The organism is Pseudoduganella aquatica (genome assembly GCF_009857595.1).
In the GTDB taxonomy this organism is placed as follows: domain Bacteria; phylum Pseudomonadota; class Gammaproteobacteria; order Burkholderiales; family Burkholderiaceae_D; genus Rugamonas; species Rugamonas aquatica_A.
In genome coordinates, this window is sequence record NZ_WWCU01000014.1 from 1 (window position 1) to 56579 (window position 56579).

Below are 56579 nucleotides of genomic sequence, written 5' to 3' on the forward strand. Positions count from 1 at the left end.
GCGCGGCCTCGCGCGGGTCGGCCTGCGGCTGCTGGGCGCGCGCGGCCGCGCGCAGCTTGCTGCGGATCGCCGCCACCACCAGGAATATCAGCGCCAGCCAGAACAGAATACGTGTCATGCCAATCCTCGATGCAAAACCACTTCCAGTACGAAACGGCTGCCGACATAGGCCAGCAGCAGGGTGGCGAAACCCGCCAGGGTGAAACTGAGCGCCGTCTTGCCGCGCCAGCCGCGGAAGTGGCGCCCGGCCAGCAGCGCCGCGAACAGCAGCCAGGACAGCAAGGTGAACACCGACTTGTGGTCCCACTTGAGCGCCTTGCCGAACAGCTCCTCGGAAAACACGATGCCCGACAGCACGGTCAGGCTGAGCAGCACGAAGCCGAAGCCTATCATGCGGAACAGCAGTTTTTCCATGGTCAGCAGGGCCGGCAGCTGGTCCAGCGCGGCCGACAGGAAGCCGCTGCGCTCGCCGCGCGTGTGCAGGCGCGACTCCTGCAGCGCCATCAGCACCGCGTGGAAGGCCGCGATGGTCAAGGTGGCGTAGGCCAGCGTGGCGATGGCGATATGCCAGCCCAGCATGCGCGCGTTGCCGTCCAGCGCCACCAGCGCGCCGGGGAACACGGCCTGCAGCGCCGCCGCCAGCGCCGCGTTGGGCATGACGATGCGGCGCAGGCCGTCGAGCGCGAAGTTGCGGTTTTCCAGCCAGTAGGCGCCCACCGAAATCCACAGCGCGGCCGACAGCATGGCGGCAAAGCCGATGCGCAGCGAGCCCGGCGCGGCGACCGCCAGCCACAGGCTGGCGCCGTGCAGCAGCCAGGCCGCCGCCGTGACGGCCGAAATCAGCCCGGCCCGGCGCGGCGGCAGGACGGCACACACAATATAGAGCAGCGCGGCTGCGATCAAAAAATAAGTCTGCATGGGGGATAAGTTTACACTATGCCGCGCCGGCGGGCGGGCCGGCAGGTTGGCGGGTTACGCGCTGTGCGCTAACCCGCCCTACGATCCGCGCCACCGATGGCGACCCCGTAGGGCGGGTTAGCGGCGGAGCCGCGTAACCCGCCGCAGCGCCGCCACTAATCCACCGCCGCCATGCGCAGCTCGTCGTGGTGGTGGCGCTGCTGCTCCTCCATCACCAGCTGGCCCAGCTCGCGCTTGAGCGCGTTGAACTCCGGCGCGGCCGGGTCGCGCCCGCGCGGCAGCTCGACCAGCAGGTCGCGCTTGACGGTGCCGGGCCGGTAGGTCATGACCACGATGCGGTCCGCCATATAGATGGCCTCCTCGATGCTGTGCGTGACGAAAATAATCGTCTTCTTCAGCTCGGACCAGATGCGCAGCAGCTCGTCCTGCAGATTGCGCCGCGTGAGCGCGTCCAGCGCGCCGAAGGGCTCGTCCATCAGCATGATGGGCGAATCGAGCGCCAGCACGCGCGCGATCGCCACCCGCTGCCGCATGCCGCCCGACAAATCCTTGGGAAAGCGGTTGCGGAAGTCGCTCAGCGACAGCATGGCCAGCAGGCGCGCCACCGTGGCCTCGATCTCGGCCTTGGGCTGGCCCTTGATCTGCAGGCCGAAGGCGATATTGTCGGCCACCGTCATCCACGGGAACAGCGCGTACTCCTGGAACACCATGCCGCGCTCCGGCCCCGGCGCCTCCACCTGCTGGCCGCCGGCCACGATGCGGCCGCTGGTGGGCGGCGCGAAGCCGGCCACCGCGTTCAGCAGCGTCGACTTGCCGCAGCCGGACGGCCCCAGCAGGCAGACGAACTGGCCCTGCGGAATGTCCAGGTTGATGTCCTGCAGCGCCACCACGTCGCGCTCGGCGGTCTTGAAGACCTTGCCCACCTGCTCGATTACGATATGTGCCATCAGTGCTCCAGTCCCCGGTGCCAGCGCAGCAGGTAATTGTTGAGGCGGTTCATGCCGACGTCGATGGCCAGGCCCAGCAGGCCGATGCTGATCATGCCGGCGATAATCTTATCGGACCAAAAATACTCGCGCGCCTCCAGGATGCGGAAGCCCAGGCCGTTGTTGACCGCGATCATCTCCGACACGATCACCACGATGAAGGCGGTGCCGATGCCGATGCGCACGCCCGACAGGATATACGGCACGGCGGCCGGCAGCATCACCCGCACAAACATGGTGGTGCCGGACGCGCCCAGGTTGCGCGCCGCCCGGATATAGATGCTGTCGACCTGGCGCACGCCGGCGATGGTGTTCATCAGCACCGGGAAGAAGGCGCCCAGCGCGATCAGGAACACGGCCGGCGGATTGCCCAGCCCGAACCACAGGATGGACAGCGGGATGTAGGCGATGGGCGGTATCGGCCGCAGCAGCTGCACCAGGGGATTGAGCCAGGCGTAGACGCGCGCGCTGGCCCCCATCGACAGCCCCAGCGGCAGGGCCAGCCCGGCGCCGATGACGAAGCCCACCACCACCCGGTACATGCTGCCCATGGCGTCGTGTATCAGCTCGCCCGAAAAGGCCCACGCCAGCCAGCTGCCCTGGTCCGCCGCGTAGGGCTGCAGCGGCAGCAGGTAGGCGATCCACTTCTCCACCACCGCCAGCGGCGAGGGCAGCACCTGCGGGTTCACCCAGCCCAGCACCGCCACCGCCTGCCACACGGCGATCACCACCGCCGGCACGACCAGGCCCACGCCCACCTCGCGCCACGCGGTCTTGAAAGAGAGCCCCATAGCGCCTCCTTATTTGACGTTCAGGCTTTTCTTGGCCGCGTCCAGCAGGTCGGTCTTGACCCAGTCCCTGGCCACCGGCGGCTTGGCCATCTTGCCCACGCCGGTTTTCACCATCACGTCGGTGGTGGTCTGGATATGCTCGGGCGTGATGTCATAGGAATACGGCGAATTGCTGATCGCGTCCTGGAAGTCGTCGCTGGTGATCTGGCCCTTGAACACCACCTCGCGCACGTATTTCTCCGCCACGGCCGGCTGGTCGATAAAGGTCTTGGTGGCCTCGACGAAGCAGCGCATGAACTTCTCGGCCAGCGGCCGCTTCTCTTTATAGAACTTCTCCGTCATCACCATGGTGCGGATGGGTTCGCCGATCGGCGTGTCGTAGGGCTTGATGATCTCGTTGCCGAAGCCCTTGTTGAGCGCCTGCGAGGACTGCGGCTCGGACTGCATCATGGCGTCGATATTCTTGCCCAGCAGGGCCTGGTTCAGATCGGCGTAGGCCAGGAACACCAGCTGCACGTCCTTGCCCGGCTGGTCGGACACGGTCAGGCCGGCCTGCTGCAGCTCGGCCAGCAGCAGCACCTCCTGGATGCCGCCGCGCGTCACGCCCACCTTCTTGCCCTTCAGGTCCTTGACCGTCTTGAGCTTCAGGTCGGCCCGTCCCACCAGGCGCGCGCCGCCCTTGGCGAAGCCGGCCACCACCACGATGGGCGCGCCGCCGGCCCGGCCGGAAATGGCCGCCTCGGACGCCGTGGTGCCCACGTCCAGCTCGCCGGCGATAATGGCCTGCATCACGTCCAGGCCCTTGGCGAACATATGCTCCTCGACCTTGATGCCGCACTTGGGCGCAATCTCTTTTATATAGGAGACGGCGCCGTAATGCGCAAACTTCAGGTTCCCCAGCCGCACGATTTCCGGCCCCTGCGCCTGCGCCTGGACCGAACCGGAAAACACCACCGCCGCCAACACACTGCCGATCAGTTTCAGTTTCATGCCGTCTCCTCTATTTAAAGGTGTGCGTCCATCATACCAAGCGTTCGTGTGCTTCAAGCAAGAATATAAAAAAATCAGTGCCGCCGCGCCATGCGCCGCGGCCCCCGGCGGCCGCGGCGCCGGCGCCGCCATAAGGTAGAATGGCGGTTTCGTCGCATTCACGTAGGCACAACATGCTAGACAATCTGACTCAGCGCCTTGCCAAGGTCGTCAAGACCATGCGCGGCGAGGCGCGCCTGACCGAAGCCAACACCGCCGAGATGCTGCGCGAAGTGCGCATGGCGCTGCTCGAGGCCGACGTCGCCCTGCCGGCCGTGCGCGACTTCATCGCCAAGGTCAAGGAAAAAGCCCTGGGCGAGGAAGTCATTTCCTCGCTGTCGCCGGGCCAGGCCCTGGTGGGCGTGGTGCAGCGCGAGCTGGCCGCCCTGATGGGCGCGGACCTCGGCCCGGAAGCGTCGCAGCTGTCGTTCGCCCAGCAGCCGCCCGCCATCATCCTGATGGCCGGCCTGCAGGGTGTGGGTAAAACCACCACCGTCGGCAAGCTGGCCAAATACCTGAAGGAAGAAAAGAAGAAGAAAGTGCTGACCGTCTCGGCCGACGTCTACCGTCCCGCCGCGATCGCCCAGCTGCAATCGGTGACCGGCCAGGTCGGCGCCGACTTCTTCCCGTCCACCGCGCAGGACAAGCCGGTCGACATCGCGCTGGCCGCGCTGGACTGGGCCAAGAAGCACTACCACGACGTGCTGATCATCGACACCGCCGGCCGCCTCGGCATCGACGAAGAGATGATGAAGGAAATCGCCGCCGTGCACGCGGCGGTCAAGCCGATCGAAACCCTGTTCGTGGTCGACGCCATGCTGGGCCAGGACGCCATCAACACCGCCAAGGCCTTCAACGACGCGCTGCCGCTGACCGGCATCGTGCTGACCAAGCTGGACGGCGACTCGCGCGGCGGCGCCGCGCTGTCGGTGCGCCACGTGACGGGCAAGCCGATCAAGTTCGCCGGCGTCTCCGAAAAGCTGGACGGCCTGGAGCCGTTCGACGCGGCCCGCATGGCCAGCCGCGTGCTGGGCATGGGCGACATCATGGCCCTGGTGGAAGAAGCGCGCAAAGGCGTGGACGCCAAGGCGGCGGCCGACCTGGCCGCGAAAGTGAAATCCGGCGGCAAGTTCGACATGAACGACTTCAAGGCGCAGCTGGGCCAGATGAAGAAAATGGGCGGCATGGCCAGCCTGGTCGACAAGCTGCCGGCCCAGTTCCAGCAGGCCGCCGGCGGCGCCAATATGGACCAGGCGGACAAGCAGGTGCGCCGCATGGTCGGCATTATCGACTCCATGACGCCGGGCGAACGCGCCAAGCCGGAGCTGATCAAAGCCACCCGCAAGCGCCGCATCGCGGCCGGCGCCGGCGTGCAGGTGCAGGAAGTGAACCGCATGCTGAACCAGTTCGAGCAGATGCAGACCATGATGAAAAAGCTGTCCGGCGGCGGCATGATGAAGATGATGCGCTCCATGAAAGGCATGATGCCGGGCCTGCGCTAAGCGCCTCTCCCCGAGTGAAAAGCCGGCCGCGCGCCGGCTTTTTTTGCGCCCGCGCGCGCGGTTTTCTCACCGCCGCGGTGCGTAAGCCCAGCATTGGCGGGCTTTACGTGGCGTTTCCGAGAAAAAACTCGAAAAACACTTGCATAGTCGGCAAATCCCAACCAATATTAGCCGTGCGATTGAATTGCGCAACTTTTCCCTGTGTTCGTTAAGGAGGCTCGAATATGGCAACAGCCAAGAAAACCCCAGCAGCACCAGCAAAGAAAGCAGCAGTAGCAGCAAAGCCTGCGGCCAAGAAAGCAGCGCCGGCCAAAACCGCCGCCGCCAAACCAGCCGCCGCGAAGAAAGCCGCAGCACCACGCAAGCCCAACGCCGCCTTCATGAAGGAACTGACCCCATCGGCTTCGCTGGCCGCCGTGGTAGGCGCCTCCCCGCTGCCGCGCACCGAAGTCACCAAGAAAGTGTGGGACTACATCAAGAAGCTGAACCTGCAAGACGCGGCCAACCGCCGCATGATCAACGCAGACGACAAGCTCAAAGCCGTCTTCGGCGGCAAAGCCCAAGTATCCATGTTCGAAATGACCAAGCTGATCTCCGATCACTTGAAATAAGAGCCTGCGCGTGCGCAGCGCACACTAAAGCCCCCGTCGCACGCGCGGCCGGGGCCTTTTTTTTTGCGCCGCGTGTTGGCGGGTTACGCTGCGCTAACCCGCCCTACGAAGGCGATCCGCGATACGCGATACACGTTGCGGCCGTAACCCGCCACCGCGTCAGAATCCGAACGCGGCCTTCATCAGCTCGAACACCCTGGTATTCTCCATCGTCCCCTTGAACGCCTGCGCGCCCGCGCCGGTGGCGTACAGCTTCACGTCCCCGCCCCCATGCGTCTCGCCCTTGATGCGGATCCCCGTCTCCTGGTGATAATCATCGCCCAGCGCAGTCTCGCTGGACACGTCGGCGCGCTCGTTGGGGCGGTTCGGCCCGTTGCCGAAAGCCAGCGCCGTGTAGGTGCGGCCGTCCGCGTCGCGCGCCGGCGTGCCGTCCGCGTTGCGCACGATGTCCAGGATGGGATTGCCGCGCCGCGCCGTGCCGTTGAAGGCCAGCGTGTGGTCATGGTCGGCCGTGATCACGATCAGCGTGTTGCGCAGGCCCGGATCGAGCAGCTGCATGCGGTCGATGGCGGTCTGGATGGCGTCGTCGAACGCCACCAGGTCCACCAGCGCGTGCTTGGCGTTCGAGTCATGCAGGCCGTGGTCGATCTTGCCGCCTTCCACCATCAGGAAGAAACCCTCCGGCCTGGCCGACAGCAGCGTAATGGCCTTGGACGTCATCTCCGACAGCGAGGGCTGCGTGGCGGCCTCCCCTTTCGGATTGCGCGCGCCGCGCTCCAGCTCATACGCCAGATGGTCTTCCTTGGCGTACAGGCCCACGAACTTGCGGCCCGGCCTGGCCTCGTCCATCTGCGCCTTGTCGGTGGCCACCGCGTAGCCGCGCGCGGCCAGTTCGGCCAGCAGGTCGCGGCCGTCGGCGCGGCCCTTGGTGTTGGCGGCGCTGTAAGGCGTGAAGTGGTGGCGGCCGCCGCCCATCAGCACATCCAGGCCGTCGCCCAGCGCCGCGTTGTAGCCCGCGCCGCCCGGCACCGCCTGCACCGCGATGGCGTAGCCGCTGTTGCGGTGGCAGCTGTGCGCGTAGGTGGAGGCAGGCGTGGCGTGCGTCGCCTCGGTGGTGGTGACCGCGCCCACCGCCTTGCCGTGCGCCTTGGCCAGCTCCAGTATCGTCGCCGCAGGGCGGCCGTTGCCGGCGGCGCAGGTGTCGATGGTGAGGTTGCCGTGCGCGTCCTTCTTCGGCGCGCTGGCCTTGGTGTCGGACGACATGGAGATCACTTCGTTCTGGATCTTCACGCCCGTCATGTAGGAGCCCATGGAAGGCGCGCTGTCGGTGGTTTGCGCATCCTGCGAGTAGGTCTTGATGCGCGCCACGCGCTCCAGGCGCTCGAACTTGAGCAGGCCCTCTTCCTTGTACTGGTGGATGCGCGCGGCGGTGATGGCGGTCGGCCCCATGCCGTCGCCAAGGAAGAAGATGATGTTCTTGGCTTCGCCGGCATGGACGCCGGCGCTTGCCGCCAGCAGCAGGGAGGGAATCGCGAGATATGGTTTCATATTGTTTTTATCCTTTACCAGCCGGCTGCGTTCTTGATCAGCGTGTGTACTTGCGTGTTCTCCAGCGTGCCCCGGAAGTCCGCCGCGCGCGCGCCGATGGCGCCGAGGTAGACGTCCGTGCCGCCGTTGGTGGTGCTGCCCGGCGCCATGCGCACCGTGGCCTCCTGCCGGTAGCCCGGCTCGGTGACGATGGCGTCGCTCAGCAGCGAGCCGCCGGCGCGGCTGCCCTGCACGCGGTTCACGCCGTTGCCGTAGCCGATGATGGTGTAGGGGACGTCGTCCAGGTCCTTGTAGTAGCTGCCGTTCGAGTATTTGCGCACCAGGCCCAGCACGCCGGGTTCGGTGGCGGTGGTCTTGCCGGTGCGGATGGAGTAGCCGTTCAGTATCAGCGTGCTGTCGCTGCTGGCGGTCATGACGATCAGCGTGTGCTTGAGGCCGGGGTCGATGGCCTGCATCTTGGCGATGGCCGTTTGCAGCGCCTTGTCCAGCGCCACGGTTTCGTCGAGCGCGCGGCGCGCGGTCGATGCGCGCTGCGCCTGGCCGATCTGGCCGTTGCCCACCACGAGGAAGAAACCCTTGCCGCTGCCGGCCAGCACGTCGATGGCTGCCGAAGTCATGGCCGGCAGCGACGGCGCCTTGGCGCCGAAGATGCCAGCCACGCGCTGCCCCGCAGCCGGTGCGAGCGCCTGCAGCGCGGCGGCGTCGGCCACTTGCTGGTAGCCTTTGCCGCGCAATTCGGCCAGCAGGTCGCGGCCGTCGGCGCGCTTGTGGAAATACTGCGCGCCGCCGCCCAGCACCACGTCCAGGCCGCCCGCCAGCTGTTCGTTGTAGCCCGCGCCGTCCGGCACCAGCGCGGCGGCGATGTCCTCATTGCGCGTGGCTTGGCAGGTGTGCGCATAGCCTGCCGCCGTCAGCGCGTCCGTCACGCTGGCCCCGTTGACCACGCCCGCCGCCCAGCCGCGCTTGCGGGCCAGCTCCAGCAGCGTGGCCGGCGCGCGCGGGGCTGCACCCGCGCCCGCGCCGCAGCCGCTCACGGCCAGTTGCCCGTTATTGGTCTTCACGCCCGTCATGTAAGCCGACATGGCGGCCGCCGTGTCGGTCACCTGCATGTCGTTGGAATAGGTCTTGACGTAAGCCGATTCAGGCAGCGTGTCGATGGCGAGGTCGCCGGACTCGCCCACGGCGTAGTTGCGCGCGGCGGTCAGCGTGTTGATGCCCATGCCGTCGCCGACCAGGAAGATGATGTGCCTGAGCGCTGCGGATTCAGCCGGCATGGCGGGCGGCAGCGGCGCCTGCACCTGCGGGCCCTGCTTAGCGCCGCTGCCCGCGCAGCCTGCCAGCGCGCCGAGTGCGGCGGCGATGGCGGCAATGGCCAGCTTGTCCGCCGTGTTCCGAATCCGATTTTTCATGGCCTGTCCCAGTGTCGCAAAGGCAGCCATCTTATCTGAAATCGGTGCGGCGGAAAATCAGATCGGAGGGGAGGTTTTCCAGTTGTTCCACGCCGCGAGCACGGCGTTCGGATAGTCGGGCCGTCCGCGCGAACCGTTGTAGCGGCCCAGCGCCAGGAACAGGTTGCCGCGCTCCATGTCGATATACATGCGCAGGATGGCGCAGCCGTAGCGCAGATTGGTCTGCATATTGAACAGCTTGCGGCGGTCGCTGTCGCCGATCACATTGGTCCAGAACGGCATCACCTGCATATAGCCGCGCGCGCCCACCACGGACACCGCGTACTTGCGGTAGGCCGACTCCACCTGGATCAGCCCCAGCACCAGGCCCGGCTCCAGCCCGGCGCGGCGCGCCTCGTACCACGCGGTCTCGAGGAACTCGGTGCGCACCTGCTCGTCCGGCAGCTTGCGCTTGAGCCGCGCCGACATCTGCCCCAGCCACATTTCGTAGCGCTGGCGGTCGGCGGGATTGCTGAAACTGGGCTTGGGCGGACGGGCGTCCAGGATGGCGTTCGACAGCGCCAGCCGCACGGTGTCGGCCAGCGCTTCTTCCTGCTGGTTGCCGGCAAAACCGAACGGCGCGCCCAGCACGCCGGTCGAAAACGCCAGCACATGCCACCAGCGCAGCGGCCTGGCCCAGAAACGGCGCCGTTCCGCGCCTTTGCGCTGATGGATCATGCTGTTCACTGCTGCACTTTGCCTTTGATGAAGTCCACCACCTCGGCCAGCGGCACCGGGGTTGCTTCGGTATCGCGGCGGCCCTGGTATTCCAGGTTGCCTTCCTTCAGGCCGCGCTCGCCGATCACCACGCGGTGCGGCACGCCGATCAGTTCCCAGTCGGCGAACATGGCGCCCGGACGCAGGCCACGGTCGTCCACGATCACGTCGATGCCGGCCGCCTGCGCGGCGGCGTACAGCTTGTCGGTCTCTTCCTTGACCAGCTCGCTGCGGTCGTAGCCCATCGGGCACAGCACCAGCTCGAACGGCGCCAGCGAGGTTGGCCAGATGATGCCTTTCTCGTCGAAGTTCTGCTCGATCGCCGCGCCCAGGATGCGGGTCACGCCGATGCCGTAGCAGCCCATCTGCAGCGGCGCGGCCTTGCCGTTTTCGTCCAGGAAGGTGGCCTTCATGGATTCCGAATAGGCGGTGCCCAGCTGGAACACGTGGCCCACTTCGATGCCGCGCTCGATCGCCAGCACGCCCTTGCCGTCCGGCGAAGGATCGCCTTCGACCACATTGCGCAGGTCGGCGACGATGGCCGGCTCGGCCACGTCGCGGCCCCAGTTGGCGCCGGTGTAGTGGAAGTCCGCCTCGTTGGCGCCGGTGATGAAGTCGGCCATATTGGCCACGGTGCGGTCGGCCACCACGGTGACCGGCGCCTTGGTGCCGATCGGCCCCAGGTAGCCAGGGATGCAGCCGTACACTTCCAGGATCTCCGCCTCGGTCGAGAAGCGGTGGTTGGCCAGGCCGGGCACTTTGCCGACCTTGATTTCGTTCAGCTCATGGTCGCCGCGCAGCAGCAGCATGAAGTACTGCTTCTTGCCGGCTGTTCCATCTTCCCCCTGCTGCTCGACGGTCAGCGCCAGCGTCTTGATCGTGTTGCTCAGCGCGGTGCCCAGCAGCTTGGCCACATCCTCGCACTTGGCCGCTTTCGGCGTGGAGGTTTTCACCAGTGCGGCGCCGGGTGCAGGACGGGTGCCGGTGGCCAGCGCCTCGGCCGCCTCCATATTGGCCGCGTAGTCCGAATCCGGGCAGTACACCAGCGCGTCCTCGCCGGTGGAGGCGATCACGTGGAACTCATGCGAACCGGTGCCGCCGATGGCGCCGTTGTCGGCCGCCACTGCGCGGAACTTCAGGCCAAAGCGGGTAAAGATGCGGGTGTAGGCGTCGAACATGACTTTGTACGACTGCTGCATGCCGGCCAGGTCGCGGTCGAAGGAGTAGGCGTCCTTCATGGTGAACTCGCGGCCGCGCATCAGGCCGAAACGCGGACGGCGCTCGTCGCGGAATTTGGTCTGGATGTGGTAAAAATTCAACGGAAGCTGCTTGTAGGATTTAATTTCCGAACGAACAACATCGGTGATCACTTCCTCGGACGTCGGCTGGATGGCGAACTCGCGGCCGTGGCGGTCTTTCACGCGCATCAGCTCGGCGCCCATCTTGTCCCAGCGCCCGGTCTCCTGCCACAGCTCGGCCGGCTGCACCAGAGGCATCAGCAGCTCAATGGCGGCGGCATTGTTCATCTCCTCGCGCACGATGGCCTCGACCTTGCGGATCACCTTCAGGCCCATCGGCATATAGGTGTAGATACCCGAGCCCAGGCGTTTGATCATGCCGGCGCGCATCATCAACTGGTGGCTGACGATCTCCGCGTCGGACGGCGCTTCTTTGAGAGTTGAAATAAAAAATCGGGAGGCACGCATACGGTGAATTCTTTTTAAAAAGAGAGAGTTATAATCAACCTAATTTTAAAGGATTAGCTGGCTGATGCGTCCATACTTTATACAAATGCGTTCATTAGATGGCCCGCCGACGGTTTTCGTACCCCGAAAACCGGGCTGGCGCGCAGGTTTGTGGGCAAAAATATAAGAAGGACGTACTGCAAGCAGAAAGTTTGAGGTGCAACATGCTCGACCGTGAAGGGTTTCGGCCCAACGTCGGCATCATCCTGCTTAACGCCCATAACGAGGTGTGGTGGGGCAAGCGGGTGCGCGAGCACTCATGGCAGTTCCCGCAAGGCGGGATCAAGTACGGCGAAACGCCTGAACAGGCGATGTACAGGGAGCTAGAGGAAGAAATAGGACTACGGGCGGAACACGTCAAGATCGTCGGCCGCACCCGCGACTGGCTGCGCTACGAGGTGCCGGACCACTTTATCAAGCGCGAGATACGCGGCCACTACCGTGGCCAGAAGCAGATCTGGTTTCTGCTGCGCATGTGCGCGCGCGACAATGACGTGAACCTGCGCCTGACCGACCACCCCGAGTTCGACGCCTGGCGCTGGCATGAGTACTGGGTGCCGCTGGACGTGGTGATCGAGTTCAAGCGCGACGTGTACCAGCGTGCCCTGCAGGAGCTGTCGCGTTTCCTGACGTGGCCGGCGCACGGCAACGGCGGCAACCGCCACCATACGTCGCGCTACCTGCGCCAGCCGCACGCGCCGCGCAATGGAAACGGCAGCGGCAACGGCACGAGTGGCGGCAGCGGTGGCAATAGCAGCAACATTGCCAACCGCGCAATCGCCGCAGTGGCCGCCAACGCAGCCAATGCCGCCAACGCCGCCGCAGCGGGCGGCGCCCCGGCCCTGGTGGACGGCGATCCCTGCGACTGCGCGGACGACACGCCCCGCATCGTGCAGCCGGGACAGGAGTAAAAGCAAAACGGACGCCTCGGCGTCCGTTTTTTTATGCTCAGACGATTTTGCAGGCGTCCTCGAACGGCAGGCGCTGCGCGCGCGGGCGCAGCTTCTCCGGCACGCCGTAGCCCAGGCTGCACAGGAAATTGGCTTTCAGCGTGGTACCGGCGAAGAAGGCCTCGTTGACCTTGCCCTCGTCGAAGCCGGACATGGGGCCGCAGTCCAGGCCGAGCGCGCGCGCCGCCAGGATCAGGTAGCCGCCCTGCAGCGAGGAGTTGCGCATGGCGAAAGTGTCTATCATGGCCGTCTTGCCGGTGAAGAAAGCCTGGCCGTCCACATGCGGCGACAGCAGCGGGAACTTCTCGTAGAAGGCCGTGTCCATGGCCACAATGACGGTCACCGGCGCCACCTCGATCTTGGGGCCGTTGCCGGGCGAGGCGCAGGCGGCCAGCCTGGCGCGCTGCTCGGCGGACTTGACGAACACGAAGCGCGCCGGCGAACCGTTGAACGCGGTCGGCGCCCATTTCAGCGTGTCGTACAGCTGGCGCAGCAGCTCGTCGCTGATGTCGCGCGGCTGCCAGCCCTGGTGGCTGCGGGCTTGGTGGAACAGAGTATCGAGTGCGTCTTGGTTCAGCATGCTGGCTCCGGACAAGATGGTTTAAATTACATTAATGAACTGGCTCAGGGTACACAAATCCGCGCCAAGGTACAATATCGGCTTCCAGCAGCCCTTGTCCTCCCTCTTATGTTCAATCCGTCCTCCGACGATGTGCGCCGCTTCTTCTGCGCGGTCTTCCAGAAACAGCGCGCCAACGAAATCCTCACGCCGCTGGAAATCATGGCCGGCGACTGGATACGCCACCACCCCGAGTACGAAGACGTGCTCAGCGACGTGGACGCGGCGCTCGCGCGCGACTATTCCGTCGACAGCGGCCAGACCAACCCCTTCCTGCACCTGTCCATGCACTTGTCCATCGACGAGCAGATTTCCATCGACCAACCGCCCGGCATCCGCGCGGCCGCCACGGCGCTCACGCTCAAGCTCGACTCGGCGCACGAGGCCCAGCACGAAATCATGGAATGCCTGGGCGAGATGATCTGGAACGCGCAGCGCAGCGGCCAGCCTCTGGACGCGCTGGCCTATATCGAAGCGGTGCAGCGGCGCGCAGCGCGCTGACGTTGCGGCGCCGGCGGGTTACGCTTTGCTAACCCGCCCTACGCAGCGCTCGCGGCCGATAGCGGCCGATGGCGATCGTAGGGCGGGTTAGCGCAGCGTAACCCGACAACACGCGGCGCAAAAAAAAACCACGCAATGCGTGGCTTCTCTTATGCTGCGGTGCGGAATCAGCGATGCACCGCCAGCGTACCGGGCAGGCTGTGCAGATACGCCGCCAGATCCTTGATGTCCTGGTTGGTCAGCGGCTTGACCTGGCCGGTCATGATGGCGTTGCTGCGGCCGTTGGCGGCGTCGCCGCGCTTGTAGGCGGTCAGCGCGTGCTGCAGGTAATCCTTGTGCTGGCCGGCCAGCTTGGGATACGACGGGTCGATCGGCGAATTGTAGTCCTTGCCGTGGCAGGCCGCGCAGCTGTACTTCTCGGCCAGCGCCTTGCCGGCGTCGATATTGCCGCCGGCGGTGGCGGCGAAGGAAGCGCTTGCGCAGAACAGGGCGATGATCAGTTTTTTCATGTGCTTGGCCCTCATTTCTGCGCGGTTTTCTGGGTCTGCTGCGAATAGTAGGCAGCGATGTCGGCGATATCCTGGTCCGACAGGCTGGTGGCGATGCCCTTCATGGACGGATGCTTGCGCTCGCCTTTTTTGTAGCCTTGCAGCGCATTCTCGATGTACTTAGCCGACTGGCCACCAATCATGGGCACCTGGAACACCTCGGGGAAAGTGGCTTTGTAGCCTGGGATGCCGTGGCAACCGATACACATTTCGATCTTGGCTGGAGCCGCCTTGGCGTCTCCAACGATGTCCGCCGCTGCGGCAACGTTGGCGATGCCTGCAAGCACGAGAACTGCGTAGATTTTTTTCATGGTGGATGGCTAAGTTAACGTCAGTAATATTGATGATACTGATACGATACTGCGATGCTCCGAGGGCATAAAAGTTGACTTTTACGCCAACAGCGAACGATTCTAACTCAATAACAAGTTGCGAGTCCACATCATCCGCCCGCAGTGTGGTATAGCGATCTGGCATATACTCGTGGCATCGAAAATCCTCTACGAGACAGCTTTCATGCACGCTAATAATAAAGGCCAGCGCTTCCAGGGCTCCGACAACTACGTCGCCACCAATGATCTGAAACTGGCAGTGAACGCGGCGCTCACGCTGCAGCGCCCCCTGCTCATCAAGGGCGAGCCGGGCACCGGCAAGACCATGCTGGCCGAAGAAGTGGCGGCCGCGCTGAACATGCCGCTGATGCAGTGGCACATCAAGTCCACCACCAAGGCCCAGCAAGGCCTGTATGAATACGACGCCGTCTCGCGCCTGCGCGACTCCCAGCTGGGCGACGAACGCGTGCGCGACATCCACAACTACATCGTCAAGGGCGTGCTGTGGCAGGCCTTCACCGCGCCCGAGCCGGTGGTGCTGCTGATCGACGAAATCGACAAGGCCGATATCGAATTCCCGAACGACCTGCTGCGCGAACTGGACCGCATGGAGTTCTACGTCTACGAGACGCGCGAAATGGTGCAGGCCAAGCACCGCCCGCTGGTCATCATCACCTCCAACAACGAGAAGGAACTGCCGGACGCCTTCCTGCGCCGCTGCTTCTTCCACTACATCAAATTCCCGGACAAGGACACGATGGAGCAGATCGTCAAGGTGCACTACCCCACCTTGAAGCAGGAGCTGCTGGCCACCGCGCTGCAAACCTTCTACGAAGTGCGCGACGTGCCCGGCCTGAAGAAAAAGCCGTCCACCTCCGAGTTCCTGGACTGGCTCAAGCTGCTGCTGGCCGAAGACATCCCGCCGGAAGCGCTGCGCAGCAAGGACGCCAAGGCCGTGGTGCCGCCGCTGCACGGCGCGCTGCTGAAGAACGAACAGGACGTGCACCTGTTCGAGCGCCTGGTGTTCATGAACAGGACCAACCGCTGATGAACGCCTTGCTGGCCAATTTCGCCCCCATGACGCTGGAGCTGAACGGCGTGCGCCTGGAGCCGCTCGGCCTGCAGCACGCCGCCGGCCTGCGCGCCGCCGCCTGCGACGGCGAACTGTGGAAGCTGCGCATCACCTCCGTGCCCGAGCCGGACATGGTGGAAGCGTACATCGCCGCCGCGCTCGAGATGCGCCCCGGCCGCTACGCCTTCGCCGTCATCGACACGGCCACCGGTGCCGTGATCGGCACCACCAGCTACCACGACATCGTGCCCGCGCTGGACCGCGTGGAAATCGGCTACACCTGGTACGCGCGCAGCCGCCAGCGCAGCTACGTCAACACCAGCTGCAAGCTGCTGCTGCTCACGCACGCCTTCGACACGCTGGGCTGCGCCGTGGTCGGCTTCCGCACCGACAACTTCAACCACGCCTCGCAGGCCGCCATCGAGCGCCTGGGCGCGAAAAAGGACGGCGTGCTGCGCCACCACGCGCTGCGCCGCGACGGCACCGTGCGCGACACCGTTGTGTACAGCATCGTGCGCGGCGAATGGCCGGAAATCAAAGCGCACCTGCGCTACAAGCTAAGCAGAGACTGAGCATGCTGATCGACTTTTTCTTCACGCTGAAAGACGCGAAGATCCCCGTCTCCATCAAGGAGTTTTTGACCCTGCTGGAAGCGATGCAGAAGAACGTCATCGACTCGTCGATGGACGACTTCTACTACCTGTCGCGCCTGACGCTGGTGAAAGACGAAGCGCACTACGACAAGTTCGACCGCGCCTTCGCCCAGTACTTCAAAGGCATCAACGGCGCCTTCGACACCAACAGCGCCATCCCGCTCGACTGGCTCATCAAGCGCATGGAGCGCGAGCTGAGCGAAGAACAGAAAGCGGCGCTGGAAAAATTCGGCTACGACAAGCTGATGGACCGCCTGAACGAGCTGCTGAAAGAGCAGAAGGAACGCCACGAAGGCGGCAGCAAATGGATAGGCACGGGCGGCACCTCCCCGTTCGGCAACGGCGGCACCAATCCCGAAGGCGTGCGCATAGGCGGCAAGGGCGGCAACCGCACGGCGGTCAAAGTATGGGAAGCGCGCGCCTACAAGGACTACGACTCGGAGCGCGAGCTGGGCACGCGCAACATCAAGGTCGCCCTGCGGCGCCTGCGCAAGTTCGCGCGCGAAGGGCACGAAGAAGAACTGGCGCTGGACCAGACCATACGCGCCACGGCCAACAACGCCGGCTTCCTCGACATCAAGATGCAGCCCGAGCGCAAGAACAACATCAAGGTGCTGATGCTGCTCGACGTGGGCGGCACCATGGACGACCACATCGAACGCACGGAAGAGCTGTTCTCGGCGGCCAAGACCGAATTCAAGAACATGGAATTCTTCTACTTCCACAACTGCGTCTACGACTACCTGTGGAAGAACAACCGCCGCCGCAACGCCGAGCGCTTCCCCACCTGGGACGTGCTGCGCAAATACACGCCGGACACCAAGGTCATCTTCGTCGGCGACGCCACCATGAGCCCCTACGAGATTTTGCAGCCGGGCGGCTCGGTCGAATACAACAACGAAGAAGCCGGCGCCGAATGGCTGGGCCGCTTCACGCACGCCTTCCCCAAATTCATCTGGCTCAACCCCGAGCCCGAAGGCCTGTGGCAATACCGCCAGTCGATCGCCGTCATCCGCCAGCTCATGAACAACCGCATGTTCCCGCTGACGATAGAAGGCCTCGAACGCGCCATGCGCATGCTCAGCAAATAGCCCTCAGGCGGCTACCGGCGGCACCGGGAAACACCGTAGGGCGGGTTAGCAGCGCCGCTGCGTAACCCGCCAGTTGCCAGCTACACCCAAGGCTGATAATCAACCCCATCCTGCATCTTGCCGATCAACTGCGCGTAATTCTCCTGGCTCTCGCTAAACCCGGCCAGCACGCCAGCCACCGTATCCTGCTTGGTATTAAGCACATTGACCCAGTAGTTAAACCCCGCCTGGTCCGGCGCGCGGTGCAGCACGTTGGCGTACAGGCGCATCACAACATCGCCATTGCTGGCGTTCGCCCCATACGTGGCGAGGAACTCGCCGGAGCTGGCGAAGCCCGCCGCCACCGCGCGCAAGCTGGCGCCGTGGTCCAGCTGCGCAATCCAATAGCCCAGCCCCTTCTCGTCCGGCGCGCGGTTGAACGCTGCCTGGTAGAGCCGGTACGCCTCGCCGCCGTTGCCGTCGATATCCAGCGCCACCGCGCCGTCCTTGAAGTTGAGGCGTTCTATATTCTTCAGCAGGTCCAGCCCGTCCGAACCCACCAGGTCCTTCACCCAGAACTGCTTGCCGTCGGCCAGCACCGAGTACTCGTCGCGGTAGCCGTTGTAGAAGGCCTCGTCAAGGCCCGTGCCGCCGTCCAGGAAATCGTCGCCGCGGCCGCCGAACAGCGAGTCCGAACCGGCATAGCCGTAGATGTCGTCATTGCCGGCCGTGCCGTCGATATTGTCGTTCCTGTCCGTGCCGTACAGTACATAGCTCATCATGCCCTCCTCGCCTAATCGATGAACAATCTTAGGCCGCACGTTTGGCGCGCATGGGAAGAATTACAATTTGTTTCTAAGCCGGCAGTTGCAGGCGATAACCGACAGCCGTCTCGGTCAGCAGGTATTTCGGCTGGGCCGGATCGTCTTCCAGCTTGTGGCGCAAATGGCCCATGTAGATGCGCAGGTAGTGGCCGTTTTCGCTCTGCGACGGCCCCCACACCGCGCGCAGCAGCTGCGGGTTGCTCATCACGCGGCCGGCGTTGCCGACCAGGACGGACAGCAAACGGTATTCGGTCGGCGTGAGATGCACGCCTTCGCCGTTCTTCGTCACGCGGCGGTTCTGCAAATCCACCTCCACCGCACCGAAGCGCACCAGTCCCGAGGTGTCGGCTTGCGGCTGGCGCTGGCGGCGCAAGGTGGCTCGCACGCGGGCCAGCAATTCGCCCACGCCGAAAGGCTTGGTCAGATAGTCGTCCGCGCCCGCGTCCAGCGCCTTGATCTTGTCGGCCTCGTTCACCCGCGCCGACAGCACGATCACCGGCACCGTGGACCATTTGCGCAGGTCGCCCAGGAAAGAAATGCCATCGCCGTCCGGCAGGCCCAGGTCGAGCACCACCAGGTCCGGCTTGCGGGTGCCCGCGTCGATCAGGCCGCGCTGCATGGTGGGGCACTCGTGCACCTGCCAGCCCTCCTCCTCCAGCGCGGCGCGCACAAAGCGGCGGATCTGCGGCTCGTCCTCCACCAGCAGGGCGACGGGCGACGTTTCATGTACTTGAGTATTCATTGTTCCAGTATTTCTTGCGGTGGTTCCGGCGGAGTGCCCAGCGGCAGCGCGATGACGAAAGCGGCGCCGCCCAGCGGCGAGGCGGCGGCCTGTATGGTGCCGCCGTGCGCTTCCACGATGGCGCGGCAGATCGCCAGCCCCAGGCCCACGCCCGGCTTGGCCGATTCGCGCTCGCCGCGCGTGAATTTCTCGAACACGGCCTCCTCGCGGCCATGTGGCAGGCCCGGTCCGTCATCGTACACCATCACATTCATCCATGCGCCGTGCAGCGCTGCGCTGACGACGATGTGCGATCTGGCCGGCGTGTACTTGGCGGCGTTCTCCAGGAGATTGCACAGCACGCGCTCGATCAGCACGGCGTCGTAGCGCAGCAGCGGCAGGTCATGCGGCAGCTGGGTGCTGATGCTGTGCTGCTTCAGCTGCGGCGCGCTGGCGCGCAAGGCGCTGCCCACCACTTCCTCCAGCGGCTGCCATTCCAGGTTGAACTTCACCTCCCCACTCTGGATGCGCGCCATGTCCAGCAGATTGGACACCAGGGTGCTCATGCGCAGCGACTCGGCGTGCAGCGACTGCGCCAGGTCCAGCTGCTGCGGCGACAGCTCGGGCTTCGATCCGGCCAGCGATTCGGACAGGCCGACCAGCGACGTGAGCGGCGTGCGCAAGTCGTGCGACAAGGCGGCCAACAGCGAATTGCGCAGACGCTCGGACTCCATATTCACCAGCGCGCCCTGCGCCACTTCAATGTAGTGCACGCGCTCCAGCGCAATGGCGGCCAGAGCGCCGAAGGTGTCGAGCTGGCGCCGCTGCTCGGGGATCAGTATCCAGCGCCGGTTCTCCGGCTCGATGGCCAGCACGCCGCGCGTGCGCATCGGCGCCACCAGCGGCAGGTAGAAGATGCGGCTGGCGGGCAGCGTGTCCGTGCCCAGGCCCGCGCTTTCAGCACGGTCGTAAGCCCATTGGGCGATGCCGATGTCCAGCACCGACAAGTAGCCCGCCCCGCCGCCCGCTTGCGGCGCAGGCGGCTGCAGGCGGCCGTCGGCGTCCGGCAACAGCAGCACTGCTCTCGCGCGGAAGGCGGTTTGCACGGCGCTGCGGGTGCTGTCGAAAATCTGCTCGGTCTGCAGCGCGCCGGACAGCTCGCGCGCAAACTCGTACAGGGCGCGCGCACGCGCCTCCCGGTGCGAGGCCACGCGCGCCTGGAAGCGCAGGCCGGCCGTCAGGTGGCCGGTGATCAGGCCCACCGCCAGCATCACGCCGAAGGTGATCAGGTACTGGAAGTCCGACACCGCAAAACTGAAGCGCGGCGCCACGAAGAAGAAGTCGAAACACAGCACGCTCACGCAGGTGGCCAGCACCGAAGGGCCGCGCCCCAGCCGCACCGCCACCAGCACCACCACCAGCAGGAACAGCATGGCGATATTGGCCTGGTCGATATATGGCAGCAGCGGCGTGGCCGCCAGCGCGGCGGCGATGCTGGCGGCTGCGGCGGCCGCATAAGGCCAGCCGCGCCGTTTGGCGGCGGGGTCGGGCTGCTCATCCAGCGCGGTGGAAGCGCGCGGAGCTGCCGCCTCGCCGGGCGGATTGAATGGGTTGACCAGCGTGCGGCCGAAGGGCGACAAGCCAGCCAGGCCGCCCGCCTCCACCGCCGGCGCGCTCTCGCGGCTGGCGGTGCCGATCTCGATCAGGTCCACGTCCGGCGCCAGGCTGGCCATGCGTTTGATATGGGCGGCGCGCCAGGGCCAGGTGGGATGGCCCCGTCCCAGCATGATCTTGGACAGGTTGTGGCTGCGGGCATACTCAACCGCCGTCGCGGCGATGTCGGCGCCGGTCAGCACGGCGGTGCCGGCGCCCAGCTCCTGCGCCAGCTTGAGCGCCTTCAGGATGCGCTCGCGCTCCGCCTCGGGCAAGCGCTGCAGGGCCGGGGTTTCGATGTAGACCGCGTGCCACTCGGTGCCCAGCTGCCCGGCCAGGCGCGCGGCGCTGCGCACCACGTGCTCGCAGCCCGGGCGCGGGCCTACGCAGCACAGCAGCGAAGCGCCAGTCTTCCAGATGGCGTCGATGGATTTTTCGACGCGGTAGGCGCGCACGTCGTCCTCCACGCGGTCGGCGGTGCGGCGCAGCGCCAGCTCGCGCAGCGCGATCAGGTTCCCTTTGCGGAAGAAGTTCTTCGACGCGCGCTCGGCCTGCTGCTCCTGGTACACGCGGCCGCTCTTCAGCCGCGCCAGCAGTTCGTCTGCGGGGATATCGACCAGCACTACTTCGTCCGCCTCGTCGAACACCGTATCAGGCACGGTTTCGTTGACGCGGATGCCGGTGATGCCGCCCACCACGTCGTTCAGGCTGTCCAGGTGCTGCACGTTGACGGTGGTGAGCACGTCGATGCCCGCGTCCAGCAGCTCCTCCACGTCCTGCCAGCGCTTGGGGTGGCGCGAACCGGGCGCGTTGGAATGCGCCAGCTCGTCCATCAGTATCAGCGGCGGGCGCCGCGCCAGCGCGGCGTCGATGTCGAATTCCTTCAGCACCTTGCCGCGATAGGCAACCTCCTTCAGCGGCAGCACATCCAGGCCGTCCAGCAGAGACGCGGTCTCGTTGCGGCCGTGGGTTTCCACCACGCCCACCAGCACGCCCTGCCCCGCCGCCTGCAGCTTGCGCGCGGCGGACAGCATGGCGTAGGTCTTGCCGACACCGGCCGACGCGCCGAAATAAATGCGCAGCCTGCCGCGCGCCGCCTTGCGCTCCTGCGCCTGGACCTGCGCCAGCAGCGCGTCGGGATCAGGCCGTTGACTGTCGATTGGAAGCATAATTATCACAAGTAAAAAACGCCGTGCTGACGGCTTGCGTTCGGCGGGTTACGCTTCGCTAACCCGCCCTACGGGACTACGGCGTAAATGTAGGGCGGGTTAGCGCGCAGCGCGTAACCCGCCAGCGCCGCCATCAGCGAGTATGCGTGCTTTTTCCATCCAGCGCCAGATTCAGCGCCAGCACGTTCACGCGCGGCTCGCCGAAGAAGCCGAACACCCGTCCGCGCATCTCGCGCTCTATCAGCGCGCGCACGTACTCCGTGTCCAGCCCGCGCGCGGCGGCAATGCGGCGCACCTGGTACTGGGCAGCCGCCACGCTGATTTCGGGATCAAGTCCACTGGCCGAGGCCGTCACCAGGTCCACCGGCACCGGCGCCGTATTGCCCGGTTCCGCCGCCTGGAGCGCTTCGATGCGCCCCTTCACCGCGTCCGTGAGCGCCGGATTCAGCGGCCCCTGGTTGGAGCCACTGGAGCCAGCCGCGTTATTGGCCATCGGCGCGGTGGCCGACGGGCGGCCCCAGAAGTACTTGGGCGAAGTGAAGGATTGGCCGATCAGCTCCGAGCCGACGGCCTTGCCGTTCACCTCAACGATGCTGCCCGCCGCCTGTGCCGGGAAGGCCGTGCTGCCGATGCCGGTAACGGCCAGCGGATACAGCACGCCGCAGATCAGGGTAAGCGCGCCGAAAATCACCAGCGCGGGACGAAGATGGGAAGTCATGGTGTGCTCCTGTTTAAACAAGGTTGAACGCGGCCAGCAGCATGTCGATCAGCTTGATGCCGGCGAAAGGCAGGAAAATGCCGCCCACGCCGTACACCAGCAGATTGCGGCGCAGCAGCGCGGTGGCGCCGATGGCGCGGTATTGCACGCCCTTCAGCGCCAGCGGGATCAGCGCGATGATGATGAGCGCATTGAAAATCACCGCCGACATAATCGCCGACGAAGGACTGGCCAGATGCATGATGTCGAGCGCCTTCAGCTGCGGGTAAGTGCCCACAAAGGCCGCCGGAATAATGGCGAAGTACTTGGCGATGTCGTTCGAGATCGAGAACGTGGTCAACGAGCCTCGCGTCATCAGCATCTGCTTGCCGATTTCGACGATCTCCAGCAGCTTGGTCGGATTCGAATCCAGATCCACCATATTGCCGGCCTCTTTCGCCGCCTGCGTGCCCGAGTTCATGGCCACGGCCACGTCGGCCTGCGCCAGCGCGGGCGCGTCGTTGGTGCCGTCGCCGGTCATGGCCACCAGGCGGCCTTCGGACTGGTAGCTGCGTATCAGCTTCAGCTTGTCCTCCGGCGTGGCTTCGGCCAGGAAGTCGTCCACACCCGCCTCGGCGGCGATGGCGGCGGCGGTCAGCTTGTTGTCGCCGGTGATCATCACGGTCTTGATGCCCATGCGGCGCAGCTCCGCGAAACGCTCCTTGATGCCGCCCTTGACGATGTCCTTCAGCTCGACCACGCCCATCACGCGGCCGCCGTCCGCCACCACCAGCGGCGTGCTGCCCCGGCGCGACACGTCGTCCACGGCGCGCGACACTTCCGCCGGATAAGGCTGGCCCATAGCTTCCACGTACTTCTTCACCGAATCGGCCGCGCCCTTGCGCAGGGCGCGGACATCGCCCTGCCCTTGCAGGTCCACGCCGCTCATGCGGGTGGTGGCGGCGAAGGGCACAAACACCGCGTCCAGGCTGGCCATGTCGCGCTCGCGGATATTGAACTTCTGCTTGGCCAGCACCACGATGCTGCGCCCTTCCGGCGTTTCGTCAGCCAGCGAGGCCAGTTGCGCCACGTCCGCCAGCTGCTGCTCGCTCACGCCGGGGGCGGGAATAAAGGCCGAAGCCTGGCGGTTGCCCAGCGTGATGGTGCCGGTTTTATCCAGCAGCAGCACGTCCACGTCGCCCGCCGCCTCCACTGCGCGGCCGGAAGTGGCGATCACATTGGCCTGCATCATGCGGCTCATGCCGGCCACGCCGATGGCCGACAGCAGGCCGCCTATGGTGGTCGGGATCAGGCAGACCAGCAGCGCGATCAGCACGGTGATGGTGATGGGCGCGCCGCTGCCGGCGGCCGCCACCGAGAACAGCGAAAACGGCAGCAGGGTCACGGTCACCACCAGGAACACGATGGTCAGCGCCACCAGCAGGATGGTCAGCGCGATCTCGTTCGGCGTCTTCTGGCGCTTGGCGCCTTCCACCATGGAGATCATGCGGTCCAGGAAGGTCTCGCCCGGATTCGCGCTCACCTTCACCACCAGCCAGTCCGACAGCACGCGGGTGCCGCCGGTGACGGCCGAGAAGTCGCCGCCCGATTCGCGGATCACGGGGGCCGATTCGCCGGTGATGGCGCTTTCGTCCACCGAGGCCACGCCCTCGATCACTTCGCCGTCGATGGGGATCACGTCGCCCGCTTCAACCAGGATGTAATTGCCCTTGCGCAGATCGGGGCCATCGCATGGCAGCCAGGTGGTGCCGTGCTTGGGCGTAGCCAGCTTCTTGGCCGTCACGCTTTTCTTCAGGCTGCGCAGAGAGGCCGCCTGCGCCTTGCTGCGGCCTTCGGCCATGGCTTCGGCGAAGTTCGCGAACAGCACGGTGAACCACAGCCACACGGTGGTGGCCAGGATGAAGCCGGGGCTGGCCTCGCCCTGGCCGAACAGCGCCTGCACGTACAGCAGCGTGGTGATGATGCTGCCGACGTAGACCACGAACATGACCGGGCTGCGCAACTGGGTGCGCGGGCTCAGCTTCCTGAACGAATCGGCAATGGCAGGCAGCAGCAGTTCGGAGTCGAACATTTTCAGGCGCCGGGCCGGCGTCGTTGCGTGCAGCGCCATGTCCTTGGATGATGTATTAGCTTGCGACATGCGATGCTCCTTATTTGTTAAACAGTTGCAGGTGTTCGACCACGGGGCCGAGCGCCAGCGCAGGCACGTAGTTCAGCACGCCCACCAGCACCACCACGCCTACCAGCAGGCCGATGAACATGGCGCCGTGGGTCGGCATGGTGCCGGCGTTCGCCTCCAGGCGCTGCTTGCCGGCCAGCGAACCGGCGATGGCCAGGATGGGCACGATCACGGCGAAGCGGCCGAACCACATGGCCACGGCCAGCATGGTGTTGTAGAACGGCGTGTTGGCGGACAGGCCGGCAAACGCGCTGCCATTGTTGTTGGCGGCCGAGCTGAAGGCATACAGGATTTCCGAGAAGCCGTGCGCGCCGGGGTTGGCGATGCCGGCCTTGCCCACGTCCGTCATCACCGCGATGGCGGTGCCGCTCAGCACCAGGATGGGCGTCACCAGGATGGCGATGGACGTCATCTTCATTTCATAGGCCTGGATTTTCTTGCCCAGGTATTCCGGCGTGCGGCCTATCATCAGGCCGGCGATGAATACCGCCATGATGGCGAACACCAGCATGCCGTACAGGCCGGAGCCCACGCCGCCGAAGATCACTTCGCCGAACTGGATCAGCAGCATGGGGATCATGCCGCCTATGGGCGTGAAGGAGTCGTGCATGGCGTTCACCGCGCCGCAGGAGGCGGCCGTGGTGACGGCGGCGAACAGCGACGAGGCGCTGATGCCGAAACGGGTTTCCTTGCCTTCCATATTGCCGCCGGACTGGACGGCGCTCATGGCCTGGTCCACGCCCAGCGCCTGCAGCGCGGGGTGGGCCTGCTGCTCGGCCACCAGCACCACGGCGGTGGTGGCCACGAACAGCAGCGTCATGGCGCCCAGCACGGCCCAACCCTGGCGGCGGTCGCCCACCATGCGGCCGAAGGCGAAGCACAGGCCGGCCGGGATGATAAAGATGGCCAGCATCTGCACGAAGTTGGACAGCGCGGTCGGATTTTCATACGGGTGCGCCGAGTTGGCGTTGAAGAAGCCGCCGCCGTTCGTGCCCAGCATCTTGATGGCTTCCTGCGAAGCCACCGGACCCATGGCGATGGTCTGGGTAGTGGCAGTCATGGCCTCCGTCACCGGCTGGCCCTGCGCATCCAGCACGGGCTGCCCGTCGGCGCCGGTTTTCGGCACGGTGTAGCTGACCTGGTCCAGCAGCGCCACGTCCTTGTAGGCCGAGAAGTTCTGGATCACGCCCTGGCCCATCAGGAACACGGAGAACAGCAGCGACAAGGGCAGCAGCACATACAGCGTGGAGCGCGTGGCATCCACCCAGAAATTGCCGATGGACTTGGCCGAGCGCGAGCTGAAGCCGCGTATCAGCGCATAGGCCACGGCCATGCCGGTGGCCGCCGAGAAGAAGTTCTGGCAGGTCAGCGCCAGCATCTGCACCAGGTAGCTCATGGTCTGCTCGCCGCTGTAGCCTTGCCAGTTGGTGTTGGCGACGAAACTGACGGCGGTGTTGAACGACGAATCCGGGCTGACGTTGGCCAGTCCCTGCGGATTGAGCGGCAGCCAGGCTTGCACGCGCTGTAGGCCATAGGTGAAGAGCGCACCCACGCCGTTGAAGACCAGCAGCGCGATGGCGTAGCTTTTCCAGCCCTGGCCGCGCTCTTCGGCCTTGAGCGGCACGCCGGCGGCGCGGTACAGCAGCTGCTCCACGCGCAGCAGCCAGCCCAGGCCGGGAATGCGGCCGCCGTCGCCCACGCGCGCCAGGACGATACCGAGCGGCCAGGCCAGCGCCAGCAGCACGGCCAGGAACAGCGCCAGCAGAATAAAGGATTGCATGGTCATCACAGGTCCTCCGCTTTCAGGAGCGCCACCACCAGGTAGACCAGCAGGCCGGCCGACGCCAACGCGCCGAGTAGATAAAAGCTATTCATTTCCGCTCTCCCAGCGCGCCGCAGCCGGCGGCAAAGCCGCAGCTCACGAGCAGAAAAACGACGATTGCGCCGATAAACACCACATCCATTTTGATACCCTCGCAGGTCTTGTTTTGATGCTTCCAGCTTATCGGCGGAGACCTAAAAGTGTTGTAAAGACTGTGGGGCAGGGTGTAAACGCGGTGTAAAAATTGGCCGCCAGAATAGACAATCGCGCCGGGCGCACTTATGCTGAAACCGTTCCGGGAGCTTCCATGAAAAAAAACGTGCCGGCATGGCGCAGCACCCTGCTTCTGATGCTATGCGCTCCCGCAGCGCAGGCGGGCCGCCCCATGGCGGCCGACGACGCCGCCATCCTCGATCCGCGCCAGTGCCAGCTGGAGATGTGGGCACAGCACAACAAGACTCAGAACGAATACTGGACGGCCCCGGCCTGCAATTTCGGCGGCGGCTGGGAGCTGGGCGCAGGCGCGGGACGCGCGCGCAGCCTGGCAGGCGGCGGCCGGGATACGCTGTCGCTGCTGCAGGCGAAAACGCTGCTGCGCGCGCCGCAGGAAGATGGATGGGGACTGGGCCTGGTGCTGGCCGGCCAGTGGCGCACCGGCGCAAACAGCAACCGTGACCTGTCGCTGAACCTGCCGCTCAGCGTGGAGCTGGCGGGGGACCGCGCCATGCTGCACGCGAATGTCGGCTGGCTGCGCCTGCGCGGCCAGCCCGAACCAGCCAGCCCGCGCCTGCAGCGCAGCTGGGCGCTGGGCCTGGAGCTGGCGGCCGGCGAACGCGCCGCCTTCACGGCGGAAGCTTACGGACGCCAGCGCACCGGCAGCTACATGCAGCTGGGCGCGCGCTACAGCCTGATTCCGGGCCGGGCCGATATCGACATAGCCTACGGCGACCGCGCCGGACGCCGCGGCGCCGAACGCTATCTCGCCGTCGGCCTGACGCTGGTCGCCTCGCTGGCCGACTGAGCGAGGCCGCCCGGCTTAGAACGCTTTGCTGACCGTCAGCACCAGCGCGCTCTTGCCCAGGAATTTCCCGTTGGCGGGCGAGGCGTAGGCGCTCTTGCCCGCGTTAGTGCCGATGACGGCCAGCGCGCCGGTGAGCACGCCGAAGTCCTTGGTGGCGCCGATTTTCCAGTCGCTATAGTCGGCCTGACTGGCGTTCTTCACCTTCTGGCGGCCCGCGTGCAGGTTGACGGTGTAGCCGCCGCCTGCATCGATATTGGCGCCCACGTCCAGGTAGCCGCTGTTCTTGCTGTCGACGAAGCCGAACAGATTGGTCACAGAGTGCGAGTACTTCACGTAGGCCGGGCCGTAGCCCAGCTGGCCGTAGATTTCGGTGGTGTCGGCGTTGGCAAAGCCGGCTACGTGTTTCAGATCATTGGACGGGTAGACATAGGCCAGCACGCCCGCGTCGTAAGACACGTCGGCGCCCAGCTGGCCGCGCTTGCCGGCGTACAGGTCCAGCTCCACGCCGCCATCGCCGCCCGCGTCCCTGGTCCACTTGATGGTTGAGCCCCAGGCGCCGGCGTAGAAGCCGCTCGGGTTGTTGACGTAATCCACGCCGCCCTGCAGCGCAGGCTTCAGGCGGGTCTGCGAGATGCCGCGATAGCGGTAGTCGGATGTGGCGGCGGCGTTGAAGCTGGTTTCATTGTCCGGCTTCTGGTCCTCGGCTTGCGCAGCGGCGCAAGTCGCAGACAAGGTGGCCGCGGCAGCGGCGGCGAGCAGCAGTTTCTTCATGGTGCAGTCCTTCTTTGGTGGCGGAAAACAGGAGCTGCACAGCTTATCGGGTGGGCCGTAAAAACAGTCTAAAAAGTGGCGCGGCAGATGTAAACGCCGCGTAAGGATCAGGCGATGCGCATCAGCCGCTTGATGGCGGCGCGCAGCGTGGGATCGGACACCGGCTTGTTCAGCAGGCCGGCGGCGCCTGCTGCGCGGGCGCGGGCGCTGTCGTAGGCGTAGTCCCGCGAGACCAGCAGCACCACGTCCGGCGCGCGCACATCCGCTCCGGCCTGCTCGCGCAGCGCGGCGCACAGGAGGTAGGGGTCGATTTCCGCCAGCGAGGTATTGATGAGGACCACCGCCACCGGCGCCAGCATCTGCGGCGCATCGGCGCAGGCGGCCAGTGCGGACGGCTCATCCGAGGCCCATAGCGCCGGAATGGCCCAGGGCTTGAGCAGCTTGGCGACGTGCTGGCTGAAGCGCGCGTTGCGGTCCACCACCAGCACCGCGCCGCGCCGGTCCTGGCCCGTGGTGCGCATGGCCGCGTACTCGGACGGGTCGGTCAGGTCGAAATCCAGCCGTTCGCGCGCGCGGCGTTCCGCCAGCGGCGGCAGGCCCGCGCCAGCCAGCCTGGCCAGCGCTTCGGCGCGGCGCTCCACCAGGCGGGCCAGTTCGGCGTGCAGGCTGTCGTCGTCGCAAGGCATGGGCAAGGAGGGATAAGGCAGGGCCGTCAGCAGGCCCGCCCCCTGCTCCGGCCCGGCTTGGGGCGCGCCCAGCAGCAGCGCCGGACGCACGTCGCCGGGATTGAGCGCCGCCAGCACCGCCAGGGACTTCAGCTCGGCGCCGTTGGCGATCAGCAGGTCAGGCTCCTGCAAGCTGTCGCCGGGCAGGAAAAAATACGCCGGGCCGTGGTGCGGCGCGCGCTTCAGCGCCGCCGCCAGGGCCTCTTCCTGCGCTTCGGCAAAGCCGATCAGGCGCACCGCGAACGGAAATTTGTCTGCACTCATGGCTCGCTCATGGACGATTTGCACCGCTTTTTCCCACGTATTGAGCTATTTAACCACAACTCCCCACCCTTTCCGGCGTCCAGTTTCCCGCCATTGCCGCCGGTTGCGGATAGAATGCGCAGGCAAGCGCGCCTGCGGGCGTTGCGCAGAAAGCACTTGCAGAGCAAAATAACTGTATATAATCACAGCACTTTGCAGCAAGCTGCCGCACCAATAGAGAACCGCACAACCTAGCTTGATCACGTATGGCCACTAAAAATCCAGTTTCCGACTACAGCGAATCATCCATCCGCGTCCTCAAGGGCCTGGAACCTGTCAAGCAGCGTCCGGGCATGTACACCCGCACGGAAAACCCCCTGCACATCATCCAGGAGGTGATCGACAATGCCTCCGATGAGGCCTTGGGCGGTCATTGCAAAAACATTATCGTGACGCAGAATGCCGACGGCAGCGTAACGGTGGAGGACGACGGCCGCGGCATCCCGGTCGGCCTGCACCCGGAAGAAAACGTGCCGACGGTGGAAATCGTCTTCACCCGCCTGCACGCGGGCGGCAAGTTCGACAAGGGTTCGGGCGGCGCCTACGCCTTCTCCGGCGGCCTGCACGGCGTGGGCGTGTCGGTCACCAACGCGCTGTCCAAGCGCCTGGAGATCTCGGTCTGGCGCAAGGACGACAAGGGCAACGGCTTCCACCACCTGGTGTTCGAGCACGGCGAAGTGGTGGAGCCGCTGAACTCCATGCCCGCCCCCAAGGACGGCAAAAAGTCCGGCACCCGCGTCACCGCCTGGCCGGACGCCAAATACTTCGACTCCTCGCTGATCTCGCAGGTTGAGCTGCAGCGCCTGCTGCGCTCCAAGGCCGTGCTGCTGCCGGGCGTGACCGTCACGCTGAACAACGCCAAGACCGGCGACAGCCAGACCTGGAAATACGACGAAGGCCTGCGCGGCTACCTGACCGAAGCGCTGGCGCAAACCTCCGACGGCGAAACCCTGATCCCCCTGTTCGAAGGCGCGCAGTTCGCCGGCCCGGACACGGAAGGCTTTGCCGAGGGCGAAGGCGCGGCCTGGGTGGTGGCATGGACCGAAACCGGCGCCGTGGTGCGCGAATCCTACGTCAACCTGATCCCCACGCCGAACGGCGGCACCCACGAATCGGGCCTGCGCGACGGCCTGTTCGGCGCCGTGAAGAACTTCGCCGAGATGCACTCGCTGCTGCCGAAAGGCGTGAAGCTGCTGCCGGAAGACGTGTTCGCGCGCGTCTCCTTCGTGCTGTCGGCCAAGGTGCTGGACCCGCAGTTCCAGGGCCAGATCAAGGAACGCCTGAACTCGCGCGACGCGGTGCGCCTGGTGTCCACCTTCGCCAAGCCGCCGCTGGAGCTGTGGCTGAACCAGCACGTTGAATACGGCAAGAAGCTGGCCGAGCTGGTGATCAAGCAGGCCCAGTCGCGCCTGCGCTCGCTGCAGAAAGTGGAAAAGAAAAAATCGTCCGGCGTGGCCGTTTTGCCGGGCAAGCTGACCGACTGCGAATCGAGCGACGTCACCCGCACTGAAATCTTCCTGGTCGAGGGCGACTCGGCGGGCGGTTCGGCCAAGATGGGCCGCGACAAGGAATTCCAGGCCATCCTGCCGCTGCGCGGCAAGGTGCTCAACTCCTGGGAGACCGACAAGGACCGCCTGTTCGCCAACAACGAGATCCACGACATCTCGGTGGCCATCGGCGTCGATCCGCACGGCTTCGGCGACTCGCCCGACCTGTCCGGCCTGCGCTACGGAAAAATCTGCATCCTCTCCGATGCGGACGTGGACGGCTCGCACATCCAGGTGCTGCTGCTCACGCTGTTCTTCCGCCACTTCCCGGCGCTGATCAAGCATGGCCACATCTGCATCGCCCGTCCGCCGCTGTACCGCGTGGACGCGCCGGCGCGCGGCAAGAAGCCTATCCAGAAGCTGTACGCGCTGGACGACGGCGAGCTGGTGGCCATCGAGGACAAGCTGCGCAAGGACGGCCTGAAGGACGGCAGCTGGTCCATCTCCCGCTTCAAGGGTCTGGGCGAGATGAACGCCGAGCAGCTGTGGGAAACCACCATGAACCCGGACACGCGCCGTTTGCTGCCGGTGAAAGTGGGCCGTCCCGGCCACAGCACCTCCTCCGCGCGCTTCAACATGCTGATGGGTAAAGGCGAAGCCGCCGCCCGCCGCGCATGGATAGAGGAACACGGCAACGAAGTCGAAGCCGACATTTAATACAGCACACGTTATCTGACATGACTCATCAAGCAAATCTCTTTGACGAACCGGCGCCGGTGGAACCGGCCGCCACCCCGGCCACCGCCACCGCCGAAATCGACCTGACCGATGCGGCCGACGGCGCTGCAGACACCATTGAAACCATCGCGGACGTGATCGCCGCAAGCGGCGACGGCGACGGTGACGGCAATGGCGGCGACGGCGGCGACGGTGGTGATGACGGCGACGATGGCGATGGCGGCGACGGCGGCGAAACGCTGATCCTGTCCACCTTCGCCGAGCGCGCCTACCTCGACTACGCCATCTCCGTGGTCAAGGGCCGCGCCCTGCCGGACGTGTGCGACGGCCAGAAGCCGGTGCAGCGCCGCATCCTGTACTCGATGAATGAACTGGGCCTGGGCCACACCGCCAAGCCGCGCAAGTCCGCCACCGTGGTGGGCGACGTGCTGGGTAAATTGCACCCGCACGGCGACCAGTCGGTGTACGACGCGCTGGTGCGCATGGCGCAGGACTTCTCGCTGCGCTACCCGCTGATCGACGGCCAGGGCAACTTCGGCTCGCGCGACGGCGACGGCGCCGCCGCGATGCGCTACACCGAAGCCCGTTTGACGCCCATCTCGCGCCTGCTGCTCGACGAAATCGACCAGGGTACGGTGGACTTCCAGCCCAACTACGACGGCTCGTCCGAAGAACCGAGCCTGCTGCCGGCGCGCCTGCCCATGGTGCTGCTGAACGGCGCCTCCGGCATCGCCGTGGGCCTGGCCACCGAAATCCCGTCGCACAATCTGACCGAGGTGGCGCAGGCCGCCGTGGCCATGATACGCAACCCCAAGATCAGCCACGACGAACTGATGGCGCTCGTGCCGGGTCCGGACTTCCCGGGCGGCGGCCAGATCATCACCCCGCCTTCGCAGATCCGCGACATGTACGCCTCCGGGCGCGGCAGCATGAAAGTGCGCGCGCGCTGGAAGATAGAAGAACTGGCGCGCGGCCAGTGGCAGGCCGTGGTCACCGAACTGCCGCCGGGCACCTCCTCGCAGAAGGTGCTGGAGGAGATCGAAGAACTGACCAACCCCAAGGTCAAGCTGGGCAAGAAGGCGCTGTCGGCCGACCAGCTGGCGCTGAAACAGCTCATCCTCGGCTCGCTCGACACCATCCGCGACGAATCGGGCCGCGCCGCGCCGGTGCGCCTGGTGTTCGAACCGAAGTCCAAGAACCAGGACCAGACCGAGTTCATGCTGATGCTGCTGGCGCACACCTCGCTCGAATCGTCCGCCTCGATCAACCTGGTGATGATAGGCAGCGACGGCCGCCCGCGCCAGAAAGGCATCGGCGACATCATCAGCGAATGGATCGGCTTCCGCTTCGAGACCGTCACCCGCCGCACGCAGTTCAAGCTGAAGAAGGTGGACGACCGCATCCATATCATGGAAGGCCGCGAGACCGTCCTGCTGAATATAGATGAAGTCATCCACATCATCCGCAATTCGGACGAGCCGAAGGCGGCGCTGATCGAGCGTTTCAGGCTGTCCGACCGCCAGGCCGAAGACATCCTTGAGCTCCGCCTGCGCCAGCTGGCGCGCCTGGAAGCGATCAAGATCCAGCAGGAACTGGCCGAACTGCGCAAGGACAAGCAAACCCTGATGGACCTGCTGGAAAACCCTTCGTCGATGAAGCGCCTGATCATCCGCGAAATCGAGTCCGACGCCAAAGCCTACGGCGACGCGCGCCGCACACTGATCGAAGAAGCGCAGAAAGCCGTGGCCGAGCAGAAGGTGGTGGACGAACCGGTCACCGTCATCATCTCGGAAAAAGGCTGGATACGCGCCCGCACCGGCATAGGCCACGACAAGACCCAGTTCACCTTCAAGGTGGGCGACTCGCTGCACGACGCCTTTGAATGCCGCACCGTGGACACCCTGCTCGGCTTCGGCGACAACGGCAAGGTGTACTCGGTGCCGGTGGCCGCGCTGCCGAACGCGCGCGGCGACGGCGTGCCGATCACCACCCTTGTCGACCTGTCTAGCGGTGCCCGCATCAAGCACTACTTCACCGGTCCGGCCAGCACCCAGCTACTGCTGTCGTCCAGCGCGGGCTTCGGCTTTATCGCCAAGGCCGGCGACATGGTCAGCCGCCTGAAGGGCGGCAAGTCCTTTATCACGCTGGACGAAGGCGACCTGGTGCTGCCGCCGTCGGTGGTGGCGGAAGACGCCAGCGCCGTGGCCGCGCTGTCGGAAAAAGGCCGCCTGCTGGTGTTCGGCATGGCCGAAATGAAAACGCTGACCAACGGCGGACGCGGCGTGATCCTGATGGAGCTCGATCCGAAAGAGACACTGCTGTCGGCGGCCGCCATCAGCCAGAAAGGCGTGATCGTGCACGGCACCATGGCGGCCAAGCCGCGCGAGCTGGAAATGTCCGGCAACGTGCTGGCGCCGCACTTCGGCAAGCGCGCCCGCAAAGGCAAAGAGCTGATCCAGCGCATCAAGGCATCCTCGCTGGCGCCGAAATAAGCTGCTGCAAAACGCATTGAGCCGCATTCGGGGTCTCCCCCGAATGCGGCTCAATTCATTGACGGACGCTTATTTGACGGTAGCTGCCTTGACGTCGGCGGCGGCTTTCGCTTTCACCTCGTTGGTCTTGGCGGCGGCGATGGCTTTGTCTTCCATCGCTTCGGCTTTTTCTTTCGCTACCTTGGCGTCGGCCTTGGCGGTAGTCTTGTCGACGTTGGCGTTGGCGGCGGCCATTTTCTTGTCGGCCTTGGCTTCGGCTTTCACCTTGTCTTCAGGGTCGGCCTTGGCGACCTTTTCTTCGCCCTTCATATGGGTCTTCTCGGCCTTGGCGTGCGCCTTGGCGACTTTTTCGTCAGCCTTGGCCTGGGCTTTGGCTACATCCTGGTCGGCCGCAGCGTCTTTTTTCATTTCCTTGGCTTCTGCTTTGGCAACCGTTTTTTCAGCCTTGGCCTGGGCCTTGGCAACGTCGGCGGCCGGGGCTGGGGTTTGCGCCATGGCGGCGCTAGCGAACAGACCTGCGATCAGGGTGGCAATCAGCTTATTCATGGTATGGACCTTTCAGTTGTTTTCTGGGATGTGCATATTTCTTGTCACGGATCCAGAATATGCCCACACGCCCTGCCCATCTGTACGCTAGCGCACTCAGTAGTTGTATCAATCGTTACCAAACGTTTTAGCGCTGCTTTCAGCGCGAGTCGCGCGAGTACAGGTCTATCGTGGCGCTGACCGCTTCGCTGCACACGGCGCAGAACTTCTCGCTGCGGTCGAACATCAGGCATTGCTGCGCCGGGCGGTAGTAGCCGGTGGCCTCGTAGTTGGCGCCTTCGAAGGCGCCCACTTCGTGCTTGTGCGGCGCGGCCGAGAACAGCTTGCTGGTGTAGGCCAGGTCTTCCTTGAACAGCGCGCTCATTTCGGACTCGGGACGGATGGCCTTGCGCAGCGCGGCGCGCGTCTTCTGGTATTCGCGCGAATGCGCTTCGTATTCGGCCTTGGGCCACGGCGTGGGCAGCGGCGTGGCGGCGTTCACCAGGTGCTTCCATTTGAGCTTGGCCGGGTCGCGCAGCGCCGTGGCGTTGGGCTCCCACGGCTCCACCCGCTCGCCTGTGGACTGGTAGGCCACCGGCGAGGTGTAGTACTCGTCCGCCAGGCCGGCGAAGTGGTGGCCGAATTCGTGCACGAACAGGTAGTTGGCCCAGTCGCTATTGGCCGCCGCAGTGCTGAACTGGCCGTAGATGCCGCCGCCGCCGTAGGTGTCGTTGTTGACCAGGATTTCGATGAATTCATATGGCGCGTGCTGGGCGATGTCGCGCAGGGCGCGGTTGTCCAGCGCCAGCACATAGCGCTCGCTGCCGAAGATATCGTAGCGGGTGCCCAGCGGCGAGGCGTGGTGAACGCCGGTGGAGGGACGCGATACGCCGGACTCCTGGGTCGGCACGGCCAGGCCCCACACATTGAAGTCCCTGGCGCGCTCCTTGAACGGCGATACGCTGAACAGGTAGTCCGCCAGGCGGCGCGCGGTGGCTTCGAACTTGGCCATGTCGGCCTTGTTGTAGCCGTCGCCCAGTATCAGCAGGTCCACCTTGTCCGGCGACGGGCCGCTGACGCGGATGGGGATCGGCTTGGCGGGCGCGGGCTCCTGCTTGCGCACCACGTCCTGCGCGTCGGTGTCCACTTCCACGCTCCACACCACGGAGAAGGCGTTGCGCTCGTCGCGCTTGAGGATGCGCACTTTCACCGGGCGGTCCGGCTTGGGGAAACGCACGGATTCCTGGAAGCCCCGGCTGGTCTTCTGCGCTTCCTCGGTGCTGCGCCATTCGCCGAAGATGGTGGAGAAGCCGCGCGAATACAGCAGGTCGCCGGTCTTGGCGTCCACCACTTCCACGCGGTTCACGCCCCGGTCGGTGTCGTCCAGGTTGCGCGAGAGCTTGCCGGCCCACGGCAGCGGCTCGATCACCACGCGGTCCATGGCGTACTGCTCGTTCAGGGCGTTGCCCGTGTGGAGATAGTCCAGCCGCACGGTGGCGGGGGGCGCTGCGAACGCGGCGGATGAGAGCAGGAGCGCCGCGCCGAGCAATGCGGCGCGGGCCTTGGTGGTGAGGGTCATGGCTGGTCCTTGTACCGGGTTGTGTGCCGGTATTCTAAGGCAGCCCACGCCAAATTTAGTTCTTGTATTTGTACAGCGGACGTTGCACTTCTATGGGCCGGATGTCGAGCCGCAGGTTGAGGATGGAATACGCTTCCACCACCGACGACAGGTAGCCCGTGCTTTCCGGCGTCTTGGAGAAGCGGAACTCGAAGCCGATCTCCGGCGCCGTGCCGCGCGGGTCGCCGCTGGCGATGCCGATGGCGTCCTGCTGGTCGCTGTCGATCAGCTTTTCCATCAGGTCCACCACGGCGCTGTTGCCCAGGATGTCGTTGCTGAACACCGCGCCGCGCCGCACCGGCCGCGTGTTGTCCAGCCGCCCGTCGGCCTTGTCCGGCGCCGGCGTGAAGGTCTGGGTGGCGATGTTGAACTTGTCGCCCCTGTCCAGGTAGCTGATCAGGATGTTGCTGACGTTGAAGGCGCTCGATTCGGAATCCATGGTGGCGTGCGACAGGTCCAGCAGCATGGCGCCTCGGTAGCCGATGATCTCCACTTCGCGCTTGGCGTTGACCACCATGGCGCTGTTCTCGTCGATGCCCAGGCCGAGCTGGTAGCCCTTCTTGAGCATGGCCGGGATCATGCGCGCGAAGCGGCCGCGTATCAGCAGGTGCTGGTCGACGAAGATGTCGTCGCCGATGAAGCCCAGGCCGGGCGCGATGTCCTTGCCGTCGGCCACGCCCTCCTGCAGCGTGGCGAGCACGCGGCGCGCGTCGTAGAACATGGTGCTGCTCATGATGGCCGCGCCGGCGCTGGTGCCGGCGATGACGCCGCCGCGCCGGTAGATGTCCCAGATCGCGTCCAGCGCCGCCGTGCGGGTGCCGTCCGCGCGCACCAGTGCCTGCGTGATGCGGCCCTGGTCGCCGCCGGCGAAGTACACGCCGTCGGCGCGCCGCACGCGGTCGGCCAGGGTCATGTCGTCGGCCGCCTTGCGGTAGTCGCTATTGGCCAGCTTGACGGCGATGGGCACCAGGAAGGGGTCGGCGCCGTAGCGTTTCAAATAGCCGATGATGGCCTGGCCGGAACGCTCCGGCGTGCCTGCGGCCGAAGGAAATACCGCGATGCGAGCGCCCTTGCCGCCGGCCAGCTGCACGATGCGCTGCCAGATGTCGGCATTGTCGCCGCGCAGGCCGCCGCCGATGATGACGAGCGAACCCTTGGGCTGCGCCGGCTCGGCCGCATGGGCGTGCATCGGGGCGCCGAAGATGGCGTACCAGAGCAGGGAAAAGCGGCCTACGCTATGAATCAAAGTCTTGAGTACACCCATATCCGGTCCGTTTTGCGAGAAATTGCGTGGAGAAGCACCGGCACCGGTACCTCTTGCTTGCAAATATACATCAAATGAGCATAATCCCCCGATACCTTATCGATCGGGCCACCGCCATGCGAACCGCTAACCACACCATCAAGCACCCCATTTCAGCCCCCCACAGCAGCGCCCAGTTCGAACTGACCAGCTACCGCTATGGCACGCCCGGCGCGGGCAAGAAGGTCTATATCCAGGCCGCGCTGCACGCGGACGAAGTGCCCGGCATGCTGGTGGCGCAATTCCTGCGCAAGCGGCTGGAGGCGCTGGACGCGGCGGGCAAGGTGCGGGGCGAGATCATCCTGGTGCCGGCGGCCAATCCCATCGGCCTGTCGCAGGCCATCCACGGCGCGCCCTTCGGCCGTTTCGACCTGACCACCGGCGTGAATTTCAACCGCGCCTACAAGCATGTGGCGGAGGAGCTGAAAACCTCGCTGGCGGGCTTGCTGGGGCCGGACGCGGACGCCAATGTGCGCACCATCCGCCAGCACGCGCTGGCATCGGTGGCGGCCTGGCAGCCCAAGTCCGACGGCGAGGCGCACAAAAAACTGCTGCTGGAGATGGCGATTGACGCCGATATCGTGCTCGATCTGCATTGCGACAACGAGGCCGTGCTGCACATCTACGCCGGCACGCCGCTGGCGGACGCGATTGCGCCGCTGGCACGCCTGATGGGCGCGCACGCGGTGCTGCTGGCCCTGGCGGCGGGCGGCGAGCCCTTCGACGAGGCCTGCAGCCGTTTGTGGTGGGACTTGCAAGCGCACTTCGGCGACGCATTCCCGATTCCGCCCGCCTGCCTGTCCACCACCGTGGAGCTGCGCGGCGAAATGGACGTGAGCTACGAGCTGGCGGAGCAGGACGCGGACGCGCTGGCGCGCTTCCTGGCCCACGCCGGCGTGCTCGATGCGGAAGTGGGCGAGCTGCCCGCGCCGCTGTGCGAGGCCACGCCGCTGGAAGGCGTGGAACCCATCCTGGCGCCGCATGCGGGGGTGCTGGTGTACAAGCGCGAGATGGGCGAGAAGCTCAAGGCGGGCGACGCGGTGGCGGACGTGATCGACGCGGCCAGCGGCGCCGTCACCACGGTGTGCTGCACGGTGGACGGCGTGCTGTTTGCGCGCACCGCGCACCGCCATGTGCTGCGCGGCTGGAACATCGGAAAAATCGCGGGCGCGCAGGCGTTCCGTTCCGGCGACCTGCTCAGCCAGTAACCCTTTCAAGGCCCACATGAAACTGCGCATCCCCAATACCTACGTCCTGGTCTTCGCCATCCTGGCGCTGATCGCCCTGGCCACCTGGCTTATCCCCGGCGGCAAGTACGACACCCACCTGGTCAACGGCAAGCAGCTGATCAATCCGGCCACCTTCCACTACATAGACAGCAAGCCGCAGGGCTTTGCGGCGCTGATGATGGCGCCCATCAAGGGTTTCGCGGAAGCGGGCCTGATCATCGGCTTCATCCTGATTGTGGGCGGCACGTTCCAGGTGCTGCACAAGACCGAGGCCATCGACGCGATGATCAAGTCCATCGCCAAGGCCTACACGCATTCCTCCTTCGTGCGCGCGGCGCTGATCCCGGTGTTCATCACGCTGTTCTCGCTGGGCGGGGCCACCTTCGGCATGAACGAGGAGGCCATCCCGTTTATTCTCATCTTCGTGCCGCTGGCGCTCGCGCTGGGCTACGACACCATCACCGGCGTATCCATCCCCTTCCTCGGCTCGCAGGTGGGCTTTGGCGCGGCCTTCCTGAATCCCTTCAACGTCGGCATCGCGCAGGGCATCGCCGGCATACCGGTGTTCTCCGGCATGAGCTACCGCCTGATCTGCTGGGTGGTGGCCACCGCCATCACCGCCGCCTTCATGATGTGGTACGCGGCGCGCATCAAGCGCAATCCGGAGCTGAGCCCGACCTATGTGCTGGACCAGGCCAAGCGCAAGGAAAGCCACCTGGACCTGAGCAGCTTCGAGGGCATGACGCTCAAGCACAAGGTGGTGCTGGCGATTTTCGCCGCCTCGCTGCTGGGCATGGTGGTGGGCGTGGTGAAGTTCGACTGGTATATCGAGCAGATCGCCGCGCTGTTCATGGTGATGGGCATCGTGATCGGCCTGATAGGCGGGCTTGATTCGGACGAGCTGGTGGGCGCCTTCATCCAGGGCGCGAAAGACCTGGTGGGCACGGCACTGGTGATCGCGCTGGCGCGCGGCACCATGATTTTGGCGCGCGACGCCAACATCATCGACACCATGCTGCATGGGCTGCTGCCGCTGGTGCAGTCGTCCAGCCCCGTGTTCGCGGCGCAGAAGATGTTCGGCATCCAGACCGTGATCAACTTCTTCATCCACTCCGGCACCGGCCAGGCATCGCTGACCATGCCCATCATGGCGCCGCTGGCGGACCTGGTGGGCGTCACGCGCCAGACGGCGGTGCTGGCCTTCCAGTTCGGCGAGCTGACCACGCCCATGATCCCGACCTCCGGCATCACCGTGGGCGTGCTGGCCCTGGCCCGCGTGCCCTGGATTACCTGGGCCAAGTGGATGGTGCCGCTGCAGCTGATCTACGCGGTGATGGCGCTGCTGCTGCTGATTCCGCCCTGCCTGATGCATTGGCAATAATTGGCGGGTTACGGCTGCGCCCAACCCGCCCTACCCGTTCGGAAGCAACCCTTACACCGTAGGGCGGGTTAGCACGCAGTGCGTAACCCGCCGGAGCCGCCCGGGGCTCAACGCTGCAGATAGACGTCCGGAACGTAGCGCTCCATCAGCGTCTGCGGACGCCGCGGGGGCGCGAAGCCGAATTTGGCATACAGGCCGTGCGCATCGCTGGTGGCGAGACTGAAGCGCCGCAGCCCCTGCAGCTCGGGATGCGCCATGACGGCCGCCACCAGGCGCTTGCTGTGGCCCAGCCCACGGTGCTCCGGCAGCACGAACACATCCACCAGGTTGGCGAAGGTGGCGCCGTCCGTAATCACGCGGGCAAAGGCGATCTGCTTGCCGTCTTCATAGCCGCCGAAGCACAGCGAATTGGCGATCGCCTTTTCCAGCAGCGCCAGCGGCATGCCCACGGCCCAGGTGGAGCGCTCGCTCAGGAATCCATGTATCAGCGCGATGTCGAGCGCCGCCTTGTCCGTGCTGATAATCAATGCTTGCCCTTCAAGTAGCGCTCGGGGAGCGGGTTCTTGTCCGTTTCGGCCTGCCACACCAACGACTGTATCCACCAGCGCTGGCCGTCGTTGACCAGCTGGATGCTGTTCATGCCGCGCTGGAAAGGCTTGGCCTCGTCCGGCGCGTGGCGCGATTCGTAGGTGCTGAATATGTGGGCGATCTGGCCGAAGGCCTCGGTCGTGCGCGCCAGCTCCGTTTCGTAAAAGCCTTCCTTGGCGAATACCGGCGTCACGCGCGAGATGTAGTCGGAGACCGTGAGCACGCGGGTGGTGATCTCGCCGCTCTTGTTCACGCCGTGCACCACCATGCGGCCTTCGGGAGCGAACAGGCTGCGCAGGCGCTCCCAGTCGCGCGGCGCGCCGGCGGCGCCGGAAATGGTGCCGTACAGCGCGGACAGCATGCCGTCCAGCGTCTTCAGTTCGGGGGCGATCGCCTGGGCGGCGCCGTCGTCGGCCGCTGCTGCGGCGGAAGTGGCTGCGGCTGGAGCGGCGGCTGCGGTGGCCTCCCCGGCCGAGGCGGCCGCGCAGGACAGCGCGCCCGCCATTAAAACGCACAACAAGCTGGCTTTGGCTGGCTGTTTCATGTTCTGTTCTCCCCATTCTTCATGCCGCCATGATCGGCGATTTCGGCCCGCCTGTCACGCCCGTGGAAGCCCGGAATCGGTGGGATGGCCCAACCTTGTTTATAATCGTCGCAAATCCGCACGCCCACCCTCTCAAAAAAATCATGACTGATCAATTCTCCAAGAAGGGCGAAGCCTGGTCCGCCCGCTTCTCCGAACCAGTTTCCGACCTCGTCAAGCGCTATACCGCTTCTGTATTTTTTGACAACCGCCTGGCCAAGGCCGACATCCAGGGCTCGCTGGCGCACGCCGGCATGCTGGCTGCCCAGAAGATCATCAGCGCGGCCGACCTGGCCGACATCCAGCGCGGCATGGCGCAAATCAGCCAGGAAATCGAAGCCGGCCAGTTCGAATGGCTGCTGGACCTGGAAGACGTCCACCTGAACATCGAGAAACGCCTGACCGAGCTGGTAGGCGACGCGGGCAAGCGCCTGCACACCGGCCGTTCCCGCAACGACCAGGTGGCCACCGACATCCGCCTGTACGTGCGCTCCGCCATCGACGACGTGACCGGCCTGCTGAACCAGCTGCGCGGCGCCCTGACCGACCTGGCCGAACAGCACACCGACACCATCCTGCCCGGCTTCACCCACATGCAGGTGGCGCAGCCGATCACCTTCGGCCACCACATGCTGGCCTACGTTGAAATGTTCGGCCGCGACGCCGAGCGCATGGCCGACTGCCGCAAGCGCGTGAACCGCCTGCCGCTGGGCGCCGCCGCGCTGGCCGGCACCACCTTCCCCATCGACCGCCTGCAAGTGGCGAAAACGCTGGGCTTCGACGACGTGTGCCACAACTCGCTGGACGCCGTGTCGGACCGCGACTTCGCGATTGAATTCACGGCGGCGGCCTCGCTGATCATGACGCACGTGTCGCGCATGTCGGAAGAGCTGATCATCTGGATGAGCCCGCGCGTGGGCTTTATCGACATCGCCGACCGTTTCTGCACCGGCTCGTCCATCATGCCGCAGAAGAAAAACCCGGACGTGCCGGAACTGGCGCGCGGCAAGACCGGTCGCGTGTACGGCCACCTGATGGGCCTGTTGACCCTGATGAAAGGCCAGCCGCTGGCCTACAACAAGGACAACCAGGAAGACAAGGAACCGCTGTTCGACACCGTGGACACGCTGATGGACACGCTGCGCATCTTCGCCGACATGGCCGGCGGCATCACCGTCAAGCCGGAAGCGATGCGCGCGGCGGCCCTGCAGGGCTACGCCACCGCCACCGACCTGGCCGACTACCTGGTGAAGAAAGGCCTGCCTTTCCGCGACGCGCACGAAGCCGTGGCGCACGCGGTGCGCGCCTGCGTGGACCTGGGCATCGACCTGTCCGAGATGTCGCTGGAGCAGCTGCAAGCGTTCTCCAAGCTGATCGAGCAGGACATCTTCCAGGTGCTGACCCTGGAAGGCTCCGTGGCCGCGCGCGACCACGTGGGCGGCACCGCGCCGAACCAGGTGCGCGCAGCCATCGCCCGCGTGCGCGGACAGCTGGGCAACTAAGCGCCAGCATTGGCGGGTTACGGCTTCGCCTAACCCGCCCTACGCAGAGCATCCGTCCTCATTCCTTCGTAGGGCGGGTTAGCACGCAGTGCGTAACCCGCCATCACTGCGCCACCAGGCGCGACAGCACGGCAATGGCGGCGCCGGTCTGGCGCTGCTCCAGCAGTATGGTCAGCTCGGTGTGGGTGCAGATCATGTTCACCAGGTTGATCTTGTCCCACGCCAGCTTCTTCAGTATGCCATGGTAAATCCCCGGCATATTGAAGGTCTCCGGATCCAGGTGCAGCGTCACCGCGTTCAGGCTTTCCAGCCGCGCCAGCTGGCGCTCGGTGACGAAGACTTCGTCTATGGCGCTCGTCAGCGAGCGGCTGCACACCACCATCACCTCATGGATGCCGCGCGTGACCGACACGAACGCGCCCTGCCTAGTCGCCACTTCCGCCAGCAGCCTGCGGTGGCATTCATAGGTGTTCTCCGAATAGCGGAAGGTGTACATGGTGAGGTCGGTGCGGGTGGTCAGCTCGCCCGTCTTGCGCGCCAGCGACAGCTCGCCGTGCGCGGCCGCCTCCTGCTGCGGCAGGCGCTCCGCCACGCGCCGCAGCGCCATCACCACGGCCGCCTGTCCCACAGGCTTCCACAGGTCCGTTTCCAGCTGCGGCTGCAGCTGCCGCGCGAGTTCCGACAGATTGATCAAGCCGCGTCCCAGCCCCTCCGTGAGGAAGGGAGACTCCATGACGATCCGCTCAACTTTGGTAGATATCGAGAGCATGGCAAACCACAAAAAAAAAGCTGTCCCTGCGCACCTGGCCACGGGTTGGGCGAAGGCGCGCGACGGCGCCGCGCTTGCCGGATTGCGGCAGGCGGCGTATGGATGTGCTGGATGAGGCTGCGGGGCTTTGTGCGGTCCGGTCTTGCCGGTCCATGCCCTCTCTTGCCCTGGGGATGTTGGCCTAAGTCGGCGGTGGTGGCGCTGTGCGTTTGCTCATGTTCTCTGCTCCCTGTGGTTCCCGGTGCGCGTCGTTTTTATCGGGCCTGGCCCTGCGCTTTGTGCTCCTAGTGTAGATCGCAACATTAAGACTTTGCAACCCGCGCGCGCTGCGGAAGCGGCCAATGTGTCGCGCAGGTGACGAAAATAGAGTGTTACATCTAGTTCGTTGTAAGCGCCACACAGTATCGGGCCAAAAGCCGCCTATCGTGCGCCATCACTAGCAATTGCCAAGCCAATTCAACGCCCGGCGGGCGTGCAACTTTGTCCCAAATTTAACAAATCCCGCCCGCGCGACTCATTTCTCAAGTTTTTTGACTTGCCCCCCGGCCCAGGAATAGTGTCGCAGCGCTGGCCCATGCCAGAACCACCTACGCCCTCTGGAGAGAAGATGAATCTACGTAAGAACCTGCTTGCCGCATCCATCGCCACCCTGCCGATGATGCTCGCCCACGCCGCCGGCCCGCAAATGATGGCCGCCCCCGTCGCACAGACCTCTCCACAAGAGAGCGCAGGCCTGGCTGCCAAGCTGGCCAACCGTCCCAGCTCGGCAGGCCTGGGCATGCAGCACGGCTTCGCCATCGCCGGCCAGCACCCCGGCGTGGCCGGCACCAAGATCACCCGCGCCCGGCACACCTACAACGGCCTGCGCGTGTTCGGCTCCGAGTCCGTGGTCGTCACCGACGCGGCCGACAACATCGTCAGCGAATCCGTGTCCGACCGCCGCGCCGGCCTGAACGCGGCGCGCGGCGTGGCCGCCAACGGCGCGCGCACCGGCGCGCCCGACCTTACCCCTGCACTGAGCGGGGCCGACGCCATCGCCGCCGTGGTGCGCAGCGTGGCGCCGAACGGCGTGCACCGCTGGGCGCCGCAGGCCGAACTGCTGATCTATCCGGTCATGAAATCGGTGCGCGTGGCTGCGGCCGTGAACAAGGCCGAAGCGGCCCTGAACGCCACCGACCTGGAAGACGTGGTGGACCACTACGAGCTGGCCTACCTGGTGAAAACCCGCATGGCCGACAGCCGCAAGCGCGTGCTCTACCACGACACCGTGGTCAACGCGAAAACCGGCGCCGTCATCGCGCAGTGGGAAGCGCTGCAAACCGTGGTCGGCTCGGGCAAGAGCCAGTACAACGGCACCGTGCCGATCAACACCACGCTGTCCGGCAGCACCTACCAGATGAAGGACGCCACGCGCGGCGTGGGCGGCACCTTCGGCGGCATGGCCATCACCAACGCCAACCACGCGCCGGAAAGCAATCCGACGCCCGGCACCATCTACACCAACAGCACCAACACCTGGGGCGACGGCCTGCAATACGTGAGCGGCGGCAGCACCACCAGCGCCAACGGCCAGACCGCCGCCGTGAACGCGCTGTGGGGCCTGATGAACACTTACGACACCATGAAGAACACGCTGGGCTGGCAGTCGCTGGACGGTAACAACACCGCCACCTACATCGCCGTCCACGTGGACAACAACTACGACAACGCCTTCTTCGACCCGAACTGCAAATGCATGTACATCGGCGACGGCGGCTCGTCCTTCAACAACCTGGGATCGATCGACGTGATCGGCCACGAGATGGGCCACGGCGTGATCGACGCCACCTCCAACCTGACCTACTCGGGCGAGTCCGGCGGCCTGAATGAATCGGGCGCCGACATCGCCGGCGAAATGACCGAGGCCTATGCGCGCGCGGGCGGCACCGGCAGCGTGATACCGGCCACCGGCAACGACTGGGTGATGGGCCAGGAGATCTCGAAGAGCGGCCAGCCGCTGCGCTGGATGTACAAGCCCAGCAAGGACGGCAGCAGCCCGAACGCGTGGAGCAGCACGCTGAAGAACCTGAACGTGCACTACAGCAGCGGCCCGAACAACCGCATGTTCTACTTCCTGTCGCAAGGCTCGAACGCAAGCTCCGGCAGCGACTACTACAGCTCCTACCTGACCAAGCAGCCGCTGGCCATGACCGGCGTGGGCAACGACAAGGCCTACCGCATCTGGTTCAAGGCCGTGACCACCAAGTTCACCTCGTCGACCAACTACGCCGACGCGCGCACCAAGATGATCGCCTCGGCCGAGGAACTGTACGGCGTGGGCAGCAAGGAAGCCACCGCCGTCAAGCGCGCCTACGCGGCCATCAACGTCGGCACCGACGTGGATGAAACCACCGGCGGCGGCGGCGGCACCAGCGTCGAGCGCATCACCAACGGCGGCTTCGAGTCGGGCGCCACCGGCTGGGCCGGCAGCACCGGCGCCATCGGCGCCTTCAGCGGCCAGACCGCCTATGAAGGCACGCGCTTCGCCTGGCTGGGCGGCAACGGCACCACCGCCACCGAAACGCTGACGCAGGCAGTCGCCATCCCGTCGGCCGCCACCGCCGCCACGCTGAGCTTCGCGCTGCATATCGACACCGCTGAAACGACCACCAGCACCGCCTACGACAAGCTGACGGTGACGGTGAAAAACAGCAGCGGCGCGGTGCTCGGCACGCTGGCCACCTACTCCAACCTGAACAAGGCCACCGGCTACCAGACCCGCAGCTTCAGCCTGCTGCCGTACAAGGGCCAGACGGTGACGCTGTCCTTCGCCATGACGGAAGACTCGTCCGCCCAGACCTCCTTCGTGGTGGACAAGGTCAGCGTACTCACCCAGTAAGCGCTCCCTCCTCCAGAACTGATATCATCGCCGCCATCAATTCTGGAGGACTCGGCATGACCATAGGCGTAGGCGGTAAAACAGCGGAGCAGGCACTGGCGAGCCTGTCGGACATGACGGCGGGCGCGGTCCCGATCGCCAAGGAGGAGCACCTGGAGCGCATCGCCCGCGCCCAGGCCTTCATGCGCGACCAGGGCATCGCCGCCATCTATATCAACGCGGGCGCCAACCTGCTCTACTTCACCGGCACGCGCTGGCACGCCAGCGAGCGCATGGTGGGCGCCATCCTGCCGGCGCAGGGCGCGCTGGAATACATCGCCCCCGCCTTCGAGGAAAGCACGCTGCTGGACTTCATGCTGGTGGAGGGCAAGGTCAACGGCTGGCAGGAGCACGAAAGCCCCTACCAGCTGTTCGTCGACACCCTGGCCCGCATGGGGATTGCGGATGATGCCGGCCAGCCGCCGCGCGTGGGCATCTGCGAAAGCGCGGCCTTCTTCATCTACGACGGCATACGCCCGCTGGCCGCGGGCTACGCGCTGGAAAACGCGCGCACGGTGACGGCGCACTGCCGCACCCGCAAGTCCTCCGCCGAGATCGCGCTGATGCAGCGCGCCAAGGACATGACGCTGGCCGTGCACGTGGCCACCGCCAGCATGCTGCGCGAGGGGATCACCACCACCGAAGTGGAACAGTTCATCACCGCCGCGCACCGCAAGGTGGGCGCGCCCGGCTCGTATTTCGTCATCGTGCTGTTCGGCGAGGCCACGGCCTATCCGCACGGCGTGAGCTATGTGCAGACGCTCAAGCAGGGCGACACGGTGCTGATCGACACCGGCTGCAAGCTGCACAACTACATCTCCGACATCACGCGCACCTATGTGTACGGCGAGCCGAGCGCGCGCCAGCGCAGCGTGTGGGACAGCGAGAAGAAAGCCCAGGCGGCCGCCTTCGCCGCCGCGCAGCTGGGCGTGCCCTGCGAACAGGTGGACCAGGCGGCGCGCCGCTCGCTGGAGGCGGACGGCTACGGCCCGGGCTACAAGCTGCCCGGCCTGCCGCACCGCACCGGCCACGGCATCGGCCTGGACATCCATGAATGGCCCTACCTGGTGGGCGGCGACACCACCCCGCTGGCGCCGGGCATGTGCTTCTCGAACGAGCCCATGATCTGCATCCCCGGCGAATTCGGCGTGCGCCACGAGGACCACTTCTACATGACCGACGCCGGCCCGCGCTGGTTCACCGAGCCGGCGCACAGCATCGACGATCCCTTCTGCCTGAGGCGGGAAAACCACGCATCCCCCAGTTAGTGGATGTTTTATTGACAATCATGCCTTATCCTTGGCGGATGTCTGCGGCGACCAGCCGCCTTCTGCCCAAGGATACGCATGAAAGCCCTGACCCGCGCCGCGCGCTGCACCGTGGCGGCATTGCCGCTGCTGCTGGCCGCTTGTAACAATAGCCAGGACGACGGCAGCGCCGCCGCCCCCACCCTGCTGGCCAGCACCGGCCAGGTCACCGTCAAGGCCAGCAGCCCGGTGAGCCACTACGCGGCGGCCCGCTTCGCCGACCAAGTCAGTTTCGGCGCCACGCCGGCGCTGGTGGCAGAAATAGAAAAACTCGGCTTCGAGGCCTGGATAGACGCGCAGTTCGCGCTGCCGGTGCCGCACCACGACACCAGCCCCGTTGCCCACTACGACGACCAGGTGCGGGCGCAGGCCGAAGCGGCCAACCGCTACTTCGAAAACGCCAACCTCACGGCCATGATCGCGCGGCCGGACCAGCTGCGCCAGCGCGTGGTGTGGGCCATGTCGCAGTGGATCGTCGTATCGAGCAACAAGGTGCAGGAGTACGCCACCCTGACCTGGATCAATCTGCTCAACGACAACGCCTTCGGTAACTACGGCGCCCTGCTGCGCGCCGTGAGCACCAGCCCGCCGATGGGGGTCTACCTGGACAACCTCTCGAACCGGCCCAAGTCCGACGAATGCCCGTGGTGCGCGCCGAATGAAAACTACTCGCGCGAACTGATGCAGCTGTTTTCGCTGGGGGTGGTCAAGCTCAACCTCGACGGCAGCATCCAGCGCGACGCCAGCAACCGGCCGCTGGAAACCTACACCCAGCAGGACGTGGAGGCGATGACGCGCGCCATGACGGGCTGGCAGATGGCCAAGAACGTGCCCAGGGGCGACTACACCGGCTTCGACGGCGTGCTGATACCCGACCCGTGGACGGCCGCGCACGACCGCGAAGCCAAGACGCTGCTCGGCACCACCATTCCGGCCGGCCAGAGCACCACCCAGGACATGGAGGCGGCAATCGACGTCCTGATGGGGCACCAGAACATCGCCCCCTTCGTCAGCCTGCGCCTGATCCAGCACCTGGTCACCAGCAATCCCTCGCCGGCCTATCTGCGCCGCGTGGCCACCGTGTTCCGCGACAATGGCAAGGGCGTGGCCGGCGACATGAAGGCCGTGCTCAAGGCGGTGCTGCTCGACACCGAAGCGCGCAAGGGCGACACCCTGGGCGCGGACTCGCTCTCCTTCGGCAAGATGCGCGAACCGGTGCTGTGGTACACCGGCATGCTGCGCGGCATGGGCTGCACCGCGCCGCTGCGCTGGGACGCCACGCCGGAGTACCCGCTGCCCGGCATCGCCAAGCCCAGCGTCCAGTCGCCCTTCATGCAGTCCAGCGTGTTCAGCTACTACATGCCGACCGACCGCGCCCCCGGCAGCAACCTGCTGGCGCCGGAGCAGCGCCTGCTCAACGCCGAGGAGCTGTCGGGCCGGATCGGCGGCTACGGCATGCAGACGGCTTCGCGCCTGAGCAATGCCGGCTGCCAGGTCGATCCCTTCATCAAGGCGCTGAGCAGCTCGCCGCGCGCCTTTATCGACCTGATGAGCGAACGCTATTTCAGGGGCGCCATGCCGCAGACGCTGCGCCAGAATCTGCAGGACCTGACCGCCACCCCCAACGGCAATACGCCGCTCGAGAAAACCATGCCGCTGCTGCAGTACGCGCTGGCCACCCCTTACTATGGAGTGATACGCTGATGGACCGCCGCCACTTCCTGCGCCTGAGCGCAGCCGCCCCCACCCTCGGCCTGATCGGCGGGGCCAGCCTGCTCGGCGCCAGCGCCAGCGCCGCCGCCGACGACTACCGCGCCGTGGTCTGCCTGTTCCTCACCGGCGGCAACGACGGCTTGAACAGCCTGGTGCCCACCGACGGCGCCTACAGCGACTATGCCACCGCCCGGCCCGCGCTGGCGCTGCCCAAGGACAGCCTGACCGCGCTGTCCGGCTCCACCGCCGGCCACAGCTTCGGCATGAATCCCGCGCTGGCGCCGCTGGCGCCGCTGTACAACCAGGGCCGCCTGGCCTGGATACTGAACGCCGGCCCGCTGGTCAAGCCGGCCACCGCGCGCCAGGTGCTGGATCACAGCGTGGCGGTGCCGTCCTTCCTGCTCTCGCACAGCGACCAGGTGATGTGGCAGCAGGGCTGGCTGGGCGACACCGACGGCAGCGGCTGGGCCGGACGCTCGCTCGAGCTGCTGCCCTCCTCGCTGCGCAACCCGGTCAACGCCATCACCATGAACACCGAGCGCACGCTGGTGCTGGGCCGCAATTCGCCGGTGTCCTACCTGAGCGCCTGGGATTCGCGCTGGTGGGGCACGGCCGACCTGGCGCAGCCGCAGCTGCCCGGCACGCAGGCGCTCAACCGCATGGCGCAGTGGCAGTTCGCCAACCAGTACGAGGCCGAGTACGCGCGCACCTTCGGGCGCAGCGTGTCCGAGTCCACCATCTTCACGCAGGCGGCGCTGAACGCGCCCGCCCCCTCGGCCAACTTCGACGACAACGACCTGGGACGCATGCTGCGCAAGCTCGCCACGCTGCTGCCGGTGTTCAAAAAGCGGGGCTACAAGCGCCAGGTCTTCCTGGTGCAGTGGGGCGGACTGGATACGCACAGCGGCCAGCGCGGCAGCGCGGCTACCAGCCAGGACGCGCAGCTGGCCGTGGTGGCGCGCGCGCTGGCCGCCTTCGACAAGGCCAACCAGGCCTCCGGCGTGGACCAGAGCGTGGCCACCGTCATGATGTCCGACTTCGGCCGCACCTTGCGCCAGGCCTCCGGCGGCGGCAGCGACCACGCCTGGGGCAACCACTGGTTCGTGATGGGCGGCCCGGTGGCCGGCGCCCAGGCCTACGGCACCCTGCCCACGCTGACCTTGGGCGGGCCGGACGACGGCGACGCCAACGGCGACGGCCGCTTCGTGCCCACCACCTCGACCGACCAGGTGGGCGCCACGCTGATGAAGTGGATGGGCGTGCCCGCCGCGCAGCTGACCAGCGCCTTTCCCAACCTCGCCAATTTCAGCACCCAGACCCTCAACTTCCTGCACGGCTGATACGCAATGGATATCAAACTCACCAACGGCAAGGACGTCTATACCCAGACCGACAAGGAAGCCTGGGACACCTACTGGGGCCTGGAGGGCGACGACACCATCAAGGTCTACCAGGGCGGCGTGGTGGGCGGCCCCGGCAACGACAGGATAGAACGCATCGCCACCGGCGACAGCTGGCGCAGCGTCGCCGTCAACTACTGGGACACCTGGCAGTCCATCTACGTGGACCTGACGGCCGGCTACGCCGACGACAACTGGGGCGGGCACGACACGCTGATCGGCATCGACAGCGTGAGCTTTGGCTGGGAAGGCGGCATCGGCATCGGCAACGCCAACCAGAACGTGTTCTACCTGGGCGGAGGCGGCCTGCACACCATAGACGGCCGCGCCGGCGACGACACCTTCTGGCTGCCCCAGTTCGACAACGGCAGCCGCGCCGACTTCATCTTCGACGTCGCCATCGACGGCAAGACCGCCACCATCACCAACACCGCGCAGCCGAAGTTCATGGCGGTGGTCAGCAATTTCGAGCGCTTCGGCTATGGCGGGGACTGGAACGTCACCTATGAACTGAGCAGCCTGATCAAGCCGTCGGACATGGCCACGAAAGGCTTGGTGGCGGCCGACGCCAACCGCTGGAACGCCGCCGGCGCGCTCGGCACCGCCGTGGAAGTGAGCTACAGCTTCGTCACCAAGGCGCCCGCCAGCGGCGTGGGTGCGAGCGGCTTCCGCACCTTCTCGGCCAGCGAGCGGGCCGCCGTCAAGGCCATCCTGGACGCGGCCGCAGCCGCCACCGGCTTGAGCTTCAAGGAAGTCGCCGAAGACGGGAGCGCGGTGGGGCAGCTGCGCTTTGGCGCCAGCCAGCAGGTGGCCACCAAGGGCCTGGGGACGCTGCCGGGCGTGGGCGGCGACAGCGCCGGCGACGTCTGGATCGACATCGAAACCCTGCTGCTGATGCAGCCCGGCCAGGAAGGCTACGCCGTGCTGCTGCATGAAATCGGCCATGCGCTGGGCCTGCGCCATCCGCGCAACGTGGAAGCGGGCGACAACTACGCGTCCCAGATGCTGGCCGCCAACGACGTCACCGGCCTGACCGTGATGTCGCAGACGGTCTCGCCGGACGGCCTGTACCCGGCCTCCTGGGGCGCGTACGACATCGCCGCGCTGCGCTATCTGTACGGCGCGAAGCAGGTCGCCACCGGCGACAATGTCTACCTGCTCGGCACGGCCGACTTCCAGTCCCAGCGCGGCCTGGTGGACGACGGCGGCATCGACACGCTGGACGCCTCGGCGGCCAGCACCGGCGCCACCATCGACCTGGTGGGCGGACACCTGAACAGCGTGGGCGTGACGGCCGGCGGCGTGGGCGCCAGCGGCAATCTGTCGATTGGCGTCGATACGCTGATCGAGAACGCCGTGGGCTCGCGCTACGACGACGTCCTGCTCGGCAATGCGCTGGCCAACCGCCTCACCGGCGGCAAAGGCAACGACTGGATCGACGGCGCCGGGGGCGAGGACGCGGCGGTCTTCGCCGGCCTGCGCGGCGACTACCTGATCAGCACCGGCTACGGCAAGGTCTTCGTCACCGCGCGCGACGGCGCCTCCGGCTTCGACACGCTGCTCAACACCGAAATCCTGGCCTTCGGCGACCAGACCATCACGCTGGGCAAAAGCGCGCTGGGCGCCGACCTGGCGCTGGCGCTGGACCAGAACACCAGCAGCAGCGGCCAGCTGCCCGACCCGAGCGACCAGGCCCGCGCCACGGTGTCCTATGCGCTGTCGAAAACGCCGGCCAACGGCACCGCCGTGGTGAAGGCGGACGGCAGCTTCACCTACACGCCCAAGGCCAACTTCAGCAGCACCGACAGCTTCGACTACATCCTCACCGACCAGCAGGGCGGCAACAATACCTACACCGTGTTCGTGACGGTGCGCGGCCTGGGCGGCCTGCAGGCCGGCGGCGAAGGCAACGACACGCTGGGCGGCCTGGCCACCAGCGACATCATCAACGGCGAAGGGGGCAACGACCGCATCGTCGCCAGCGCCGGCTATGACGAGATCGACGGCGGCGCCGGCACCGACAGCATCGTCTACGCCGGCAAGGTGGCCAGCCATGCGGTGGAACAGGACGGGCTGCGCTGGACGCTGCGCAAGCCGGACGGCCAGGGCACGGACACCCTCGCCAACGTGGAGCGCTTGATCTTCTCGGACGGCGCGCTGGCGCTCGACCTGGACGGCATGGCGGGACAGACCTACCGGCTATACCAGGCCGCCTTCGACCGCAAGCCCGATGTGGCGGGCCTGGGCTACTGGCTGGCGGTGCTGGACGGCGGCACCGGCATGCAGAGCGTGGCGCAGGGCTTCCTGCAGTCGGCCGAGGCGGTCAAGCTGTACGGGGCCAATCCCAGCAACGCGGCCTTCGTCGACAAGCTGTACCAGAACGTGCTGCACCGCCCGGCGGACGACAGCGGCAAGGCCTACTGGACCGGCGTGCTGGCCAATGGCTGGGCCACCCGCGAGACGGTGCTGACGGGATTTTCGGAGAGCCCGGAAAACCAGGCGCAGGTGATTGCCGCGATTTCGCACGGCATCGCCTATACACCCTTCGGCTAGTCTGCTCAGGCTTTCTTGGACACCAGCGTGAGGATGTCGTAGCTGGCCACCAGTTCTTCGTTCTGGTTGGTCACCTGCACGTCCCACGCCACCACGCCCTGGCCCAGGCCCTTGTCGTCGGTGCGGTTGCGGTCCACCTTGCGCTTGCAGGTCAGGCGCGCGCGGATGGTGTCGCCGATGGCCACCGGCGTGATGAAGCGCAGGTTGTCCAGGCCGTAGTTGGCCAGCACCGGTCCCGGCGCGGGCGACACGAACAGGCCCGCAGCGGCCGACAGCACGAAGTAGCCGTGCGCAATGCGCTTGCCGAACTGCGTGTCCTTGGCGGCGATATCGTCGAAGTGCATGTAGAAATAGTCGCCCGACACGCCGCCGAAGTTGACGATGTCCGCCTCGCTCACGGTGCGGCGATGCGTCAGCAGCGAGTCGCCGATTTTCAGGTCCTCGAAGTGGCGGCGGAACGGGTGCACTTCGCTTTCGTTCACGGCCGCGCCGCGCACGTATTCGCCCGTCACGGCGGCCAGCATGGTCGGCGAGCCTTGCACCGCTGCGCGCTGCAGGAAGTGGCGCACCGCGCGGATGCCGCCCAGCTCCTCGCCTCCGCCCGCGCGGCCGGGGCCGCCGTGCTTGAGCTGCGGCAGCGGCGAGCCGTGGCCGGTGGAATCCACCGCCGATTCGCGCTCCAGGATATGCACGCGGCCGTGCGAGGCAGCCGCCACCGGCACCGCGTAGGCCGCCGTCTTGGTATCCTTCGTCACCAGGGTGCTCACCAGGCTGCCCTTGCCGCGCGCGGCCAGTTCCAGCGCTTCGTCTATGCCCTCGTAGGTCATCATGGTGCTGACGGGGCCAAAGGCTTCCACGTCGTGCACCGCGTCGTTGCTGCCGGCGTTGCGGCACAGGACCAGCGTGGGCGAGAAGAACGCGCCTTCGGCCACACCCTCGCCCACCAGCTTGTAGCCGTCCTTCTCGCCGAACACGATCTCGTTGCCCCGCGCGAGCAGCGCCAGGCGTTCGCCCACGTCGCGCTGCTGGTCTTTCGAGGCCAGCGCGCCCATGCGCACGCCTTCCACCGACGGGTCGCCGATGGTGACTTTGGACAGGCGTTCGCGCAGGCGTTCGGCCACCGCGTCCACGCGGTCTTTCGGCACGATGATGCGGCGGATGGCGGTGCACTTCTGGCCGGCCTTGCCGGTCATCTCGCGCGCCACTTCCTTCACGAACAGGTCGAACTCGGGATCGTCCGGCGTCACGTCCGGCGCCAGGATGGCGCAGTTCAGCGAGTCCGCCTCGGCTGTGAACGGCACCGAGTTGGCGATCAGGTTGCGGTTGGTGCGCAGCTTGGCGGCGGTGTCGGCCGAGCCGGTGAAGGTCACCACGTCGGCGCCGCCCAGGCGGTCCAGCAGGTCGCCGGTGCTGCCGATCACCAGCTGCAGCGCGCCCTCCGGCAGCAGGCCGGATTCATGCGCCATGCGCACCACGGCTTCGGTCAGGTAGCTGGTGGCGGTGGCGGGCTTGCCGATGCAGGGCATCGCGGCCAGGAAGCTGGGCGCGAATTTCTCCAGCAGGCCCCAGATCGGGAAGTTGAAGGCGTTGATGTGCACCGCCAGGCCGCCGCGCGGCACCAGGATGTGGGTGCCGGCAAAGCCGCCGCGCTTGCCCAGCGCAATGGCCGGGCCTTCGTGCAGCACATTGGACGACGGCAGCTCGCGGCTGCCCATGCTGGCGTAGGCGAACAGGGTGCCGATGCCGCCCTCCACGTCCACCCAGCTGTCGGCGCGGGTGGCGCCGGTGAGGTGGGAAATCTTGTACAGCTCTTCCTTGCGCTCCATCAGGTACATGGCCAGCGCCTTCAGGCGCTGCGCGCGCTGCTGGAAGTCCAGCTTCATCAGGCCCGGCACGCCGGTCTTGCGGGCATAGGCGACGGCTTCGCTGAAGTCGATGGCTTCGGCGTGGGTATGGTAGATCAGGCTGTTGTTCAGCGCGCTGTGCAGCGGGGTGGCCGCTTCCTTGCCGTGCCAGCGGCCGGCGATCAGGCTTTGCAGAGTTGGTGCCATTCGATTTCTCCAGTCTATTTATTCGGTTGCGTTCTTGTGCTGATGCAGCGGCAGCGAGGACTCCCACTGCATGCGCTGGCGGTCCGGCTCCACCTCGGTCAGCGCCACGGTCTCGCGCATGGTGGCGAGCGAGCGTACGCTCAGCTCCTGGTATTGGGCCGTGCCGGACGTCTTCCAGCTGATTTCGTTGTCGCTCACCTGGCGGATGATGCGCGCCGGCGTGCCCACCACCATGGAGCGCGGCGGCACCACCATATTGGCCTTCACGAAGCTCATCGCCGCGACGATGCTCTCGGCGCCGATGACGGCGTTGTCCATGATGACCGAGTTCATGCCCACCAGCGCGTTGCGGCCGATGCGGCAGCCGTGCAGCACGGCGCCGTGGCCGATATGGCCGTCCACTTCCACCACCGTGTCCTCGCCGGGGAAACCGTGCATAATGCAGCCGTCCTGCAGGTTGGAACCCTCCTCCAGGATCAGGCGCCCGAAGTCGCCGCGCATGGACGCGTGCGGCCCCACGTAGCAGCGCGGGCCGACGATGACGTCGCCGATCAGCACCGCGCTTGGATGCACATAGGCGGTGGGATGGACCACCGGCGTGATGCCGTTCATTTCATATACTTTGACCATGCTTGCTCCTTGTTCGGCGGGTTACGGCTGGCGCCTAACCCGCCCTACGAGTATTCGCAGATGTTCGGTACAACGTAGGGCGGGTTAGGCGGAGCCGTAACCCGCCATTACATCCCCAGATAGGCGCTTTGCACCTGTTCGTTCTTCAGCAGCTCCGGCCCGGGACCGGACAGGATGATGGCTCCCGTCTCGATCACATAGCCCACGTCCGCGATGGACAGCGCCGCGTGCGCGTTCTGCTCCACCAGGAAAATGGTGATGCCCTGGTCGCGCAGGCTGGCCACGATGCGGAAGATCTCCGCAATCAGCAGCGGCGCCAGGCCCATGCTGGGCTCATCCAGCAGCAGCACGGACGGCCTGCCCATCAGCGCGCGCGCCATGGCCAGCATCTGCTGCTGCCCGCCGGACAGCGTGCCCGCCAGCAGTGACCGTTTCTCCCGCAACACCGGGAACAGCTGGTACATGCGTTCCATGTCCGCCGCCACCTCGCCCTTGGGCCGCGTGTAAGCGCCCAGCAGCAGGTTGTCCTCCACCGACATGGGGCCGAACACCTGGCGCCCTTCCGGCACCTGGCAGATGCCGGCGCGCACGCGCTTGTCCGCGCTGGCGCGGCTCACGTCCTGGCCGCTGAAATGGATGCTGCCGCCGCTGATGGGCTGCACGCCGGAGATGGCGCGCAGCAGCGTGGTCTTGCCCGCGCCGTTGGCCCCCACCAGCGCCACCAGCTGCCCCTGGCGCACTTCGATGTCGATGCCGTGCAGCGCCTGGATGCGGCCATAGTGGCTGGTCAGCCCTTTGATTTCGAGCACCAGCGGCTTCACCGTCACGTCGGTATTGTTTGTCATGG

48 protein-coding genes are annotated in these 56579 nt (G+C 66.0%); 19 read left to right on the plus strand and 29 right to left on the minus strand.

The genetic code is table 11. The features are described 5' to 3' along the window. Positions 1–114: 114 nt before the first annotated feature. The 4 genes from GTP77_RS13875 to GTP77_RS13890 form a co-directional block, all read right to left on the minus strand. Positions 115–918 (minus strand): cytochrome C assembly family protein, encoded by an 804-nt coding sequence (locus tag GTP77_RS13875; RefSeq protein ID WP_161072754.1) that lies wholly within the window; start codon positions 916–918, stop codon positions 115–117. A gap of 155 nt (positions 919–1073) precedes the next feature. Next, positions 1074–1865 (minus strand): ABC transporter ATP-binding protein, encoded by a 792-nt coding sequence (locus tag GTP77_RS13880; protein ID WP_161072755.1) that lies wholly within the window; start codon positions 1863–1865, stop codon positions 1074–1076. Beyond that, positions 1865–2695, minus strand: a complete 831-nt coding sequence (locus GTP77_RS13885; RefSeq protein WP_161072756.1) for an ABC transporter permease — start codon at positions 2693–2695, stop codon at positions 1865–1867. Before GTP77_RS13885 ends, GTP77_RS13880 begins: the two co-directional genes overlap by 1 nt. A 9-nt stretch (positions 2696–2704) precedes the next feature. After that, positions 2705–3685 carry an ABC transporter substrate-binding protein gene (locus tag GTP77_RS13890; protein ID WP_161072757.1) on the minus strand — a complete coding sequence of 327 codons (981 nt, stop codon included), beginning with the start codon at positions 3683–3685 and terminating at the stop codon, positions 2705–2707. Positions 3686–3858: 173 nt separating this feature from the next. On the opposite strand from GTP77_RS13890, the gene ffh reads away from it, so the two are divergent. Both ffh and GTP77_RS13900 read left to right on the plus strand, forming a co-directional pair. Next, entirely contained in the window at positions 3859–5226 is a 1368-nt protein-coding gene (gene ffh / locus GTP77_RS13895) for a signal recognition particle protein (RefSeq protein WP_161072758.1), read from the plus strand. Positions 5227–5450: 224 nt separating this feature from the next. Continuing rightward, positions 5451–5837, plus strand: coding sequence for an SWIB/MDM2 domain-containing protein (locus GTP77_RS13900; RefSeq protein ID WP_161072759.1), 387 nt, complete (start codon positions 5451–5453; stop codon positions 5835–5837). 159 nt (positions 5838–5996) lie between these two features. Here GTP77_RS13900 and GTP77_RS13905 read toward each other — a convergent pair whose 3' ends face one another. The 4 genes from GTP77_RS13905 to GTP77_RS13920 are packed head-to-tail and all read right to left on the minus strand — an operon-like array spanning position 5997 to position 11256. Beyond that, entirely contained in the window at positions 5997–7385 is a 1389-nt protein-coding gene (locus GTP77_RS13905) for an alkaline phosphatase (RefSeq protein WP_161072760.1), read from the minus strand. A 14-nt stretch (positions 7386–7399) separates the two neighbouring features. Further along, positions 7400–8794, minus strand: coding sequence for an alkaline phosphatase (locus GTP77_RS13910; protein ID WP_161072761.1), 1395 nt, complete (start codon positions 8792–8794; stop codon positions 7400–7402). Positions 8795–8851: 57 nt separating this feature from the next. Next, on the minus strand, positions 8852–9511 hold the full coding sequence (locus tag GTP77_RS13915) for a lytic transglycosylase domain-containing protein (protein WP_161072762.1): 660 nt from the start codon (positions 9509–9511) through the stop codon (positions 8852–8854). A 5-nt stretch (positions 9512–9516) separates the two neighbouring features. Further along, a complete protein-coding gene (locus tag GTP77_RS13920) occupies positions 9517–11256 on the minus strand; it encodes a proline--tRNA ligase (RefSeq protein WP_161072763.1) in 1740 nt (579 codons plus the stop codon). A 203-nt stretch (positions 11257–11459) separates the two neighbouring features. Between GTP77_RS13920 and GTP77_RS13925 the strand changes: the two genes are divergently transcribed. Continuing rightward, on the plus strand, positions 11460–12206 hold the full coding sequence (locus tag GTP77_RS13925) for an RNA pyrophosphohydrolase (RefSeq protein WP_228893838.1): 747 nt from the start codon (positions 11460–11462) through the stop codon (positions 12204–12206). A gap of 37 nt (positions 12207–12243) precedes the next feature. On the opposite strand, the gene GTP77_RS13930 is transcribed toward GTP77_RS13925, so the two are convergent. Continuing rightward, the gene (locus GTP77_RS13930; RefSeq protein WP_161072764.1) at positions 12244–12825 is read right to left on the minus strand and encodes a malonic semialdehyde reductase; all 582 of its coding nucleotides are present in this window, start codon (positions 12823–12825) and stop codon (positions 12244–12246) included. Between the two features lie 108 nt (positions 12826–12933). Here GTP77_RS13930 and GTP77_RS13935 point away from each other — a divergent pair, with 108 nt between their 5' ends. Continuing rightward, complete coding sequence (locus tag GTP77_RS13935; protein ID WP_161072765.1) at positions 12934–13365, plus strand: DUF1841 family protein; 432 nt, start codon at positions 12934–12936, stop codon at positions 13363–13365. 167 nt (positions 13366–13532) lie between these two features. Here the strand turns inward: GTP77_RS13935 and GTP77_RS13940 are convergent, their stop codons facing one another. Together GTP77_RS13940 and GTP77_RS13945 are read right to left on the minus strand one after the other, a co-directional pair. Then, entirely contained in the window at positions 13533–13874 is a 342-nt protein-coding gene (locus GTP77_RS13940; protein WP_107874336.1) for a c-type cytochrome, read from the minus strand. An 11-nt stretch (positions 13875–13885) separates the two neighbouring features. Next, complete coding sequence (locus GTP77_RS13945; RefSeq protein WP_161072766.1) at positions 13886–14224, minus strand: c-type cytochrome; 339 nt, start codon at positions 14222–14224, stop codon at positions 13886–13888. Between the two features lie 205 nt (positions 14225–14429). Between GTP77_RS13945 and GTP77_RS13950 the strand changes: the two genes are divergently transcribed. From GTP77_RS13950 to GTP77_RS13960, 3 genes are read left to right on the plus strand one after another with little or no spacing between them, the layout of a single operon-like run. Beyond that, a complete protein-coding gene (locus GTP77_RS13950; protein WP_161072767.1) occupies positions 14430–15293 on the plus strand; it encodes an AAA family ATPase in 864 nt (287 codons plus the stop codon). Continuing rightward, positions 15293–15889: a GNAT family N-acetyltransferase gene (locus GTP77_RS13955; RefSeq protein ID WP_161072768.1), complete on the plus strand. Its 597-nt coding sequence runs from the start codon at positions 15293–15295 to the stop codon at positions 15887–15889. The genes GTP77_RS13950 and GTP77_RS13955 overlap by 1 nt, the downstream gene beginning before the upstream one ends. Positions 15890–15891: 2 nt before the next feature. After that, a complete protein-coding gene (locus GTP77_RS13960; RefSeq protein ID WP_161072769.1) occupies positions 15892–17061 on the plus strand; it encodes a vWA domain-containing protein in 1170 nt (389 codons plus the stop codon). A gap of 80 nt (positions 17062–17141) precedes the next feature. Here GTP77_RS13960 and GTP77_RS13965 read toward each other — a convergent pair whose 3' ends face one another. From GTP77_RS13965 to GTP77_RS13995, 7 genes are all read right to left on the minus strand, one after another. Continuing rightward, complete coding sequence (locus GTP77_RS13965) at positions 17142–17822, minus strand: DUF4214 domain-containing protein (RefSeq protein ID WP_161072770.1); 681 nt, start codon at positions 17820–17822, stop codon at positions 17142–17144. 73 nt (positions 17823–17895) lie between these two features. Beyond that, on the minus strand, positions 17896–18606 hold the full coding sequence (gene kdpE, locus GTP77_RS13970; RefSeq protein ID WP_161072771.1) for a two-component system response regulator KdpE: 711 nt from the start codon (positions 18604–18606) through the stop codon (positions 17896–17898). Next, entirely contained in the window at positions 18603–21407 is a 2805-nt protein-coding gene (locus tag GTP77_RS13975) for a DUF4118 domain-containing protein (protein ID WP_161072772.1), read from the minus strand. The genes kdpE and GTP77_RS13975 overlap by 4 nt, the downstream gene beginning before the upstream one ends. Positions 21408–21540: 133 nt before the next feature. Continuing rightward, positions 21541–22125, minus strand: a complete 585-nt coding sequence (kdpC, locus tag GTP77_RS13980) for a potassium-transporting ATPase subunit KdpC (RefSeq protein WP_161072773.1) — start codon at positions 22123–22125, stop codon at positions 21541–21543. A 13-nt stretch (positions 22126–22138) separates the two neighbouring features. After that, positions 22139–24235, minus strand: coding sequence for a potassium-transporting ATPase subunit KdpB (gene kdpB, locus GTP77_RS13985; protein ID WP_161072863.1), 2097 nt, complete (start codon positions 24233–24235; stop codon positions 22139–22141). A 40-nt stretch (positions 24236–24275) separates the two neighbouring features. Continuing rightward, positions 24276–26090: a potassium-transporting ATPase subunit KdpA gene (gene kdpA, locus GTP77_RS13990; RefSeq protein WP_161072774.1), complete on the minus strand. Its 1815-nt coding sequence runs from the start codon at positions 26088–26090 to the stop codon at positions 24276–24278. After that, positions 26090–26179 carry a potassium-transporting ATPase subunit F gene (locus GTP77_RS13995; protein WP_161072775.1) on the minus strand — a complete coding sequence of 30 codons (90 nt, stop codon included), beginning with the start codon at positions 26177–26179 and terminating at the stop codon, positions 26090–26092. The genes kdpA and GTP77_RS13995 overlap by 1 nt, the downstream gene beginning before the upstream one ends. A 254-nt stretch (positions 26180–26433) precedes the next feature. Here GTP77_RS13995 and GTP77_RS14000 point away from each other — a divergent pair, with 254 nt between their 5' ends. Next, entirely contained in the window at positions 26434–27147 is a 714-nt protein-coding gene (locus GTP77_RS14000) for a PA4824 family protein (RefSeq protein ID WP_161072776.1), read from the plus strand. 15 nt (positions 27148–27162) lie between these two features. On the opposite strand, the gene GTP77_RS14005 is transcribed toward GTP77_RS14000, so the two are convergent. Together GTP77_RS14005 and GTP77_RS14010 are read right to left on the minus strand one after the other, a co-directional pair. Next, positions 27163–27918: a TorF family putative porin gene (locus GTP77_RS14005; protein ID WP_161072777.1), complete on the minus strand. Its 756-nt coding sequence runs from the start codon at positions 27916–27918 to the stop codon at positions 27163–27165. A 107-nt stretch (positions 27919–28025) separates the two neighbouring features. After that, positions 28026–28907 carry a response regulator gene (locus GTP77_RS14010; protein WP_161072778.1) on the minus strand — a complete coding sequence of 294 codons (882 nt, stop codon included), beginning with the start codon at positions 28905–28907 and terminating at the stop codon, positions 28026–28028. 245 nt (positions 28908–29152) lie between these two features. Here GTP77_RS14010 and GTP77_RS14015 point away from each other — a divergent pair, with 245 nt between their 5' ends. Both GTP77_RS14015 and parC read left to right on the plus strand, forming a co-directional pair. Then, positions 29153–31150 (plus strand): DNA topoisomerase IV subunit B, encoded by a 1998-nt coding sequence (locus GTP77_RS14015; RefSeq protein WP_161072779.1) that lies wholly within the window; start codon positions 29153–29155, stop codon positions 31148–31150. Positions 31151–31170: 20 nt separating this feature from the next. Next, positions 31171–33663, plus strand: coding sequence for a DNA topoisomerase IV subunit A (gene parC, locus GTP77_RS14020; protein WP_229202190.1), 2493 nt, complete (start codon positions 31171–31173; stop codon positions 33661–33663). Between the two features lie 69 nt (positions 33664–33732). Here parC and GTP77_RS14025 read toward each other — a convergent pair whose 3' ends face one another. From GTP77_RS14025 to GTP77_RS14035, 3 genes are all read right to left on the minus strand, one after another. Continuing rightward, on the minus strand, positions 33733–34209 hold the full coding sequence (locus GTP77_RS14025; protein ID WP_161072780.1) for a hypothetical protein: 477 nt from the start codon (positions 34207–34209) through the stop codon (positions 33733–33735). Positions 34210–34348: 139 nt separating this feature from the next. After that, entirely contained in the window at positions 34349–35767 is a 1419-nt protein-coding gene (locus GTP77_RS14030; RefSeq protein ID WP_161072781.1) for an IgA Peptidase M64, read from the minus strand. Between the two features lie 55 nt (positions 35768–35822). Next, positions 35823–36995: a cyanophycinase gene (locus tag GTP77_RS14035; RefSeq protein ID WP_228896777.1), complete on the minus strand. Its 1173-nt coding sequence runs from the start codon at positions 36993–36995 to the stop codon at positions 35823–35825. A 191-nt stretch (positions 36996–37186) separates the two neighbouring features. On the opposite strand from GTP77_RS14035, the gene GTP77_RS14040 reads away from it, so the two are divergent. Together GTP77_RS14040 and GTP77_RS14045 are read left to right on the plus strand one after the other, a co-directional pair. Next, positions 37187–38317: a succinylglutamate desuccinylase/aspartoacylase family protein gene (locus GTP77_RS14040; protein ID WP_161072783.1), complete on the plus strand. Its 1131-nt coding sequence runs from the start codon at positions 37187–37189 to the stop codon at positions 38315–38317. Positions 38318–38333: 16 nt separating this feature from the next. Beyond that, positions 38334–39719, plus strand: a complete 1386-nt coding sequence (locus tag GTP77_RS14045; RefSeq protein WP_161072784.1) for a YfcC family protein — start codon at positions 38334–38336, stop codon at positions 39717–39719. Positions 39720–39826: 107 nt separating this feature from the next. Here GTP77_RS14045 and GTP77_RS30630 read toward each other — a convergent pair whose 3' ends face one another. Continuing rightward, positions 39827–40246 (minus strand): GNAT family N-acetyltransferase, encoded by a 420-nt coding sequence (locus GTP77_RS30630; RefSeq protein WP_228893848.1) that lies wholly within the window; start codon positions 40244–40246, stop codon positions 39827–39829. Beyond that, positions 40243–40851 carry a hypothetical protein gene (locus GTP77_RS30635; protein WP_228893849.1) on the minus strand — a complete coding sequence of 203 codons (609 nt, stop codon included), beginning with the start codon at positions 40849–40851 and terminating at the stop codon, positions 40243–40245. Before GTP77_RS30635 ends, GTP77_RS30630 begins: the two co-directional genes overlap by 4 nt. 143 nt (positions 40852–40994) lie before the next feature. Here GTP77_RS30635 and argH point away from each other — a divergent pair, with 143 nt between their 5' ends. Beyond that, positions 40995–42392 carry an argininosuccinate lyase gene (argH, locus tag GTP77_RS14060; protein ID WP_161072785.1) on the plus strand — a complete coding sequence of 466 codons (1398 nt, stop codon included), beginning with the start codon at positions 40995–40997 and terminating at the stop codon, positions 42390–42392. Positions 42393–42495: 103 nt separating this feature from the next. Here argH and GTP77_RS14065 read toward each other — a convergent pair whose 3' ends face one another. Then, positions 42496–43125 (minus strand): hypothetical protein, encoded by a 630-nt coding sequence (locus GTP77_RS14065; RefSeq protein WP_228893850.1) that lies wholly within the window; start codon positions 43123–43125, stop codon positions 42496–42498. Between GTP77_RS14065 and GTP77_RS30210 the strand changes: the two genes are divergently transcribed. The 6 genes from GTP77_RS30210 (at position 43124) to GTP77_RS14090 (ending at position 53051) form a co-directional block, all read left to right on the plus strand. Beyond that, positions 43124–43276 (plus strand): hypothetical protein, encoded by a 153-nt coding sequence (locus GTP77_RS30210; RefSeq protein WP_187358724.1) that lies wholly within the window; start codon positions 43124–43126, stop codon positions 43274–43276. The genes GTP77_RS14065 and GTP77_RS30210 overlap by 2 nt on opposite strands. 492 nt (positions 43277–43768) lie before the next feature. Continuing rightward, entirely contained in the window at positions 43769–46039 is a 2271-nt protein-coding gene (locus tag GTP77_RS14070; protein WP_161072787.1) for a M4 family metallopeptidase, read from the plus strand. Positions 46040–46095: 56 nt separating this feature from the next. Beyond that, the gene (locus GTP77_RS14075) at positions 46096–47346 is read left to right on the plus strand and encodes a M24 family metallopeptidase (protein ID WP_161072788.1); all 1251 of its coding nucleotides are present in this window, start codon (positions 46096–46098) and stop codon (positions 47344–47346) included. A 78-nt stretch (positions 47347–47424) separates the two neighbouring features. Beyond that, on the plus strand, positions 47425–49089 hold the full coding sequence (locus GTP77_RS14080) for a DUF1800 domain-containing protein (protein WP_161072789.1): 1665 nt from the start codon (positions 47425–47427) through the stop codon (positions 49087–49089). Next, complete coding sequence (locus GTP77_RS14085) at positions 49089–50438, plus strand: DUF1501 domain-containing protein (RefSeq protein ID WP_161072790.1); 1350 nt, start codon at positions 49089–49091, stop codon at positions 50436–50438. The genes GTP77_RS14080 and GTP77_RS14085 overlap by 1 nt, the downstream gene beginning before the upstream one ends. Positions 50439–50444: 6 nt before the next feature. After that, the gene (locus tag GTP77_RS14090; RefSeq protein ID WP_161072791.1) at positions 50445–53051 is read left to right on the plus strand and encodes a DUF4214 domain-containing protein; all 2607 of its coding nucleotides are present in this window, start codon (positions 50445–50447) and stop codon (positions 53049–53051) included. A 5-nt stretch (positions 53052–53056) separates the two neighbouring features. Here the strand turns inward: GTP77_RS14090 and paaZ are convergent, their stop codons facing one another. The 3 genes from paaZ to GTP77_RS14105 form a co-directional block, all read right to left on the minus strand. Beyond that, a complete protein-coding gene (paaZ, locus tag GTP77_RS14095; RefSeq protein ID WP_161072792.1) occupies positions 53057–55102 on the minus strand; it encodes a phenylacetic acid degradation bifunctional protein PaaZ in 2046 nt (681 codons plus the stop codon). Between the two features lie 18 nt (positions 55103–55120). Beyond that, complete coding sequence (locus GTP77_RS14100; RefSeq protein ID WP_161072793.1) at positions 55121–55732, minus strand: phenylacetic acid degradation protein PaaY; 612 nt, start codon at positions 55730–55732, stop codon at positions 55121–55123. A gap of 107 nt (positions 55733–55839) precedes the next feature. Beyond that, the gene (locus GTP77_RS14105) at positions 55840–56577 is read right to left on the minus strand and encodes an ABC transporter ATP-binding protein (RefSeq protein WP_161072794.1); all 738 of its coding nucleotides are present in this window, start codon (positions 56575–56577) and stop codon (positions 55840–55842) included. Between the last annotated feature and the right edge of the window lie 2 nt (positions 56578–56579).

What these genes read in the sequence shown, in the direction of transcription:
- GTP77_RS13905 (WP_161072760.1), bottom strand. Translation starts at nt 7,385, where the DNA reads ATGAAACCATATCTCGCGATTCCCTCCCTGCTGCTGGCGGCAAGCGCC.
- GTP77_RS14080 (WP_161072789.1), top strand. Translation starts at nt 47,425, where the DNA reads ATGAAAGCCCTGACCCGCGCCGCGCGCTGCACCGTGGCGGCATTGCCG.
- GTP77_RS13995 (WP_161072775.1), bottom strand. Translation starts at nt 26,179, where the DNA reads ATGAATAGCTTTTATCTACTCGGCGCGTTGGCGTCGGCCGGCCTGCTG.
- GTP77_RS13900 (WP_161072759.1), top strand. Translation starts at nt 5,451, where the DNA reads ATGGCAACAGCCAAGAAAACCCCAGCAGCACCAGCAAAGAAAGCAGCA.
- GTP77_RS13910 (WP_161072761.1), bottom strand. Translation starts at nt 8,794, where the DNA reads ATGAAAAATCGGATTCGGAACACGGCGGACAAGCTGGCCATTGCCGCC.
- GTP77_RS14015 (WP_161072779.1), top strand. Translation starts at nt 29,153, where the DNA reads ATGGCCACTAAAAATCCAGTTTCCGACTACAGCGAATCATCCATCCGC.
- GTP77_RS14005 (WP_161072777.1), bottom strand. Translation starts at nt 27,918, where the DNA reads ATGAAGAAACTGCTGCTCGCCGCCGCTGCCGCGGCCACCTTGTCTGCG.
- GTP77_RS13975 (WP_161072772.1), bottom strand. Translation starts at nt 21,407, where the DNA reads ATGCTTCCAATCGACAGTCAACGGCCTGATCCCGACGCGCTGCTGGCG.
- GTP77_RS30210 (WP_187358724.1), top strand. Translation starts at nt 43,124, where the DNA reads ATGACGATCCGCTCAACTTTGGTAGATATCGAGAGCATGGCAAACCAC.
- paaZ (WP_161072792.1), bottom strand. Translation starts at nt 55,102, where the DNA reads ATGGCACCAACTCTGCAAAGCCTGATCGCCGGCCGCTGGCACGGCAAG.
- GTP77_RS14000 (WP_161072776.1), top strand. Translation starts at nt 26,434, where the DNA reads ATGAAAAAAAACGTGCCGGCATGGCGCAGCACCCTGCTTCTGATGCTA.
- GTP77_RS13965 (WP_161072770.1), bottom strand. Translation starts at nt 17,822, where the DNA reads ATGATGAGCTATGTACTGTACGGCACGGACAGGAACGACAATATCGAC.
- kdpA (WP_161072774.1), bottom strand. Translation starts at nt 26,090, where the DNA reads ATGACCATGCAATCCTTTATTCTGCTGGCGCTGTTCCTGGCCGTGCTG.
- GTP77_RS13875 (WP_161072754.1), bottom strand. Translation starts at nt 918, where the DNA reads ATGCAGACTTATTTTTTGATCGCAGCCGCGCTGCTCTATATTGTGTGT.
- GTP77_RS14035 (WP_228896777.1), bottom strand. Translation starts at nt 36,995, where the DNA reads ATGCACGCCCATGCGGCCGAGCCGGCGCAGCCCAAGGGTTCGCTCGTC.
- GTP77_RS14045 (WP_161072784.1), top strand. Translation starts at nt 38,334, where the DNA reads ATGAAACTGCGCATCCCCAATACCTACGTCCTGGTCTTCGCCATCCTG.
- GTP77_RS14105 (WP_161072794.1), bottom strand. Translation starts at nt 56,577, where the DNA reads ATGACAAACAATACCGACGTGACGGTGAAGCCGCTGGTGCTCGAAATC.
- GTP77_RS13960 (WP_161072769.1), top strand. Translation starts at nt 15,892, where the DNA reads ATGCTGATCGACTTTTTCTTCACGCTGAAAGACGCGAAGATCCCCGTC.
- argH (WP_161072785.1), top strand. Translation starts at nt 40,995, where the DNA reads ATGACTGATCAATTCTCCAAGAAGGGCGAAGCCTGGTCCGCCCGCTTC.
- GTP77_RS13950 (WP_161072767.1), top strand. Translation starts at nt 14,430, where the DNA reads ATGCACGCTAATAATAAAGGCCAGCGCTTCCAGGGCTCCGACAACTAC.
- GTP77_RS14070 (WP_161072787.1), top strand. Translation starts at nt 43,769, where the DNA reads ATGAATCTACGTAAGAACCTGCTTGCCGCATCCATCGCCACCCTGCCG.
- GTP77_RS13940 (WP_107874336.1), bottom strand. Translation starts at nt 13,874, where the DNA reads ATGAAAAAACTGATCATCGCCCTGTTCTGCGCAAGCGCTTCCTTCGCC.
- kdpB (WP_161072863.1), bottom strand. Translation starts at nt 24,235, where the DNA reads ATGGCGCTGCACGCAACGACGCCGGCCCGGCGCCTGAAAATGTTCGAC.
- GTP77_RS14065 (WP_228893850.1), bottom strand. Translation starts at nt 43,125, where the DNA reads ATGGAGTCTCCCTTCCTCACGGAGGGGCTGGGACGCGGCTTGATCAAT.
- GTP77_RS13930 (WP_161072764.1), bottom strand. Translation starts at nt 12,825, where the DNA reads ATGCTGAACCAAGACGCACTCGATACTCTGTTCCACCAAGCCCGCAGC.
- GTP77_RS13945 (WP_161072766.1), bottom strand. Translation starts at nt 14,224, where the DNA reads ATGAAAAAAATCTACGCAGTTCTCGTGCTTGCAGGCATCGCCAACGTT.
- GTP77_RS13890 (WP_161072757.1), bottom strand. Translation starts at nt 3,685, where the DNA reads ATGAAACTGAAACTGATCGGCAGTGTGTTGGCGGCGGTGGTGTTTTCC.
- GTP77_RS14025 (WP_161072780.1), bottom strand. Translation starts at nt 34,209, where the DNA reads ATGAATAAGCTGATTGCCACCCTGATCGCAGGTCTGTTCGCTAGCGCC.
- GTP77_RS13885 (WP_161072756.1), bottom strand. Translation starts at nt 2,695, where the DNA reads ATGGGGCTCTCTTTCAAGACCGCGTGGCGCGAGGTGGGCGTGGGCCTG.
- GTP77_RS14010 (WP_161072778.1), bottom strand. Translation starts at nt 28,907, where the DNA reads ATGAGTGCAGACAAATTTCCGTTCGCGGTGCGCCTGATCGGCTTTGCC.
- GTP77_RS13920 (WP_161072763.1), bottom strand. Translation starts at nt 11,256, where the DNA reads ATGCGTGCCTCCCGATTTTTTATTTCAACTCTCAAAGAAGCGCCGTCC.
- ffh (WP_161072758.1), top strand. Translation starts at nt 3,859, where the DNA reads ATGCTAGACAATCTGACTCAGCGCCTTGCCAAGGTCGTCAAGACCATG.
- GTP77_RS14075 (WP_161072788.1), top strand. Translation starts at nt 46,096, where the DNA reads ATGACCATAGGCGTAGGCGGTAAAACAGCGGAGCAGGCACTGGCGAGC.
- GTP77_RS14030 (WP_161072781.1), bottom strand. Translation starts at nt 35,767, where the DNA reads ATGACCCTCACCACCAAGGCCCGCGCCGCATTGCTCGGCGCGGCGCTC.
- GTP77_RS14100 (WP_161072793.1), bottom strand. Translation starts at nt 55,732, where the DNA reads ATGGTCAAAGTATATGAAATGAACGGCATCACGCCGGTGGTCCATCCC.
- GTP77_RS13955 (WP_161072768.1), top strand. Translation starts at nt 15,293, where the DNA reads ATGAACGCCTTGCTGGCCAATTTCGCCCCCATGACGCTGGAGCTGAAC.
- GTP77_RS13925 (WP_228893838.1), top strand. Translation starts at nt 11,460, where the DNA reads ATGCTCGACCGTGAAGGGTTTCGGCCCAACGTCGGCATCATCCTGCTT.
- GTP77_RS30635 (WP_228893849.1), bottom strand. Translation starts at nt 40,851, where the DNA reads ATGAAACAGCCAGCCAAAGCCAGCTTGTTGTGCGTTTTAATGGCGGGC.
- kdpC (WP_161072773.1), bottom strand. Translation starts at nt 22,125, where the DNA reads ATGACTTCCCATCTTCGTCCCGCGCTGGTGATTTTCGGCGCGCTTACC.
- kdpE (WP_161072771.1), bottom strand. Translation starts at nt 18,606, where the DNA reads ATGAATACTCAAGTACATGAAACGTCGCCCGTCGCCCTGCTGGTGGAG.
- parC (WP_229202190.1), top strand. Translation starts at nt 31,171, where the DNA reads ATGACTCATCAAGCAAATCTCTTTGACGAACCGGCGCCGGTGGAACCG.
- GTP77_RS14040 (WP_161072783.1), top strand. Translation starts at nt 37,187, where the DNA reads ATGCGAACCGCTAACCACACCATCAAGCACCCCATTTCAGCCCCCCAC.
- GTP77_RS14085 (WP_161072790.1), top strand. Translation starts at nt 49,089, where the DNA reads ATGGACCGCCGCCACTTCCTGCGCCTGAGCGCAGCCGCCCCCACCCTC.
- GTP77_RS14090 (WP_161072791.1), top strand. Translation starts at nt 50,445, where the DNA reads ATGGATATCAAACTCACCAACGGCAAGGACGTCTATACCCAGACCGAC.
- GTP77_RS13880 (WP_161072755.1), bottom strand. Translation starts at nt 1,865, where the DNA reads ATGGCACATATCGTAATCGAGCAGGTGGGCAAGGTCTTCAAGACCGCC.
- GTP77_RS13915 (WP_161072762.1), bottom strand. Translation starts at nt 9,511, where the DNA reads ATGATCCATCAGCGCAAAGGCGCGGAACGGCGCCGTTTCTGGGCCAGG.
- GTP77_RS13935 (WP_161072765.1), top strand. Translation starts at nt 12,934, where the DNA reads ATGTTCAATCCGTCCTCCGACGATGTGCGCCGCTTCTTCTGCGCGGTC.